Annotated in this window: 45 protein-coding genes and 2 tRNA genes (1 of these 47 running past the window's edge); 16 read left to right on the top strand and 31 right to left on the bottom strand. The window is 71.8% G+C overall.

The features are described 5' to 3' along the window. The 10 genes from AB0O40_RS20610 to AB0O40_RS20565 all read right to left on the bottom strand — a co-directional run. Positions 1-872 carry the 5' end (the start) of a TIGR03960 family B12-binding radical SAM protein gene (locus AB0O40_RS20610; RefSeq protein ID WP_365043401.1) on the bottom strand. 1,051 nt of this gene lie to the left of the window's left edge, so only the first 872 of its 1,923 coding nucleotides appear in the window; it begins with the start codon at positions 870-872; the stop codon falls past the left edge of the window. Positions 873-956: 84 nt separating this feature from the next. After that, complete coding sequence (locus AB0O40_RS20605; protein ID WP_365043398.1) at positions 957-2,504, bottom strand: CYTH and CHAD domain-containing protein; 1,548 nt, start codon at positions 2,502-2,504, stop codon at positions 957-959. 104 nt (positions 2,505-2,608) lie between these two features. Then, the gene (gene rodA / locus AB0O40_RS20600; RefSeq protein WP_365043395.1) at positions 2,609-3,808 is read right to left on the bottom strand and encodes a rod shape-determining protein RodA; all 1,200 of its coding nucleotides are present in this window, start codon (positions 3,806-3,808) and stop codon (positions 2,609-2,611) included. Then, complete coding sequence (mrdA, locus tag AB0O40_RS20595; RefSeq protein ID WP_365043392.1) at positions 3,808-6,006, bottom strand: penicillin-binding protein 2; 2,199 nt, start codon at positions 6,004-6,006, stop codon at positions 3,808-3,810. The genes rodA and mrdA overlap by 1 nt, the downstream gene beginning before the upstream one ends. Positions 6,007-6,016: 10 nt before the next feature. Beyond that, entirely contained in the window at positions 6,017-6,757 is a 741-nt protein-coding gene (gene mreD / locus AB0O40_RS20590; protein ID WP_365043389.1) for a rod shape-determining protein MreD, read from the bottom strand. A 9-nt stretch (positions 6,758-6,766) separates the two neighbouring features. Further along, positions 6,767-7,711, bottom strand: coding sequence for a rod shape-determining protein MreC (gene mreC / locus AB0O40_RS20585; RefSeq protein ID WP_365043387.1), 945 nt, complete (start codon positions 7,709-7,711; stop codon positions 6,767-6,769). A 126-nt stretch (positions 7,712-7,837) separates the two neighbouring features. Further along, entirely contained in the window at positions 7,838-8,857 is a 1,020-nt protein-coding gene (locus AB0O40_RS20580; protein WP_125647420.1) for a rod shape-determining protein, read from the bottom strand. A 280-nt stretch (positions 8,858-9,137) separates the two neighbouring features. Then, positions 9,138-9,551, bottom strand: coding sequence for a nucleoside-diphosphate kinase (gene ndk, locus AB0O40_RS20575; RefSeq protein WP_365043383.1), 414 nt, complete (start codon positions 9,549-9,551; stop codon positions 9,138-9,140). A gap of 64 nt (positions 9,552-9,615) precedes the next feature. Further along, on the bottom strand, positions 9,616-9,969 hold the full coding sequence (locus AB0O40_RS20570; protein ID WP_365043380.1) for a DUF4233 domain-containing protein: 354 nt from the start codon (positions 9,967-9,969) through the stop codon (positions 9,616-9,618). A gap of 4 nt (positions 9,970-9,973) precedes the next feature. Next, complete coding sequence (locus AB0O40_RS20565; protein WP_365043377.1) at positions 9,974-11,500, bottom strand: folylpolyglutamate synthase/dihydrofolate synthase family protein; 1,527 nt, start codon at positions 11,498-11,500, stop codon at positions 9,974-9,976. 116 nt (positions 11,501-11,616) lie between these two features. Here AB0O40_RS20565 and AB0O40_RS20560 point away from each other — a divergent pair, with 116 nt between their 5' ends. Then, entirely contained in the window at positions 11,617-12,666 is a 1,050-nt protein-coding gene (locus AB0O40_RS20560) for a rod shape-determining protein (RefSeq protein ID WP_365043374.1), read from the top strand. Positions 12,667-12,670: 4 nt separating this feature from the next. On the opposite strand, the gene AB0O40_RS20555 is transcribed toward AB0O40_RS20560, so the two are convergent. Further along, positions 12,671-13,843 carry a histidine kinase gene (locus tag AB0O40_RS20555; RefSeq protein ID WP_365043371.1) on the bottom strand — a complete coding sequence of 391 codons (1,173 nt, stop codon included), beginning with the start codon at positions 13,841-13,843 and terminating at the stop codon, positions 12,671-12,673. Between the two features lie 175 nt (positions 13,844-14,018). Here AB0O40_RS20555 and AB0O40_RS20550 point away from each other — a divergent pair, with 175 nt between their 5' ends. Then, a complete protein-coding gene (locus AB0O40_RS20550; RefSeq protein ID WP_365043368.1) occupies positions 14,019-14,594 on the top strand; it encodes a vitamin K epoxide reductase family protein in 576 nt (191 codons plus the stop codon). A gap of 80 nt (positions 14,595-14,674) precedes the next feature. Then, complete coding sequence (locus AB0O40_RS20545; protein WP_365043365.1) at positions 14,675-17,269, top strand: YfhO family protein; 2,595 nt, start codon at positions 14,675-14,677, stop codon at positions 17,267-17,269. A gap of 78 nt (positions 17,270-17,347) precedes the next feature. Here AB0O40_RS20545 and AB0O40_RS20540 read toward each other — a convergent pair whose 3' ends face one another. Then, positions 17,348-19,972, bottom strand: a complete 2,625-nt coding sequence (locus tag AB0O40_RS20540) for a valine--tRNA ligase (protein WP_365043362.1) — start codon at positions 19,970-19,972, stop codon at positions 17,348-17,350. 129 nt (positions 19,973-20,101) lie between these two features. Here AB0O40_RS20540 and AB0O40_RS20535 point away from each other — a divergent pair, with 129 nt between their 5' ends. After that, positions 20,102-21,064 carry a hypothetical protein gene (locus AB0O40_RS20535; RefSeq protein WP_365043359.1) on the top strand — a complete coding sequence of 321 codons (963 nt, stop codon included), beginning with the start codon at positions 20,102-20,104 and terminating at the stop codon, positions 21,062-21,064. Between the two features lie 62 nt (positions 21,065-21,126). Here the strand turns inward: AB0O40_RS20535 and clpX are convergent, their stop codons facing one another. The 5 genes from clpX to AB0O40_RS20510 form a co-directional block, all read right to left on the bottom strand. Then, complete coding sequence (gene clpX, locus AB0O40_RS20530) at positions 21,127-22,413, bottom strand: ATP-dependent Clp protease ATP-binding subunit ClpX (RefSeq protein WP_365043356.1); 1,287 nt, start codon at positions 22,411-22,413, stop codon at positions 21,127-21,129. 153 nt (positions 22,414-22,566) lie between these two features. Next, complete coding sequence (locus AB0O40_RS20525) at positions 22,567-23,235, bottom strand: ATP-dependent Clp protease proteolytic subunit (protein ID WP_365043353.1); 669 nt, start codon at positions 23,233-23,235, stop codon at positions 22,567-22,569. Between the two features lie 44 nt (positions 23,236-23,279). Next, the gene (locus tag AB0O40_RS20520) at positions 23,280-23,897 is read right to left on the bottom strand and encodes an ATP-dependent Clp protease proteolytic subunit (protein ID WP_365043350.1); all 618 of its coding nucleotides are present in this window, start codon (positions 23,895-23,897) and stop codon (positions 23,280-23,282) included. Positions 23,898-24,180: 283 nt separating this feature from the next. Further along, the gene (gene tig, locus AB0O40_RS20515; protein ID WP_365043347.1) at positions 24,181-25,566 is read right to left on the bottom strand and encodes a trigger factor; all 1,386 of its coding nucleotides are present in this window, start codon (positions 25,564-25,566) and stop codon (positions 24,181-24,183) included. A 192-nt stretch (positions 25,567-25,758) separates the two neighbouring features. Next, positions 25,759-25,835 (bottom strand) — tRNA-Pro (locus AB0O40_RS20510). Between the two features lie 137 nt (positions 25,836-25,972). Here AB0O40_RS20510 and AB0O40_RS20505 point away from each other — a divergent pair. Beyond that, positions 25,973-26,046: transfer RNA gene (locus AB0O40_RS20505), tRNA-Gly, on the top strand. Positions 26,047-26,089: 43 nt separating this feature from the next. Here AB0O40_RS20505 and AB0O40_RS20500 read toward each other — a convergent pair. The 6 genes from AB0O40_RS20500 to AB0O40_RS20475 all read right to left on the bottom strand — a co-directional run bounded on the left by AB0O40_RS20500 (position 26,090) and on the right by AB0O40_RS20475 (position 31,490). Then, complete coding sequence (locus AB0O40_RS20500) at positions 26,090-26,284, bottom strand: hypothetical protein (protein WP_365043344.1); 195 nt, start codon at positions 26,282-26,284, stop codon at positions 26,090-26,092. A gap of 184 nt (positions 26,285-26,468) precedes the next feature. After that, positions 26,469-26,921 carry an HD domain-containing protein gene (locus tag AB0O40_RS20495; protein WP_365043341.1) on the bottom strand — a complete coding sequence of 151 codons (453 nt, stop codon included), beginning with the start codon at positions 26,919-26,921 and terminating at the stop codon, positions 26,469-26,471. A 4-nt stretch (positions 26,922-26,925) separates the two neighbouring features. After that, positions 26,926-28,314: a pyridoxal-dependent decarboxylase gene (locus tag AB0O40_RS20490; protein ID WP_365043338.1), complete on the bottom strand. Its 1,389-nt coding sequence runs from the start codon at positions 28,312-28,314 to the stop codon at positions 26,926-26,928. A 612-nt stretch (positions 28,315-28,926) separates the two neighbouring features. Then, positions 28,927-30,069 (bottom strand): PP2C family protein-serine/threonine phosphatase, encoded by a 1,143-nt coding sequence (locus AB0O40_RS20485; RefSeq protein WP_365043335.1) that lies wholly within the window; start codon positions 30,067-30,069, stop codon positions 28,927-28,929. Between the two features lie 62 nt (positions 30,070-30,131). Further along, positions 30,132-30,938 carry a DNA-formamidopyrimidine glycosylase family protein gene (locus AB0O40_RS20480; RefSeq protein WP_365043332.1) on the bottom strand — a complete coding sequence of 269 codons (807 nt, stop codon included), beginning with the start codon at positions 30,936-30,938 and terminating at the stop codon, positions 30,132-30,134. 63 nt (positions 30,939-31,001) lie between these two features. Next, positions 31,002-31,490, bottom strand: coding sequence for a ribose-5-phosphate isomerase (locus tag AB0O40_RS20475; protein ID WP_365043329.1), 489 nt, complete (start codon positions 31,488-31,490; stop codon positions 31,002-31,004). 218 nt (positions 31,491-31,708) lie between these two features. Here AB0O40_RS20475 and AB0O40_RS20470 point away from each other — a divergent pair, with 218 nt between their 5' ends. Next, entirely contained in the window at positions 31,709-33,145 is a 1,437-nt protein-coding gene (locus AB0O40_RS20470) for an amino acid permease (RefSeq protein ID WP_365043326.1), read from the top strand. A gap of 90 nt (positions 33,146-33,235) precedes the next feature. Here the strand turns inward: AB0O40_RS20470 and AB0O40_RS20465 are convergent, their stop codons facing one another. Further along, positions 33,236-33,820, bottom strand: coding sequence for a biotin transporter BioY (locus AB0O40_RS20465; RefSeq protein ID WP_365043323.1), 585 nt, complete (start codon positions 33,818-33,820; stop codon positions 33,236-33,238). Positions 33,821-34,054: 234 nt separating this feature from the next. Here AB0O40_RS20465 and AB0O40_RS20460 point away from each other — a divergent pair, with 234 nt between their 5' ends. The 3 genes from AB0O40_RS20460 to AB0O40_RS20450 all read left to right on the top strand — a co-directional run bounded on the left by AB0O40_RS20460 (position 34,055) and on the right by AB0O40_RS20450 (position 37,780). Further along, positions 34,055-35,470, top strand: coding sequence for an amino acid permease (locus tag AB0O40_RS20460; protein WP_365043320.1), 1,416 nt, complete (start codon positions 34,055-34,057; stop codon positions 35,468-35,470). A 46-nt stretch (positions 35,471-35,516) separates the two neighbouring features. After that, the gene (locus AB0O40_RS20455) at positions 35,517-36,941 is read left to right on the top strand and encodes an amino acid permease (protein WP_365043317.1); all 1,425 of its coding nucleotides are present in this window, start codon (positions 35,517-35,519) and stop codon (positions 36,939-36,941) included. A 182-nt stretch (positions 36,942-37,123) separates the two neighbouring features. Beyond that, positions 37,124-37,780 carry a superoxide dismutase gene (locus tag AB0O40_RS20450; RefSeq protein ID WP_365043315.1) on the top strand — a complete coding sequence of 219 codons (657 nt, stop codon included), beginning with the start codon at positions 37,124-37,126 and terminating at the stop codon, positions 37,778-37,780. A gap of 127 nt (positions 37,781-37,907) precedes the next feature. Here the strand turns inward: AB0O40_RS20450 and AB0O40_RS20445 are convergent, their stop codons facing one another. Beyond that, the gene (locus AB0O40_RS20445; protein ID WP_365043312.1) at positions 37,908-38,552 is read right to left on the bottom strand and encodes a DsbA family protein; all 645 of its coding nucleotides are present in this window, start codon (positions 38,550-38,552) and stop codon (positions 37,908-37,910) included. 129 nt (positions 38,553-38,681) lie between these two features. Here AB0O40_RS20445 and pepN (AB0O40_RS20440) point away from each other — a divergent pair, with 129 nt between their 5' ends. Together pepN (AB0O40_RS20440) and AB0O40_RS20435 are read left to right on the top strand one after the other, a co-directional pair. Continuing rightward, the gene (gene pepN / locus AB0O40_RS20440) at positions 38,682-41,240 is read left to right on the top strand and encodes an aminopeptidase N (RefSeq protein WP_365043309.1); all 2,559 of its coding nucleotides are present in this window, start codon (positions 38,682-38,684) and stop codon (positions 41,238-41,240) included. Positions 41,241-41,474: 234 nt separating this feature from the next. Further along, positions 41,475-42,545, top strand: a complete 1,071-nt coding sequence (locus AB0O40_RS20435; RefSeq protein ID WP_365043306.1) for a hypothetical protein — start codon at positions 41,475-41,477, stop codon at positions 42,543-42,545. Here AB0O40_RS20435 and AB0O40_RS20430 read toward each other — a convergent pair. Together AB0O40_RS20430 and AB0O40_RS20425 are read right to left on the bottom strand one after the other, a co-directional pair. Next, entirely contained in the window at positions 42,521-43,432 is a 912-nt protein-coding gene (locus AB0O40_RS20430; RefSeq protein ID WP_365043304.1) for a pyridoxamine 5'-phosphate oxidase family protein, read from the bottom strand. The genes AB0O40_RS20435 and AB0O40_RS20430 overlap by 25 nt on opposite strands. A gap of 32 nt (positions 43,433-43,464) precedes the next feature. Continuing rightward, positions 43,465-43,920, bottom strand: coding sequence for a VOC family protein (locus tag AB0O40_RS20425; protein WP_365043301.1), 456 nt, complete (start codon positions 43,918-43,920; stop codon positions 43,465-43,467). Positions 43,921-44,046: 126 nt separating this feature from the next. Between AB0O40_RS20425 and AB0O40_RS20420 the strand changes: the two genes are divergently transcribed. Both AB0O40_RS20420 and AB0O40_RS20415 read left to right on the top strand, forming a co-directional pair. Continuing rightward, positions 44,047-44,610 carry a CGNR zinc finger domain-containing protein gene (locus AB0O40_RS20420; RefSeq protein ID WP_365043298.1) on the top strand — a complete coding sequence of 188 codons (564 nt, stop codon included), beginning with the start codon at positions 44,047-44,049 and terminating at the stop codon, positions 44,608-44,610. Positions 44,611-44,828: 218 nt separating this feature from the next. Next, on the top strand, positions 44,829-48,140 hold the full coding sequence (locus AB0O40_RS20415; protein WP_365043296.1) for a S8 family serine peptidase: 3,312 nt from the start codon (positions 44,829-44,831) through the stop codon (positions 48,138-48,140). An 85-nt stretch (positions 48,141-48,225) separates the two neighbouring features. Here AB0O40_RS20415 and AB0O40_RS20410 read toward each other — a convergent pair whose 3' ends face one another. Then, complete coding sequence (locus tag AB0O40_RS20410) at positions 48,226-49,695, bottom strand: M28 family metallopeptidase (protein WP_365043293.1); 1,470 nt, start codon at positions 49,693-49,695, stop codon at positions 48,226-48,228. A 277-nt stretch (positions 49,696-49,972) separates the two neighbouring features. Between AB0O40_RS20410 and AB0O40_RS20405 the strand changes: the two genes are divergently transcribed. Beyond that, entirely contained in the window at positions 49,973-51,004 is a 1,032-nt protein-coding gene (locus AB0O40_RS20405; protein WP_365043290.1) for an aspartate-semialdehyde dehydrogenase, read from the top strand. 147 nt (positions 51,005-51,151) lie between these two features. Continuing rightward, positions 51,152-53,731, top strand: coding sequence for an aminopeptidase N (gene pepN / locus AB0O40_RS20400; RefSeq protein WP_365043287.1), 2,580 nt, complete (start codon positions 51,152-51,154; stop codon positions 53,729-53,731). A 120-nt stretch (positions 53,732-53,851) separates the two neighbouring features. Here pepN (AB0O40_RS20400) and AB0O40_RS20395 read toward each other — a convergent pair whose 3' ends face one another. From AB0O40_RS20395 to AB0O40_RS20385, 3 genes are all read right to left on the bottom strand, one after another. Next, the gene (locus AB0O40_RS20395; protein ID WP_365043284.1) at positions 53,852-54,769 is read right to left on the bottom strand and encodes a LysR family transcriptional regulator; all 918 of its coding nucleotides are present in this window, start codon (positions 54,767-54,769) and stop codon (positions 53,852-53,854) included. 49 nt (positions 54,770-54,818) lie between these two features. Then, positions 54,819-55,775, bottom strand: a complete 957-nt coding sequence (locus AB0O40_RS20390) for a DMT family transporter (protein ID WP_365043281.1) — start codon at positions 55,773-55,775, stop codon at positions 54,819-54,821. Positions 55,776-55,924: 149 nt separating this feature from the next. Then, positions 55,925-56,884, bottom strand: a complete 960-nt coding sequence (locus AB0O40_RS20385; RefSeq protein WP_365043279.1) for an EamA family transporter — start codon at positions 56,882-56,884, stop codon at positions 55,925-55,927. 152 nt (positions 56,885-57,036) lie between these two features. Here AB0O40_RS20385 and AB0O40_RS20380 point away from each other — a divergent pair, with 152 nt between their 5' ends. Further along, on the top strand, positions 57,037-57,564 hold the full coding sequence (locus AB0O40_RS20380; protein WP_365043276.1) for a MarR family transcriptional regulator: 528 nt from the start codon (positions 57,037-57,039) through the stop codon (positions 57,562-57,564). The last annotated feature ends 107 nt before the right edge of the window (positions 57,565-57,671 follow it).

The following is a 57,671-nucleotide window of genomic DNA, read 5'->3' as shown; positions in this document are numbered from 1 at the left end:
TCCCGCACGGGGCGCGTGATCATGCCGGCCTGGCAGAAACGGCAGCCGCGGGTGCAGCCGCGGAAGATCTCCACCGACATGCGCTCGTGGACCGTCTCCGCCAGCGGCACCAGGGGCTGCTTGGGGTAGGGCCACTCGTCGAGGTCCATGACGGTGTGCTTGGAGACCCGCCACGGCACGCCCGACTTGTTGGGCACGACGCGGCCGATCCGGCCGTCGGGCAGGTACTCGACGTCGTAGAAGGCCGGGACGTAGACGTTCCCGGTCTTCGCGAGGCGGAAGAGGACCTCCTCGCGCCCGCCGGGCCGGCCCTCGGCCTTCCACGCGCGGATGATCTCGGTCATGTCCAGCACGGCCTGCTCGCCGTCGCCGATGACCGCGCAGTCGATGAACTCCGCGATCGGCTCGGGGTTGAAGGCGGCGTGGCCGCCGGCCAGCACGATCGGGTCGTCGAGGCCGCGGTCCTTGGACTCCAGCGGGATGCCCGCCAGGTCCAGGGCCGTGAGCATGTTGGTGTAGCCCAGCTCGGTGGAGAAGCTGAGGCCGAAGACGTCGAAGGCCTTGACCGGGCGGTGGCTGTCGACGGTGAACTGCGGGACCTTGTGCTCCCGCATCAGGGCCTCGAGGTCGGGCCACACGCTGTACGTGCGCTCGGCCAGGACGCCCTCGCGCTCGTTCAGTACCTCGTACAGGATCATGACGCCCTGGTTGGGCAGCCCGACCTCGTAGGCGTCCGGGTACATCAGCGCCCAGCGGACGTCGCACTCTTCCCATGGCTTGACGGTGGAGTTGAGCTCTCCGCCGACGTACTGGATGGGCTTCTGCACATGCGGGAGCAGCGCCTCGAGCTGTGGGAAGACCGATTCAGTCATCTGGGGCGAACCTTCGGTGAGCTGGCAGGGGTGACCATCAAGCGTAACCCGGCGCGCGGGTGCCGACGGCCGCCCCCGATGCGCTCACGGCGAGAGCGCGGCCCGCAGTCCGGGCCGGGAGGCCCGCTCCCACAGGTCCGGGAGCTCGCGCTCGCGGGCCTCGGCCAGGGCTTCCTCGCGGCCGTAGAGGAGGCCCCAGGTGAAGCCGGGCTCGTGGGCTGCGGTGGCCTGGACGGCCAGGTCCCGCAGGGCGCCCCGGGCGACGACCGCGTCCTGGTGGTCGCCGAGCAGGGTCTGGACGGCCTTCATCTCCTTGGCCACGCGCTTCGCGGGCCGGCCGAGGGCGGGGACCGCGGACTCGGCGGCGTACCGGGCCCGCTTGGCGGCCTTGCGGGCGTCGTGCAGGGCGAGGTCGCGCTCGTGCCCGGCGGGCATCTCCAGGGCGGCCGAGACCTTGCCGGCGAGGCGGTCGTAGTCCCGCAGGACGGCCCGGGGCAGTTCCTTGCCGGGGTCCTTGGCCGCGCCCGCCCGCAGCGGCGGCTCGGCGAGCAGGGCGTCCAGGTCCCCGAGCAGCGTCAGGTAGCGGCGGCTGTCGAGGGCGGCGAGGGCCCGGCGCCGGGAGCCCGAGCGGCGGGCGGCGTTCCAGGTCCGCAGCCGGCCGCGGACCGGGCCCAGCAGCAGGGTGTGCGGCAGTTCCCCGATGCGGGTGCCGAGCCGGTCCATCAGGACCTCCTGGTCGCGGTCCACGCCCAGCTCGGCGGCGAGCCAGCGCAGCTCCTCGCCGATCGGGTCGGTGACCGTGCGGTCCAGGACCTTGCCGTACGTCTTGAAGGCGCTGCGCAGCCGGCGGGTGGCCACCCGCATCTGGTGGACGGAGTCGGGCAGGTTGCGGCGGACCGCGGGGTCCTGGGCGACCAGCGCGTCGACCTGGGCGCGCAGGTACGCGAGGACGTGCGCGCCCGCGGTACCGGGCGGGGCGGGCTCCAGGGCGGGTTCGGCCGGCGGGGAGGTCTCGGCGAGGGCGCGGGCCAGTTTGGAGGGGGCGTCGCTGGGGTGCAGGCCGGCCTTGCGGAACTCCTCCTCGACCGCGTCGAGGAGGCCGGGGGCGACGTCGTCCGCCAGCTCGACCTCGACCTCGGTCCAGCGGGCGGTGGCGGGCGGGTCGACGGTGCGCTCGGCGAGCACGGCGTCGGTGCTCAGCTCGGCGAGCAGCCGGCCCCCGGCGTCCAGGAGGTGGACCACGTCGCGGGAGGAGCGCAGCCGGACCAGCGGTTCGAGGGCGCCGTCGCGGACCCGGGAGCGGACCAGGGCGGCCAGGGCGCGGGGCACGGTGTCGGCGAGCGGGGCGGTGATCTCGTCGCGCACGCCCGGGGAGACGGGGAGTTTGAGGTGCCAGCCGGCGTCGGACCCGCCGGTCCGGCGGCGCAGCGTGAGGCCGTCGGCGGCGAGCCGGCGGTCGGGGGTGTCGTAGTAGACGGCGTCGAGGTCGACCGTGCCCTGCGGTTCGGCGGCGGCGATCTCCGCCGTGCCGACCAGGTCCGGCAGGCGCCGTGCTTTCTTCGACGCCTTGCGACCGTTCTTGCCCGCTTCGAACTCGAATTTCCGCTCGATCTCGCGCTTCGTGTCCGCCATAGACCGAACCTAGTCTTCATCCGCCCGTCATGTGAGCGTTCCCGCCAGATCGGTCCGGACCAGCGCGCCGGGCCCGGTCGCGGACCGGACCCGGCGCGCCGCCGTCATGCCGATATCGGCCGCTGCACCCGGATCGACTGGAGCAGCCCGACCGCCACCCACACGGCGAACATCGAGGACCCTCCGTAGGAGACGAACGGCAGCGGCAGTCCCGCCACCGGCATGATCCCCAGGGTCATCCCGATGTTCTCGAAGGCCTGGAAGGCGAACCAGGCGATGATCCCGGCCGCCACGATGGTGCCGTACAGCTCGGTGGTCTCCCGGGCGATCCGGCAGGCCCGCCAGAGCACCACGCCCAGCAGCACCAGGATCAGCCCGGCCCCGACGAAGCCCAGCTCCTCCCCCGCGACCGTGAAGACGAAGTCGGTCTGCTGTTCGGGCACGAACTGGCCGGTGGTCTGGGAGCCCTTGAAGAGCCCGGTGCCCAGCAGCCCGCCGGAGCCGATGGCGATGCGCGCCTGGTTGGTGTTGTAGCCGACGCCCGCCGGGTCGAGGTCCGGGTTGGCGAAGGCCGCGAAGCGGTTGATCTGGTACTCGTCCAGCACCCCGAGCTGCCAGATCAGCACCGCGCCGGCCACCCCCGCGCCGAGCAGCCCGAGCACCCAGCGGTTGGAGGCGCCGGAGGCGAGCAGCACGCCCAGCACGATGATGACCATGACCATCACCGAACCGAGGTCGGGCATCAGCATGACGATGCCCATCGGGGCCGCGGCCAGGCACAGCGCCTTGACCACGGTCCGGTGGTCCGGGTGGGCCAGGTCGCCCGCGTCCACCCGCGCGGCCAGCAGCATCGCCATCACCAGAATGATGGTGATCTTGCAGAACTCGGAGGGCTGGAGCGAGAAGCCGCCGCCCACCACGATCCAGGCGTGCGCGCCGTTGATGGTGGCGCCGAGCGGGGTGAGCACGGCCAGCACCAGCACGATCGAGATGCCGTAGAGCACCGGCACCGCCCCGCGCAGGGTGCGGTGGCCGAGCCAGACCGTGCCGACCATCAGCGTGAAGCCGATGCCGGTGTTCATCAGGTGCCGGAAGAGGAAGTAGTACGGGTCGCCGTTGTTGAGCGTGGTGCGGTTGCGGGTGGCCGACCACACCAGCAGCGAGCCGATGAAGGACAGCGCGAGGGCCGAGAAGAGCAGCGGCCAGTCGAGCCGGCGCACTATCGAGTCGCGGGCCGTGAGCTTGGCGATCGGCCCGCGCTCGGGTGCGTAGCGGGAGACCGAGAAGTTGTTGGCGCCGGCCATCAGTCCCTCCACTTCCCCGCGGCGGGCTTGCGCGCCGCGGGCTGGCCGGGCGGACCGGCCAGCACGGCCGGCTCCTCCTTGGGCTCCTCCGCCGGCACGTACGGCCGGATCTCGGGGGCGTCGATCGAGCCGTCCTTCTGGATCCGCGGCAGCCCCGCCTGCGGGTGCGGCAGCAGCGCCTTCTTGAGGTCCTGCTTGCCGTCCTTGGAGAGGCCGTACAGCGCGTCGTAGATGTTGCGGACGAAGGGCCCGGAGGCGCCGGAGCCGGTACCACCCTGGGAGATGGTCATGATGATCGTGTAGTCCGAGGTGTAGGTGGCGAACCACGAGGTGGTCTGCTTGCCGTAGACCTCGGCGGTACCGGTCTTGGCGTGCATCGGGATCTTGTCCTGCGGCCAGCCGCCGAACCGCCAGGCGGCGGTACCGCGGGTGGCGACGCCTTCCAGGGCACCGTTTATCTGCGACAGGGTCCGGCGGTCCATCGGGAGCCGGCCGTGGGCCTTGGGCTTGATCTCCCGGACCTCCTTGCCGTCCGGGCTGATGACGGCCTTGCCGATGGTGGGGTTCCACATCGTGCCGCCGTTGGAGATGGCGGCGTAGATGGTGGCCATCTGGATCGGGGTGACGAGGGTGTCGCCCTGGCCGATCGAGTAGTTGACCGAGTCACCGGCGCGCAGCAGGTTGCCTTCGAGGCAGTTCTCGTAGGACAGCTGCTGGATGTAGCTGCCGCCCTTCTTGCCGATCTTGCACCAGTAGTCCTTGTTGGCCGCCCAGAAGTTCTGCTTCCACTGGCGGTCCGGGACGCGGCCGCTGACCTCGTTGGGGAGGTCGATGCCGGTCTCCTTGCCGAGGCCGAACTTGTGCGCGGTCTTGAAGAAGATGTCCGCCGGGTTCTTCTTGGGCTTGAGGGCCCCGTCCTTCTGCCACTGCTGGTGGGCCAGCGCGTAGAAGACGGTGTCGCAGGAGACCTCGAGGGCCTGGCCGAGGGTGATGTTGCCGTGGCCCTGGGACTCGAAGTTCTTGAAGACCTGGCCGCCGATGGAGTACGAGCTGGGGCAGGGGTAGCTGCCGGCGAACTCGTAGCCCGCGTTGACCGCCGCGGTCACCGGGACCACCTTGAAGATGGAGCCGGGGGCGGCCTGGCCCTGGATGGCCCGGTTGAGCAGCGGGAAGTTGGAGTCCTTGCCGGTGAGCCGGGCGTAGTCCTTGGCGGAGATGCCGCCGACCCAGGCGTTGGGGTCGTAGGTCGGGTTGGAGGCCATGGCGATGACCCGGCCGGTCTTGGACTCCATGACCACCACGGCGCCCGCGTCGGCCTTGTAGTTCTCGCCGGTGTTGGTGTCCATCACCTTGCGGGCCTCGACCATGGCCTCGTTGAGCTGGTACTCGGCCAGTGCCTGGACCCGGGCGTCGATGCTGGTGACGACGTTCTCGCCGGGCACCGCCGGGTCGTTGTCGGCCTGGCCGATGACCCGGCCGAGGTTGTCGACCTCGTAGCGGGTGACGCCGGCCTTGCCGCGCAGCTGCCGGTCGTAGGTGCGCTCCAGGCCGGAGCGGCCGACCTGGTCGGAGCGGAGCAGCGGCGAGCGGGAGTCCTTGGCCTGGGTGATCTCCTCGTCGGTGACGGGCGAGAGGTAGCCGAGGACCTGGCCCGTGTTGGAGCCGCCGGGGGCCGGGTAGCGGCGCACCGCGGTGGGCTCGGCGGTGATGCCGGGGAAGTCCTCGGCGCGTTCGCGGATCTGCAGGGCCTGCTGGGTGGTGGCCTCGTCGGTGACCGGGATCGGCTGGTACGGGGAACCGTTCCAGCAGGGCTGGGGGGTCTTGGAGTCGCAGAGCCGGACCTTGTCCATGACCTCCTTGGGGGTCATGTCGAGGACGTCGGCCAGCCGGGTCATGACCGCCTTGCCGCGGTCCTTTATCTTCATCAGCTCGGTGCGGCTGGCGGAGACGACCAGGCGGGTCTCGTTGTCGGCCAGCGGGATGCCCCGGGCGTCCAGGATCGAGCCGCGCACGGCGGGCTGGACGACCTGCTGGACGTGGTTGTTCTTGGCCTCGTCGGTGTACTCCTGGCCGTTGCGGATCTGGAGGTACCAGAGCCGGCCGCCCAGGGTGAGCAGCAGCGAGAAGACGAGCACCTGGATGATGACGAGCCGGATCTGCACCCGGGGGGTGCGGCCGGTCTCGGGAATGTTGGTCACGCCTCCCCCTTCACAGCTTCTTGGCTCCCTTGGGCGCCTTCATGCTCTTGACGCCCTTCACTCCCTTGACCCCGCCCGCGACGCCGATGCCCTTTATGCGGCCGGCCTTCGCGGCGCGGTTGCGGGCGGCCTTCACGCGCAGCCCGCCGCGCTGGCCGCCGATCCGCAGGCCGGTGCCGCCGGAGAGCCAGCCGGCGGCCACGTCGGCGCCCTGCGCGGGGCCGCCGTTCGCGTCCACCGCCATCGGGTCGTTCTCGGCCCGCCGGGCCAGCGCCATGATGAGCGGCACGGTGAACGGCGCGAGCACGAGGTCGTACACGGCCGCGCTGAAGAGCAGTCCGGCCAGGCCGACGTGCCGGGCGGCGGTGTCGCCGACCAGGGCGCCCACCACGCCGTACAGCAGGGTGGAGCCGAGGGCGGCGGCCACCACGACGACCATCGGTCCCCAGGCGGAGCGGAACCGGCCGTCGGCGGGCCGGGCCAGTCCGCACAGGTATCCCACCACGCACAGGACCAGCGCGTAGCGGCCGGCGGCGTGGTCGGCGGGCGGGGCGAAGTCGGAGACCAGGCCGGCGGCGAAGCCGATGAGCGCGCCGCTGACGTGCCCGTACACCAGGGACAGGGCCACGACGGTGAGCAGCACCAGGTCCGGTACGGCGCCGGGCAGTTGCAGCCGGCCCAGGATGCTGACCTGGACGACGAGGGCGACCACCACGAGGGTGGTGGAGAGCAGGATCCGGTTGAAGCGCATGACGGTCTCCTACTCGTCGGCCGGCTTGGCTGCGGCCCCGGAGGGGCTGGGGGTGACCGTCACGGTGACCGTCGGTACCGGCTTCGGCTTGGCGGGCCGGGGCGGCAGGACGGCGTCGCGCGGGTCGGTGCGCGGGGGCATCACGACCACGCCGACGATGTCGAGCCGGGAGAAGCCGACGTACGGCGTGACGTAGACGGTGCGGGTCAGGCCGCCGCCGGCCGGGTCCACCCGGACCACCTCGCCGAGGGGCACGCCCGGCACGAAGGGCTTGTTGCCGCGGGAGCCGAAGGTGACCAGCCGGTCGCCGGGCTTGATCTTGGCCTTGCCGTTGAGCATCTGGACCGCCAGCGGGCGGTCGCCCTGGCCGGTGGCGAAGCCCAGTTCGCCGGTCTTCTCGAGCCGGGTGCCGACGGTGAAGTCGGGGTCGTTGGCGAGCAGGACGGTGGCGGTGTCGGGGCCGACGGTGGTGACCCGGCCGACGAGTCCGTCGCCGTTGAGGACGGTCATGTCGCGCTGGATGCCGTCCTTGGAGCCGGAGTCGATGGTGACGGTCCAGGAGAAGCCCTGGGCCGCTCCTATGGCGATGACCTCGGCGCCCTTGATGCCGTACTGGCCGGCACCGGCCTTCTTGAGCATGTCGTCGAGTTCGCGGGTGCGGCTGCGGTTGCGGTCGTCGCTGCCCAGCTTGGCCTTCAGCGCGGCGTTCTCGCGTTCGAGTTCGGTGATGCGGTTGTGGCGTTCGCCGGAGTCGCGGACCGCTCCTATGGCGTTGGCGACGGGGTCGACCGCGGAGGCGACCCCCTTCTCCACCGGTCCGAATACCGTGGCGGCGGCCTGGCGGGCACCGTCGACCGGTGACTCCTCGCCCGCCCGGATGTCCACCGTGATCAGTGCGAACGCGATGGCGACCAGCAGTACCAGGAGCAGCCGGCTCTCTCGTGTGTCCCTCACGTGCGGCGGCCGTGCCTTCCTCGTCGGAATTTCAATTGCCTGTATATCAACGATCCGCCGCACGGGCTCGGTAGCACCCGTACGGCGGATCTGTGTGTTTCCGCTATCCCCTGTTCGGGGGGTGTGTCAACGCCGCGGCTGGGCGTCCAGGACCTGCTGGAGGGCCTCGAACTCCTCGACGCACTTGCCCGAGCCGAGCGCCACCGAGTCGAGGGGGTCCTCGGCGATGTGGATGGGCATGCCGGTCTCCCGGCGCAGCCGCTCGTCGAGGCCGCGGAGCAGGGCGCCGCCGCCGGTGAGCACGATGCCGCGGTCCATGATGTCGCCGGAGAGCTCGGGCGGGCACTTGTCGAGGGTGGTCTTCACCGCGTCGACGATGGCGTTGACCGGCTCCTCGATGGCCTTGCGCACCTCGGCCGCGGAGATGACCACGGTCTTGGGCAGGCCCGAGACCAGGTCGCGGCCGCGGATCTCGGTGTGCTCGTCCTTGTCGAGGTCGTACGCCGAACCGATGGTGATCTTGATCTGCTCGGCGGTGCGCTCGCCGAGGAGGAGGGAGTACTCCTTCTTGATGTGCTGGATGATCGCGTTGTCCAGCTCGTCGCCGGCGACCCGGATGGACTGTGCCGTGACGATTCCGCCGAGGGAGATGACGGCGACCTCGGTGGTGCCGCCGCCGATGTCCACGACCATGTTGCCGGTGGCCTCGTGGACCGGCAGGCCCGAGCCGATGGCCGCGGCCATGGGCTCTTCGATGATGTGCACCTGGCGGGCGCCGGCCTGGGTGGAGGCCTCGATCACGGCGCGGCGCTCGACTCCGGTGATGCCGGAGGGGACGCAGACCACGACGCGCGGGCGGGCGAGGTAGCGGCGCTTGTGGATCTTGAGGATGAAGTACCGGAGCATGCGCTCGGTGATCTCGAAGTCCGCGATCACGCCGTCCTTGAGGGGGCGCACCGCGACGATGTTGCCGGGCGTCCGGCCGATCATCTTCTTGGCCTCGGAGCCGACCGCCAGGATGCCGCCGGTGTTCGTGTTGATGGCGACCACGGACGGCTCGTTCAGGACGATCCCCCGGCCCCTCACGTACACCAGCGTGTTGGCGGTCCCGAGGTCGACAGCCATGTCACGGCCGATGAACGACATTGAGTTCCCCTTGTTCCCCATGAGGAGCGTCTGGCCTTCCCAGTTGAGAGCGGCTGCTGTCAGGTCGGCGAGGTGGGTGTGTGGGTGGAGGCTCCATCGTAGTGCCGCATCTGCGGACACCGCGCGACGGGACTCCGACCTTCCGGCCGGACCGGAAACCCGCCCCCTAATGGTGACGACGTGTCTGGCCCATGCGTTCCCGGCCGGGTCCGCGTATACCGAAGGGCGACCGAAATTACTTCGGTCGCCCCAGGTGGTGGGCTATATGGCTGATGCGCGATCAGACCAGGCCGGGGAAGAAGAGCTTCAGCTCGCGCGCGGCCGACTCCTCGGAGTCCGAGGCGTGGATGAGGTTCTCGCGCACGATGGTGCCGAAGTCGCCCCGGATGGAGCCGGGGGTGGCGACGATCGGGTCGGTCGGGCCGGCCAGGGTCCGCAGGCCCTCGATGGCGCGCTCGCCCTCGACGACGAGGACGACGACCGGGCCGGAGGCCATGAAGCCCATCAGGGGCTCGTAGAAAGGCTTGCCCTTGTGCTCGCCGTAGTGCGCCTCGAGCGTGTCCTGGTCCAGCGTGCGCAGCTCCATCGCGGGGATGCTCCAGCCGGCCTTGCGCTCGATGCGGCCGAGGACCTCGCCGATCAGGCCGCGACGGACGGCGTCGGGCTTGAGGATGACGAGCGTGCGCTGGGTCATGGTGAGGCTCCTTGCGGCATACGGGTGCGGTACGAAGAGGCTACAGGGGCGTTACCCCCGGTCGTCACGCAGCGTCAGGCTCCTGCGCGGCCACCATCGCCGCCCAGCGGGCCTTGGCTTCGTCGATCTTGCGGCCGTAGTGGATGGAGGCCCACCACAGGCCCGCGAAGACCGCGCCCAGGACGAACATCACCGGGACGACGAAGCCCATGGCGATCAGACCGATCTGGAGCACCCAGCCGATCTGGAGCGCGCCGGGGCGGGAGAGCATCCCGCACAGCAGCAGGCTCAGCAGCATCGCGATGCCGCAGGTGCTCCAGACCACGCCCTGGGACAGGTCGCCCTTCATGGCGACCAGCCCCGCGAAGCCGATCACGAAGAACTCGCTGATCAGCGTCGTCGCGCACAGCGTCCGCATCGACTCAACCCTTCTTCAGCAGCAGTCGGGCCTCGCCGACCGTGAACACCGAACCGGTGACCAGGACCCCGGCCCCGCCGTACTCCGCCTCTTCCTCGGCCAGGGTGATCGCCGCCTCCAGGGCGTCGTCCAGCCGCGGCTCGACCTGGACCCGGTCCGGGCCGAAGACCTCGACCGCGACGGCGGCGAGTTCGTCGGCGCCGATCGCCCGGTCGGTGGAGTTCTGGGTGATCACGACCTCCGCGAAGATCGGCTCGAAGGCCTCCAGCACTCCCCTTATGTCCTTGCCGTCGCTGGCGGCGACCACGCCGACCAGCCGGCTGAAGCCGAAGGCCTCGGTGACGGCCTCGGCGGTGACCTGCGCGCCGGCCGGGTTGTGGGCGGCGTCCAGCACCACGGTGGGGCTGCGGCGCACGACCTCCATGCGGCCGGGCGAGGTGACCGAGGCGAAGGCGTGCCGGACGGTGTCCGCGTCCAGCGGGCGGGCGTGCTCGGCGCCGATGCCGAAGAACGCCTCGACCGCGGCCAGCGCGACCGCCGCGTTGGCGGCCATGTGGGCGCCGTACATCGGCAGGAAGACGTCGGTGTACTCGCCGCCGAGGCCGCGCAGGGTCAGGTGCTGCCCGCCGACGGCGACCTCGCGGGAGACCACCCCGAACTCCATGCCCTCGCGGGCGACCGTGGCGTCCACCTCCACGGCCTTCTTGAGCAGCACCTGGGCGGCGTCCACCGGCTGCTGGGCGAGGATCACGGTGGCGCCCTGCTTGATGATCCCGCCCTTCTCCTGGGCGATCTCGGCGGGGGTGTTCCCGAGCCGGTCGGTGTGGTCCAGGCTGATCGGGGTGATCACGGCCACCGAGGCGTCGATGACGTTGGTGGCGTCCCAGGTGCCGCCCATGCCGACCTCGACCACGGCCACGTCCACCGGGGCGTCCGCGAAGGCCGCGTACGCCATGCCGGTCATGACCTCGAAGAAGGAGAGCCGGATGTCCTCGCGGGAGTCGACCAGCTCGATGTACGGCTTGATGTCCTGGTAGGTGTCGACGAACCGCTGGGCGTCGACGGGGGCGCCGTCCAGGCTGATGCGCTCGGTGATGAGCTGGACGTGCGGGCTGGTGTAGCGGCCGGTGCGCAGGTCGAAGGCCGCGAGCAGCGCCTCGATCATCCGGGAGGTGCTGGTCTTGCCGTTGGTGCCGGTGACGTGGATCGAGGGGTAGGCGCGCTGCGGCTCGCCGAGCACGTCCATCAGGCCGGCGATGCGCTTGACCGAGGGCTCGAGCTTGGTCTCGCCCCAGCGGGAGGCCAGCTCCTGCTCGACCTCCCGGAGGGCCTTGGCCAGCTCCGGGTCCTCGGGACGACTCGGTACCGGGTCGCCCTGGGGCGGTCCGGCCATCGCGCGCAGGGTGCGGCTGCCGGCCTCGATCACCGCCAGGTCGGGGTCGCGCTCGGTCTCCGCGTCGACGATGTCGTGGAACTCGTCGGGGATCTCGGGCTCGTCGAAACGGTCGTAGGCCTCGGGCTGCTCACTCACAGGGCCAGTCTACGGACGAGGGGCGGCGGGACCTTCGGCCCGGCCGTTTCGGGACCTTCGGCGGAAATGATGCCCGGATCGTTATGCAAGCCTTGCGGCAGAGGATTGGGGAACAAATGCCGCAGGCCAGCAGTAACAAGACGGCGTCCAGCCGGGACATCGGGATAGACCTGGGGACCGCGAACACCCTGGTCTACGCGCGCGGGCACGGGATCGTGCTGAATGAGCCGTCCGTGGTGGCCGTCAAGGCGGGCACGACCACGGCGCTGGCGGTGGGGACCGAGGCCAAGGAGACGATCGGCCGCACGCCGGGGTCGATCACCGCGATCCGCCCGCTGAAGGACGGCGTGATCTGCGACTACGAGGCCGCCGAGGAGATGATCCGGCACTTCGTGCGCAAGGCGGTGCCGGGGCGGCGGCCGCGGACCCGGATGGTGGTGTGCGTGCCGAGCGGGGTGACGCCGGTGGAGCGGCGGGCCATCGTGCACGCCTCGACCCGGGCGGGGGCCCGGGCGGTGCACCTGATCGAGGAGCCGATGGCGGCGGCGATCGGGGCGGGGCTGCCGGTCTCGGAGCCGCGCGGTTCGATGGTGGTGGACATCGGCGGCGGGACCACCGAGGTGGCGGTGATCTCGCTGGGCGGGATCGTCACCTCCCGCTCGCTGCGGGTGGGCGGGGACCGGCTGGACACCGCGATCATGGACTTCGTGCGCAAGGAGTACGGCCTGCTGATCGGCGAGCGGACCGCCGAGGACGTCAAGGTGGGCGTCGGTTCGGCCTGGCCGGTGCCGGACCGGCCGGAGCTGGAGGAGCGTACGTTCACGGTCCGCGGGCGGGAGAAGGTCGGCGGGATGCCCAGGACCCTGGAGCTGACCGCGCCGGACGTGCGGCGGGCGCTGGAGGAGCCGGTCGAGGCGGTGATCGCGGCGGTCCGGGCGACGCTGGAGGAGTGCCCGCCGGAGCTGTCGGGCGACGTGATGGAGCACGGCATCGTGCTGACCGGCGGCGGGGCGCTGCTGCCGGGGCTGGATCTGCGGATGGCCTCGGCCACCGGGATCCCGGTGTTCGTGGCGGACGACCCGCTGGACTGCGTGGCGCTGGGCTCGGGCAGGTGCGTGGAGGACCTGGACACGCTCAACACCCTGCTGGCGCCGGCCCGCGCGTAGCCGGTCAGCCCAGCGGCAGGGTGGCGACCACCTCGTAGGCCCCGTCGGTGCGGCGGGCGGTGAGCGTGCCGCCCAGGCTGCCGACGCGTTCGGACATGCTGGCGGTGCCGGAGCCGGCGGAGACGGGGGGCCGGCCGAGCGGTCCGCGCGGCGGCAGCGGGTTGCTGACCCCGATGCGCAGCCGGGTCCCGTCGGCGGCGACGGTGACCTCGACGGTCTGGCCGTGGGCGTGCTTGGCCGCGTTGGTGAGGCATTCCTGGACCACGCGGTAGACCGCGGCCTGGCGCAGCGGGGACAGGGACCGGGCCCGGTCGTCGACGGTGAGGCGGACCGGGGAGCCGGCCCGGGCGCTCTCCTCGGCCAGGGCCGGCAGGCCGTCCACGCCGGGGGTGGTGGCCCGCTCGCCGCGGGCCACGATGATGTCGTTGAGGACGAGGTGGGCGCGGCGGGCGGTCTCGGCGAGCTCGTCGAAGTCCTTCTCGTACGCCTTGCCGCGGGCCCGCAGCGCCAGGACCTCGGAGCGGACGGTCAGCAGGGTCAGTTCGCGGCCGACGAAGTCGTGCACGTCCCGGGCGACCGCGGTGCGTTCCTGCTGGACGGCCTGGAGGGCGGCGGCCTCGGCGCGCCGGGAGTCGAGCTCGCGGACCAGGTCGTGGCGGTAGGCGGCCATGCCGACGGCCGCGGCGAGCACGCCGATGGGCACGACCAGGCCGAGGAAGGCGCTGACCGTGTCGGCCTTGTGGACGGGCCAGCCGGGCAGGTTGAAGAGCAGGTAGGCGTACCCGATGTAGCCGAGGGTGCCGAGGACGGCGGCCCGGCGGCCCCGGTAGCGGCCCATGGAGTAGAGGGCGAACTGGATGAGGGTCAGCTCGTGCAGCCAGCCGATGAAGAGCAGGGCCGTCAGGTACGAGGCCCAGGGCGCGCGGCGGCGCAGCAGCAGGGTGCCCGCGCCGAGGGCGAGGACCAGCGCGGCGAGCGGGCCGTTGAGGGAGTTGTCCGCGGCGGCCAGGCCCGGCAGGTCGAGGCCCATGAGGGCGAAGCAGCTGAGCGCGGTCAGGGCGTCGAGGGCGCGGGGCGAGTCGCCCCAGCGGGCCGCGAGCCGGCGCGCGGCGGCGGCCGGTCGGCGCGCGGCGGCCGTCATCCGCTGGACGGCGGACTCGGCGGGCTTCGCGTGCATGTCCTCCATCATCCAAGGCGGGATGGCCGGATCCGGGTCGATATGCGGCCGAAATGAGTGAGATACGGCACTTTGGACCCTGCTGGGGCGGGACCTTCGGCAGGGCCTTCCGGCCCCGTCCGGGTGGACGCCCGGCCCTGCCGCCGCCGGGGGCCCGGTCCGTAGCGTCGGGAGAATGACCAGCGATCCCCTCCTGCGGCCCGCCGGGCGCCGGCTGTCCCTGCTGCTGCTCCTGGCCGGCCTGGCCGGCACGCTGGCCTCGGGCGTGCTCATGTACGACCGGGTGCGCGCGCTGGAGGACCCGCTCTTCAGCCCGGGCTGCAACATCAACGCGACCTTCAGCTGCGGGGACGTCATGTCCACCTGGCAGGGGAACCTGCTGGGCTTCCCGAACATGCTGCTGGGGGTGGGCGCCTTCGCGGCGCTGGCGGCGCTCGGGCTGGCGCTGCTGGCCGGGGCGGTCTTCCCGCGCTGGCTGTGGCGGGCCGTGTGGGCGGGGTGCGCGGCCGGGTTCGCCTTCACGGTGTGGCTGATCGGCCAGTGCCTGTACGTGATCGGGGCGCTCTGCCCGTGGTGCCTGCTGGTGTGGGCGGTGGTCCTGCCGCTCTTCTGGTACGTCACCCGCCACCTCGCCGCCCCGTCCTCGCGGCTGCGCCGACTGCCGCACTGGCTGGTCCCGGTCTGGATGTACGTGGTGGTCGTCACCCTGGTTTTCGTGCAATTCGGGAGTCGAGCACTCACGCCCTTTTAATAGGATGTTCGTTTGACTAATGAGTTCTGACTTCTGACTTCTGAAACGGCGGACGCCGGTCAGCCACGGGGACGTTCACGATGACCACTTCAACCACCGCAGCCCCGACGCGCCTTGCGCCGGACCGCCGCGGCGGCACCGGCGGCCGGTCCGGCCCGCTGGACCGGATACGGAGCAGCGGGGGCGCCGCCGCCTGGTCCTCCGCACTGCTGTCGATGGCCGCCTACTGCCTGGGCATGGCCGCCCACGGCACCTACCCCTTCGGGCAGGGCACGCGGGCCATGAACGACCTGCGCAACCAGTACGTGCCCTTCCACGCGTACCTGTGGGACATCCAGCACGGCACCGCCCAGGGCGACCTGCTCTTCAACTGGCAGAACGGCTACGGCAACGGCTTCCTCGGTGAGTTCTTCACCTACCTGGCCAACCCGTTCTCCTGGCTCACCGGCCTGTTCCCGCGCGAGTACGTCGACTTCCCCGTCTTCCTGGTCAGCCTCTTCAGCGTCGGCCTGGCCGCCGCCGTGATGACCGTCTTCCTCGGCCGGCTGCGGCCCGGCTCCCCCTGGCTGCGCGCCCTGCTCGGCACCGGCTACGCCACCTGCGGCTGGAGCATGATCGAGGGCGGCATCGTCCCCATGTGGATGTGGGGGCTGGTGGCCCTGCCGCTGCTGTGCCTGGCCGCCGACTACTGCCTCACCGAGCGCCGGTGGGTACTGGGCACGCTCTTCTTCGCGCTGTGCTGGTTCGCCAACTTCTACAGCGCCGCGATGGCCACCATCGGCGCCGTGCTCGTCCTGTTCCTGCGGCTGGCGACGGCCGAGGGCGACTGGCGCTACCGGGGCCGCGTCCTGGGGCGGGCCACCGCGATGGCGGTCACCGGCCTGCTGCTGGCCGCCCCCGCGGTCCTCGTCTCCGGCCAGGCCAGCGCCCAGTCCCAGCCCTCCGACAGCTATGTGGTGGGAGTCGGCACGGCGCCCCTGACCTACCTCGGCCTGCTGCTGCCCGGCAGCGTGCCGGAGCCCTCGGCGCCCAACGTCTTCACCGGCGTGCTCGTGCTGCTGCTGGTCCTGACGCTGCCCTTCCAGAGCAGGGTGCGGATCGGGGAGCGGGCCGGCTGGCTCGGCCTGATCGTGCTGACCGCCCTCTCCTTCGTCTGGACGCCCACCGCGAAGGTCTGGCAGGGCTTCACCCTCCCGCACGGCGCCCCCTTCCGGGAGAGCTTCGTGCTCAGCGGGCTGCTCGCGATGGCCGCCTGGATCTGCCTGGCCCACATGCCGCGCGCACGGGCCCTGCTCGGCGGCACGGCGCTGCTCGGCACCCTGGTCCTCCTGACCCGCAACACCCAGCCGGTCAACGAGTACGCGATCAAGGGCACGCTCGTCGGCGGCGCGGTCATCGCCGCCCTCCTGCTCGTGTACGTGCGGGGCCTGCGCCGGGCCGGCCGGACCCTGGTGGTCGGCGCCCTCGCCACCGCCGTCCTCGGCAGCACCGTCTACTCCGTCTACGCCGCCCACACGCTCTTCGACCCGGCCGCCCGCGGCTACACCACGGTCACCCAGACCATGAACGGGCTGGCCCACCGCGCCCGCGCGGCGGCCGTGGCCGAGCGGGACTGGCCCCGCTCCCGCACCGCCGTGGCCCCGGGCCTCTTCGTCACCAGCAACGACCCGATGCTCCTGGGCGTCGGGGGCGGCGGCTACTACAGCAGCTACGTCACCAAGGAAGCCGCGACCGGCCTGCGCGCGCTGGGCCTCGGCTACGCCCTGGGCGGCCGCAGCCTGCACCGGACCGACGACCCCTTCTTCAACGCGCTGATGGGCGTCGGCACGCTCCTCCAGCAGCAGCCGCACGGCGAGGTCACCGCCCGCAAGGCGCCCGCCGCACCGCTGCTCAGCCTCCGCAGCCCCGGCAGCGACCAGGCGTACGGCGCTCCGGCGGGCTCGGTCTGGGCACACCGCCAGGCCGCGCTCGGCGCGCAGGTGTACACCGTGCCGAAGCTCGCGTACACCCACGGCCCGCTCACCGGGCGCGGCCCCGACGGCTGGCACCTGGGACCGCGGGTCAAGGACCGGGCGTGGAGCTCCTTCACCGCCCAGTGCGCCCCCGGCGACCGGGCCTACCTCTACGCGCCCGGCTACTTCGGCATGGCCGTGGCCGACGGCGGGCAGCCCTTCGGCACCAGCGCCTACCCGCCGAGCGTGCTCAACCCCGTGAAGTTCCTGGGCACCGTCCCCGCGGACGGCACGCTCCGCTTCGCCCTCGGCGCCACCCGGCCCGGCCAGGTGCTCCCGTACGACGCGGTGGGCTGCATGAACCCGGGGGCCCTCGACCGGGCCGTGGCCGGGCTCCAGGAGAAGGCCCCGGAGAAGATCTCCGTCACCGGCCACGGCATCGCGGCCGAGCTGCCCCGCGGCAGCCGCGGCACGGCCGTGGTGGCCGTCCCCGCCATCCAGGGCTGGAGCTGCTCGGTGAACGGCGGGGCCAACCGCCCGCCGGTCTCGTACCAGGGCCTGCTGGGCGTCCCGCTGGGCGCCGGCGCGGACCGGCTGTCCTGCTCGTACACGCCGCCGGGGCTGAACGCCGGGCTCGCCGGCACCGGCCTCGGCGTCCTGGCCCTGGGCGGCGTCCTCCTGGCCCCCATGGTCCGCCGCCGCCGCAACGTCCGGCGCGGCTAGGCCGGCCCACCACCAGGAACGGGGAAGGCCCCCGCACCCTTCGCAGGGGGCGGGGGCCTTCTCGTCGTGCGGCCGGGATCAGGCCTCCGGCAGGGCCGCCAGCTGGGCCTCGATGCGGGTGATGTCCGCCTCGGCCTTCGACAGGCGCGCCTTGATCTTGTCCACGACGTTGTCGGGGGCCTTGGCCAGGAAGGCTTCGTTCCCCAGCTTGGCCTCGGCCTGCTGCTTCTCCTTCTGCGCCGCGGCCAGGTCCTTGGCCAGGCGCTTGCGCTCTGCCGCCACGTCGATCGTGCCCGAGAGGTCCAGCGCGACCGTGGCGCCGGCCACCGGCAGGGTGGCGGTGGCGCTGAAGCCCTCGCCCTCCGGCTGGAGGCGCAGCAGCTGACGGATCGCGCCCTCGTGGGCGGCCAGCGGGGTACCGGCCAGGTCCAGGCGGGCCGGGACCTTCTGGCCCGGCTGCAGGCCCTGGTCGGCACGGAACCGGCGGACCTCGGTGACGACCGCCTGGAGGTTCTCGATCTCGGCCTCGGCGGCCTCGTCGCGGAAGCCGCTGTCCGAGGGCCACTCGGCGATCACGATGGACTCGCGGCCGGTGAGCGTGGTCCACAGCGTCTCGGTGACGAAGGGGACGACCGGGTGCAGCAGGCGCATCAGGACGTCCAGGACCTCGCCCAGGACCCGGCCGGAGGCCTTGGCCGCCTCGCCGCCCGCGAAGAAGGTGGTCTTGGACAGCTCGACGTACCAGTCGAAGACCTCGTCCCACGCGAAGTGGTAGAGGGAGTCCGACAGCTTCGAGAACTGGTAGTCCTCGTAGAAGGCGTCGACCTCGGCCACCGTCTTGTTCAGACGGGACAGGATCCAGCGGTCGGTGGCCGACAGCTGCTCGACCGGCGGCAGTTCGCCCTCGATCGTCGCGCCGTTCATCAGCGCGAAGCGGGTGGCGTTCCAGATCTTGTTGGCGAAGTTGCGGGAGGCCTGGACCCAGTCCTCGCCGATCGGCACGTCGATGCCCGGGTTGGCGCCCTTGGCCAGCGTGAAGCGGACCGCGTCGGAGCCGTACTTGTCCATCCAGTCCAGCGGGTTGACCGCGTTGCCGAAGGACTTCGACATCTTCTTGCCGAACTGGTCGCGGACCATGCCGTGCAGGGCGATGGTGTGGAACGGCGGGGTGCCGTCCATCGCGTACAGGCCGAACATCATCATCCGGGCGACCCAGAAGAAGAGGATGTCGTAGCCGGTGACCAGGACGGAGTTCGGGTAGAACTTCGCCAGGCTCTCGGTCTGCTGCGGCCAGCCGAGGGTGGAGAAGGGCCACAGGCCCGAGGAGAACCACGTGTCGAGCACGTCGGTGTCCTGGTGCCAGCCCTCGCCGGCCGGCGGCTGCTCGTCCGGTCCGACGCAGACGACCTCGCCGTTCGGGCCGTACCAGACCGGGATGCGGTGGCCCCACCACAGCTGGCGCGAGATGCACCAGTCGTGGAGGTTGTCGACCCAGTCGAAGTACCGCTTCTCCATCTCCTGCGGGTGGATCTTGACCTTGCCGTCGCGGACCGCGTCACCGGCGGCCTTGGCGAGCGGGCCGACCTTGACCCACCACTGCATCGACAGGCGCGGCTCGATGGTGGTCTTGCAGCGCGAGCAGTGGCCCACGGAGTGGACGTACGGACGCTTCTCGGCGACGATCCGGCCCTCGGCGCGCAGCGCGGCGACGATGGCGGAGCGGGCCTCGAGCCGGTCCAGGCCCTGGAAGGGGCCGGGGGCGGTGATGATGGCGCGCTCGTCCATGACGGCGAGGTTGGCCAGGCCGTGGCGCTGGCCGATCTCGAAGTCGTTCGGGTCGTGGGCCGGGGTCACCTTGACGGCGCCGGTGCCGAACTCCGGGTCGACGTGCGTGTCGGCGACGACCGGGATGGAGCGGTCGGTCAACGGGAGCTTGATCTGGCGGCCGACCAGGTGCCGGTACCGCTCGTCGTCCGGGTGGACGGCCACGGCGGTGTCGCCGAGCATCGTCTCGGCGCGGGTGGTCGCGACGACCAGGCTGTCCTCGCCCTCGCCGTAGCGGATGGAGACCAGCTCGCCGTCGTCGTCCTGGTACTCGACCTCGATGTCCGAGATCGCGGTCAGGCAGCGCGGGCACCAGTTGATGATGCGCTCGGCGCGGTAGATCAGCTCGTCGTCGTACAGCTTCTTGAAGATGGTCTGGACGGCCTCGGACAGGCCCTCGTCCATGGTGAAGCGCTCGCGGCTCCAGTCGACGCCGTCGCCGAGGCGGCGCATCTGGCCGGAGATCTGACCGCCGGACTCGGCCTTCCACTGCCAGACGCGCTCGACGAAGGCCTCCCGGCCCAGGTCGTGGCGGGACTTGCCCTCCTTGGCGAGCTCGCGCTCGACGACGTTCTGCGTGGCGATGCCGGCGTGGTCCATGCCGGGCTGCCACAGCGTCTCGAAGCCCTGCATGCGCTTGCGGCGGGTGAGGGCGTCGATGAGCGTGTGCTCGAAGGCGTGGCCCAGGTGGAGGGAGCCGGTGACGTTCGGCGGCGGGATGACGATGGTGTACGCGGGCTTGTCACTGGCCGGGTCGGCCGTGAAGTAACCGCGCTCTACCCAGCGCTCGTACAGCTTCCCCTCTACCTCGGCCGGCGCGTACTGGGTCGGCAGTTCGGAGTTCGGGGCGCTTGGCTGCTGCTGAGTGTTCTCGGTCACGGGGCACAGTTTAGAGGCGTCACGGTCTCGTCATGAAACCGGAATAGGCCTCCCCCGGGGACCGGGCGGGACGCGGCTTCCGCCAGGATGTCAGGAGCACCTAAAGACTTCCTGGAGGGGACGCAGGACATGAGCTACAACCAGCCGGGCCCGTACGGGGCGCCGCAGCCGCAGCAGCCGGGGCCGTACGGTGGTCAGCCCAACCCGTACGGGCAGCAGCCGGGCCAGCCGGCCCCCGGGTACGGCTACCCCCAGCAGCCGGGCCAGCCGGCCCCGGGCTACGGCTACCCGCAGCAGCCCCCGCAGGGCGTCCCGCCGCAGCCCCAGCCCGGCTACGCCTACCCGCCCCAGCAGCCGCAGTACCCGGGCCAGCCGCAGCCGCCGTACGGCATGCAGCCCCCCGCGCCGCGCAAGAAGAGCAAGGCCGGCCCCATCCTGATCACCCTGGTCGTCCTGGCGGCGGTCGGCGGCGGCGCGTACTGGTTCCTGAACAAGGGCGGCGCCGACATCGACGAGGCCACCAAGGGCTACAAGCTGGCGTTCCCGGCGTCGGTCGACACGTACAAGGGCAAGGGCAAGCCCGAGTCGGACGCGGACATGAAGCCCGAGGCCAAGACCAAGGCCGAGGCGATCGGCGTGAAGGACCCGCACAGCGCTGGTGCCGCGTACGCCAACGGCACCGACGCCAAGAGCAAGCAGCTGCTCGCCAACGGACTCTGGGGCCAGATCGCCGACCCCGAGAAGGCCGTCGACGGGTACTTCGACAGCGTTGGCAAGGGCCAGGACGCCGACAAGGTCTCGTACAAGTACGAAGTCGTGGGCAGCCCGCGGGAGTTCCACCCGGACGGCTTCAAGGGCGCCGTACTGAAGTGCGCCAACATCAAGGCCACGCGCGTCAAGGACGTCCCGGGAATGGAGAAGGCCCCCAAGGAACTGCAGGCCCCCACCTGCGTCTGGGGCGACTACTCCACCCTGGTCGGTGTGCAGGTCGTCGACCCGACCGTCGCCCTCCTCGGCGGCGCCAGCGCCTCCCTGGAGGACGTCTCGGCCCTGGCGGCAAAGCTCTACAACACGGGCCGCACCAAGGCCTGATCGCACGCGAAAAGGGGCGCTCCTCCCGGTCGGGAAGGGCGCCCCTTTCGTTGGGCTGGTGGTTACGCCGACTTCTCGTGGGGGCCCTGTTCGTTGGGGACGATGCGGGGGACGAGGGTCGGGTTGACGTTGGAGCGGACCACGTCGGCGGTGATGACCACGCGGGCGACGTCCTTGCGGGAGGGGACCTCGTACATCACGGACATCAGCACCTCCTCCATGATGGCGCGCAGACCGCGCGCGCCGGTCTGGCGGAGGATGGCCTGGTCGGCGATGGCCTCCAGGGCCCCCCGCTCGAAGTCCAGCTCGACGCCGTCGAGTTCGAAGAGCCGCTGGTACTGCTTCACCAGCGCGTTGCGCGGCTCGATCAGGATCTGCAGCAGCGCCTCGCGGTCCAGGTTGTGGACCGAGGTGATGACGGGGAGACGGCCGATGAACTCGGGGATCATCCCGAACTTCACCAGGTCCTCCGGCATGACCTCCTGGAACTGGTCGCTCGCCTCGATCTCGCGCTTGGAGCGGATCGTGGCCCCGAAGCCGATGCCCTTGGCCCCCGCACGCGACTCGATGATCTTCTCGAGGCCGGCGAAGGCGCCGCCCACGATGAAGAGCACGTTGGTCGTGTCGATCTGGATGAACTCCTGGTGGGGGTGCTTGCGGCCGCCCTGCGGCGGGACCGAGGCGGTCGTCCCCTCCAGGATCTTCAACAGGGCCTGCTGGACGCCCTCACCGCTCACATCGCGGGTGATCGACGGGTTCTCGCTCTTGCGGGCGACCTTGTCGATCTCGTCGATGTAGATGATCCCGGTCTCGGCCTTCTTGACGTCGTAGTCGGCCGCCTGGATCAGCTTGAGCAGGATGTTCTCGACGTCCTCGCCGACGTACCCCGCCTCCGTCAGCGCCGTCGCGTCGGCAATGGCGAAGGGGACGTTGAGCATCCGGGCGAGCGTCTGGGCCAGCAGCGTCTTGCCCGACCCGGTGGGGCCGAGCAGCAGGATGTTGGACTTGGCGAGCTCGATCGCGTCGTCCCGGCCCTGCGCGCCGCCGTTCTCGCCGGCCTGGACGCGCTTGTAGTGGTTGTACACAGCGACGGAGAGCGCCTTCTTCGCCGGCTCCTGGCCGACGACGTAGCTCTCCAGGAACTCGTAGATCTCGCGCGGCTTGGGAAGTTCCTCCCACCGCACTTCCGAGGTCTCCGCGAGTTCCTCTTCGATGATCTCGTTGCAGAGGTCGATGCACTCGTCGCAGATGTACACACCGGGACCTGCGATGAGCTTCTTCACCTGCTTCTGGCTCTTCCCGCAGAACGAGCACTTGAGCAGGTCGCCGCCGTCACCGATGCGTGCCACGAGGTGCTTCCCCTTCGCCTGGGAGACGCCTGGTTCAGCGCTCCTGGTGCCTCATATCCGACGGTACCTTGCCGGGGCCCCCGTACGGGGGCCCCTTGACGTGGTTCACATCGCCGTCCCGGCGGTGTGAACCACGTCAAGGTCCCGGAAGGATCAGATGTTGTTCATCTTCCGGGTGGTGACGATCTGGTCGACCAGACCGTAGGCCAGCGCGTCCTCGGCCGTGAGGATCTTGTCGCGCTCGATGTCCTCACGGATCTTCTCGATCGGGGTCGAGGAGTGCTTGGCCAGCATGGACTCCAGCTGGTCGCGCATGCGCAGGATCTCGTTGGCCGCGATCTCCAGGTCGGAGAGCTGCTCACGGCCGGTGCCGCCGGAGGGCTGGTGGATCAGCACACGGGCGTTGGGCAGGGCCATGCGCTTGCCGGGGGTGCCGGCGGCGAGCAGGACCGCGGCGGCCGAGGCGGCCTGGCCCATGCAGACCGTCTGGATGTCCGGCTTCACGAACTGCATCGTGTCGTAGATGGCCGTGAGCGCGGTGAAGGAGCCGCCCGGGCTGTTGATGTAGATCGAGATGTCGCGGTCCGGGTCCATCGACTCCAGGCACAGGAGCTGCGCCATGACGTCGTTGGCCGAGGCGTCGTCGATCTGCACGCCGAGGAAGATCACGCGCTCTTCGAAGAGCTTGGCGTACGGGTCGTACTCGCGCACGCCCTGCGAGGTGCGCTCGACGAAGCGCGGCACGATGTACCGGTTGTCCACCTGGGCGCCGGTGTAGAGGCCGCTCGCGGAGAGGTTGTTCTGCATGTGGGTGTTCACCATCCTGTGGCGTTCTGCGGGCTGTCGGCCGGGTTTCTGGGCGAGGCTCAGGCCCCGGTGCCGCCGCCGCCCGGCACGTTGGACGCGGCAGAGATGATCTCGTCGATGAGGCCGTACTCCTTGGCCTCCTCCGCGGTGAACCAGCGGTCGCGGTCGCCGTCGCGGATGATCGCCTCGACGGTCTGGCCGGAGTGGTGCGCGGTGATCTCGGCCATCCGCTGCTTGGTGCGCAGCAGGTACTGGGCCTGGATCTTGATGTCGGAGGCGGTGCCGCCGATGCCGGCCGAGCCCTGGTGCATCAGGATGTCGGTGTTCGGCAGGGAGAAGCGCTTGCCCGCGGTGCCGCCGGTCAGCAGGAACTGGCCCATGGAGGCGGCCATGCCCATGCCGATGGTGACCACGTCGTTCGGGATGTACTGCATGGTGTCGTAGATCGCCATGCCCGCGGTGACCGAGCCGCCGGGGCTGTTGATGTACAGGTAGATGTCCTTCTCGGGGTCCGCGGCGAGGAGGAGCAGCTGCGCAGTGATCTTGTTGGCGATGTCGTCGTCGACCTGCTGGCCGAGGAAGATGATGCGCTCGCCGAGCAGCCGGTTGTACACATGGTCGCCGAGGCCACCACCGATGGACGGCTCACCCGCGGCGTAAGGCATCAGATTCGTCACGTATCCACCTGCTCGTCTCCGACGGCCGGCAACGGCCGTCTCAGCGTCTCGTTCAGAGGGCAGTGCCCTGCTATTCATGGACCCTAACGCGCAGGTCGGACAACGCCATCCCGCTTCCCTAACTGTTCGCTGGGAGCGCAAGGTCCCCCGGGCTCCCGGAGGGCGGCCGCCGGGGCCCCCGCGAGGTACGCCGGAGGGCCCGGACGCGGCTGCGTCCGGGCCCTCCGTACGTGACGGTGCGGGCCGTGGGCGGGCCTGGTCGGCCGCCCGCGTCCGGCAGGTCCTACTTGGCCTCGTCGGCCTCGTCGGCCTGGCCCTCGGCGGCCTCGACGACGGCCTCGGCGATCTCTTCCTCGTCCTCGTCGGACAGGTCGACGACCTCGCCGTTGGTGTCGGTCACCTTGGCGACCTCGACGACGGCCGCGAGGGCCTTGCCGCGGGCGACCTCGCCGACCAGCATCGGGACCTGGCCACCCTCGACGACGGCCTGGGCGAACTGGTCGGGGGACATGCCGGAGGAGGCGGCGCGACGCATGAGGTGCTCGGTGAGCTCCTCCTGGTTCACGTTCAGCTTCTCCTTGTTGACGAGCTCGTCGAGGACGAACTGCGTCTTGATGCCCTTGACGGCCTGCTCGGAGGTCTCGGCGTCGAACTCCTCGACCGTCTTGCCCTGGATCTCGAGGTACTTCTCGAGGGTCAGGCCCATCTGGCCGAGCTGGTGGTGCTCCAGGTTGTGCTTGCGGGTGTTGACCTCGTCCTCGAGCAGCTTCTCGGGGATCGGCACCTCGACGAGCTCCAGCAGCTTCTCCAGGACGCGCTCCTGGGCCTGCGTGGCCTGGTCGTACTGCTTCATGTTCTCGAGGCGCTTGCGGCTGTCCGCCTTCAGCTCCTCGAGGGTGTCGAACTCGCTGGCCAGCTGGGCGAAGTCGTCGTCCAGGGCCGGCAGCTCCTTGGCGGCGACCTGGGTGACCTTGACGGTGACCTCGGCGTCCTTGCCCTCGGCGGAGCCGCCCTTCAGCTGGGAGGTGAAGGTGGTCTCGCCACCGGCCTCCAGGCCCTTCACGGCCTCGTCGATGCCGTCGAGGAGCTCGCCCGAGCCGATGGTGTACGAGACACCGGAGGCGACGCCGTCGGGCAGCACCTCGCCGTCGACCTTGGCCTCGAGGTCGATCGTGACGACGTCGCCGTCGGCGGCGGCGCGCTCGACCGGGTTGGTGGACGCGAAGCGGTTGCGCAGCTGCTCGACCGACTTCTCGACGTCCTCGTCGCTGACCTCGACCGCGTCGACCTCGACCTCGATGCCGGAGTAGTCCGGGATCTCGATGGCCGGGCGGACGTCGACCTCGGCGGTGAAGTTCAGCGTCTCGCCGTCCTTCAGCTCGGTGATGTCGACCTCGGGCTGGCCCAGGACGTTCAGCTCGGCCTCGTTGACCGCGGCGGTGTAGAACTTCGGGAGGGCGTCGTTGACGGCCTCCTCCAGGACGGCACCGCGGCCGAAGCGCTGGTCGATGACCCGGGCCGGGATCTTGCCCTTGCGGAAGCCCTTGACCGTGACCTGCTGGTTGATCTTCTTGTACGCCGCGTCGAGGCTGTCCTTGAGCTCCTCGAAGGGCACCTCGACAGTGAGCCGAACCCGGGTCGGGTTCAGGGTCTCCACGGCGCTCTTCACGGTTAGGTCTCCTTGTGGCTGACTTCTGGGGTTCTGCCGACGCCGCGCGGTTGCGGCGGATCAGCGGATCGGGCCCGGTACATCAGACACACGGGCACGCAGCTTGCATAGTAACCGCAAGCACGAGTCGGCCCACAACGCGATCTTGCAGGGACGCCGGACGCGCGGAGGGAAAGAAGTGCGAGGTGCTGCTGGTCGGGGTGGCCGGATTCGAACCGACGACCTTCCGCTCCCAAAGCGGACGCGCTACCAAGCTGCGCCACACCCCGTCGGTGCGACACGTAGGGTACATGCCCGCGGACGGTCCGACGCGACGCTTCCGACACCGCGAACGGGGTGTGCACGCTCCGGCACGGACCCGCTAGGATGCTCTTCGTGCCGTGACCCCTGGTCCCGGTGCCCTTGTGCGGGCGTAGCTCAATGGTAGAGCCCTAGTCTTCCAAACTAGCTACGCGGGTTCGATTCCCGTCGCCCGCTCCACGACCGTGAGCCGGTCCCCTCCGGGGGGCCGGCTCTCGGCGTTTCAGAACTTGATGTCCGCGATGGTGTCGGCCAGGGACGTCAGGAAGCGGTTGACGTCGGGTGCGACGGAACTCGACGCGAGGAAGAAGCCGAACAGCACGGCGACCAGGGCGGGACCGCCCTTGATGTTCTTGCTGCGGATCATCATCACCAGAATGATCGCCAACAGAACCACCACTGACAGCGAAATGGCCACGTCTCATCACACCCTCGGTCGGTCCCTGGTCGGCCCGGGGCATACGGCCGCGCACACCCCCTGCCCTCATCGTGCCACCAACGGAGCCCCGCTATACGCCCCGTGACGAATCGTCGGCAAAGGATTCCGGCCAACTGCGTGTGCCCGAGGCATGTTTCGAGCAGCCGCCAGGCCCCCGGGGCGGTCAGTGGCCGGGGCCGAGCCCCAGCAGCGAGCGGACCCGGGCGTACTTGGCGGCCAGCCGCTCGCGGGTGGCGTCGTCGAGGACGGAGAGCCGGGCGGGGTCGGCGTTGTGGGCGAGGTCGGCCTCCTTGACGAGGAGGGCGCCGGGGGTCGCCAGGATCCGGGCGGTGTACGCCTCGACGGGCTCGCCCGGGCGCTTGGTGACGGCCAGCACCATGGCCTTGACCTCGCCCGGGAGCTCGGCGGATTCCAGCCACGCCGCGCTGAGGGCGTCGTCCTCGACGGCGTCGTGCAGCCAGGCGGCGGCCTGCTGCCGCTCGCTGCCGCCGCGGGCCCGGACCCCGGCCGCGACGGCCGCCAGGTGTTCGGCGTACGGCCGGCCGGCCTTGTCGGTCTGGCCCTCGTGGGCCGCCCGGGCGATCCGCTCGACCTCGGCGAGGCTCAGGTGCGGCACGGCTTCATCCCCCTGTCCGGCGGGCCGCGGCGCGCAGGGCGCGCGCGACGGTGCGTACGTCGTCCTGCGTGGTCCGCCAGTTGGAGAACGCGGCGCGCAGGGCCGCGGTTCCCCCGTACACCGTCGGGGTGACGAAGACCTCGGGGGCGACGGCCTCGCGCAGGGCGGCGAGCCGGGCCGGGGTGGGGTCCTCGGCGAGGGTGAAACAGACGACGTTGAGCCGTACGGGGGCCAGCAGCCGGAAGGCGTCGTCGGCGGCGAGCGCGTCCCCCAGGGCGCGGGCCCCGGCGATGTTCCGCTCGACGATCTCGGCGTGCCCGGCCCGGCCGTAGGCGGCGAGGGTGAACCAGGCGGCCAGGGCGCGCAGCCGGTGGGAGTTCTCGGGGGTGAGGTGCACCAGGTCGGGGTGGTCGCCGAGCGGGCCGAGGTAGGCGGCGGAGTTCTGGAAGACCCGGGCCTGGAGGTCGGGGCGGCGGGTGAACTGGACGGCGCTGTCGTAGGGGACGTTCAGCCACTTGTGGAGGTCGACGCAGACCGAGTCGGCGAGGCCGAGGCCGTCGGTGAGCCGGGCGTGGGCGGGCACCAGGCCCGCGAAGGCGCCGAAGGCGGCGTCGGTGTGCAGCCAGACGTCGTGGCGCTCGCGCAGCGCGGCCAGGGCGCGCAGGTCGTCGAAGTCGACGGTGTTGACCGTACCGGCGTTGGCGACGACCACGGCGGGGCCGGCGTGGGCGGTCAGCGCGCGGTCCAGGGCCGCCGGGTCGACGGCCTCCCGGCCGGGCAGGGTGGCCACCCGGACGAGTGAGGCGCGGCCCAGCCCGAGCAAGGACAGGGCCTTGGCGATGGAGGAGTGCGGGGCCCCGGAGAAGACCCTGACCCGCCCGAGGGCGGCCACGCCGTCCTCGGCCACGTCCACGCCCAGGCGCTCGCCGAGCCATTCCCGGGCGATGGCGAGGCCGACGGTGTTCGAAAGGGTGGCACCGCTGACGAGGGTGCCGTGCTGGTCCTCCGGGAGGCCGAAGAGGTCCCGGAGCCAGCCGACGGTCTCCCGCTCCAGCTGCTGGCCGCCGGGGTCGAGGGAGGAGTTGGAGTTCTGGTCGTAGGCGGCGGTGAGCCAGTCGCCGGCCAGGGCGGCGGGGGTGGCTCCGCCGGTGACGAAGCCGAGGTATCTGGGGCCCGCGCCGGCCGACAGCCTTGCTGCCCAGCGGGTCTCGAAGGCCTCCAGGGCCGCGGCCGTGCCCTTGCCGGCTGCCGGGAGGGGGGTGGGGGGCGGGGCGTCGTACGCCGGTACGACGGGGCGGGCCGCCAGGCCGTCGAGGGTTGCCACGGCGTGCCGCCGGGTCGCTTCCAGCAGGTCGGGGAGGTCGGCCAGGTCGGCGGCGAGTACGGGGTCCATGGGCGGACCGTACGTCGGGCCCCTTGCCCGGGCCCGGGCCAATCGCCGCGAAGTGGCCGGTGGCGGTGTCGGTGCCTGTTCCTTGGCCCATGCCTTGGCCTTGGCCCATGCCGTGGCCGTGGCCGTGGCCAAGGCCGTGGCCGTGGCCAAGGCCGTGGCCGTGGCCGGTGCCTTGGCCTTGGCCGGTGCCTTGGCCTTGGCCGGTGCCGTGGCCCTGGCGGGTGGGTGGGGTGGCCGCTGCGCGGAGCTGGTCCCCTCCCCGCCCCTTCCCGAAACCGTGGGCTCCGCCCCCGGACCCCCGGAGCCCGGGCGCTGCCGCGCCGGGCCTTTCGGGGCTCCGCCCCGGACCCCGCGCCTCAAACGCCGGCGAGGCTGGATGTACCGGACCCATTGGCCATGCCGAGGGCGGTCGTGGTGTGTGGGGAGTGCTGCTTGACGGGGGTGGCAGGCTGGACCGGAGGCAGGCCCGGGCCGTGGGTGGCCGAAGGCCACGGCGAAGCCGCGAAGCCCACGGGGTGGGCCTGCCGCAGGGCCTGCAGGCCACCCCCGTCAAGCAGCGCGGGGACCCGCACACCACGACCGCCCGCCCGGGCAGCCCGCAGGACCAGCCCCCTACACCGACCGCCTGATCAACAACAGCGCCCGGTCGTCGTTCACGTCCTTCGCGACCTTTTCGATCAGGTGCCAGGCGGCGCCTTCGAAGCCGGAGGAGACGTAGCGGTCGGCTTCGCCGGTGAGGCGGTCGATGCCTTCGCTGATGTCGCGGTCGGCGGTCTCGACGAGGCCGTCGGTGAAGAGCATCAGGACGTCCCCGCGGCGCAGGCTGCCGCGGACGGGGGTGAACTCGGCGCCGTCGTAGACCCCGAGCAGCGGGCCCTCGCCGGACTTCTCCTCCCAGCGGCCGGTGCCCGCGCTGAGCTGGAGCGCGGGCAGGTGGCCGGCGGAGAGCAGTTCGTAGTCGCCGGTCTCCAGGTCCAGGACGAGGTGGACGGAGGTGGCGAAGCCCTCGTCCCAGTCCTGGCGGAGCAGGTAGCCGTTGGCGGCGGGCAGGAAGTCGGCCGGCGGCAGCGAGCCGAGCAGCCCCCCGAAGGCGCCGGACAGGAGCAGGGCCCGGGAGCCGGCGTCCATGCCCTTGCCGGAGACGTCGGTGAGGACGACCTCCAGGGTGCGGCCGCCGCCGGTGCGGGCGGCGACCACGAAGTCTCCGGAGAAGGACTGGCCGCCGGCCGGCCGCAGGGCCATCTCCCGGTGCCAGCCGCGCGGCAGGGCCGGCAGCTTGCTCTGCACCCGGATCCGCTCGCGCAGGTCGAAGAGCATGGTGCCGCCGCGCCGCCAGGGCACCCCGACGCGGCTGCGGAACTGCGCGATGATCAGCCCGAAGAACCCGCAGGCGGCGACCACCAGCACGGTGCCGGGGGTGACCCGCCCGGGGCCCTGCGTATAGGGGCCGAGCACCAGCGACTCGACGATCAGCGCGGTCGCCGCCGCGGCGTACAGGCCCAGCAGGGAGGCGGGGCGCAGCACCAGCCCGCCCGCGACGATCGGCAGGACCAGCGCGGAGGGCGCGAACCAGACCGGCATCGTGGTGGTGCCGAGGGCGATCGCGGGAATGGTCAGGAAGAGTCCGGTGAAGGCGATCCAGTCGGAGCCGTCACCGCGGAAGTAGTCGACGGCGGACCGGCGCAGGCCGGTCCTGGCCCGGTGCGCGGCCTTGCGCGCCCGTGCCACCAGCGATTCCACGCGTGCTCCGGCCATTGCTTCGGGACCCTATCCATCCTGCCTGTGTGCGTGCAGGGGTACCCCCGCACATCGTCACCTCAGCGCTGCTGGCAGGCGGGACACCAGAAGAGGTTGCGGGCGGCCAGGCCGGCGGTGCGGATCTCGCCGCCGCAGACCAGGCAGGGCTGTCCGACCCGGCGGTAGACGTAGACCTCGCCGCCGTGGTCGTCGACCCGCGGCGGGCGGCCCATGGCCTCGGGGGTGTGCTCGGGCCGGACGGTGTCGATGCGGTTGTTCCGGACGCCCTCGCGCATCAGGCCGGCCAGGTCCGCCCACATCGCGTCCCACTCGCTGCGGGCCAGGTCCTTGCCGGCCCGGTAGGGGTCGATGCCGTGCCGGAAGAGCACTTCCGCGCGGTAGACGTTGCCGATGCCGGCGACGACCTTCTGGTCCATGAGGAGGGCGGCGACGGTGGTGCGGCTGCGGGAGATCCGGTGCCAGGCGCGGTCCGCGTCGTCGGCGGGGCGCAGCGGGTCGGGGCCCAGCCGCTGGTGTATCGCCTGCTTCTCGGCCTCGGTGATCAGTGCGCAGGCGGTGGGGCCGCGCAGGTCGGCGTAGTGGGCGTCGCCGGCCAGCCGCATCCGGACGGTGTCGGTGGCGGGCGGTGCGGGGGCCGGGCCGAGGGCGTACTTGCCGAAGAGCCCGAGGTGGACGTGGATCCAGTCGCCGCCGAAGTCGAGGAAGAGGTGCTTGCCGTGGGCCTCGGCGCCCTCGAGGGTGCGGCCGTCGACGAGGGCCGCGCTCTCGGCGAAGCGGCCCTGCGGGCTGCTGACCGCGACCGGCCGGGCCGCGAAGCGCTCGGCGTGGTCCTGGGCGAGGCGGTGGATCGTATGCCCCTCGGGCACGGCTGCTCTCCTCGGGTGGACACGGCCGTGCCGCCGGACCCCGGGTCCGGCGGCACGCGGGTGTTACTTGTCCTGCGGGTGGTGGGCCGGGATGGGGGGCAGCTCGCCGGTCTCCTCGTAGCGGGAGAGCATGTCGATGCGGCGCGTGTGGCGCTCCTCGTCCGAGTACGGCGTGTTGAGGAAGGCCTCGATGAAGCTGACGGCCTCGGCCTCGGTGTGCATGCGGCCGCCGACGGAGATGACGTTGGCGTTGTTGTGCTCACGGCCGAGCTGGGCGGTCTGGACGCTCCAGGCCAGTACGGCGCGGACGCCCTTGACCTTGTTGGCGGCGATCTGCTCGCCGTTGCCGGAGCCGCCGATCACGATGCCCAGGCTCGCCGGGTCGGCGGCGGTCTTCTCCGCGGCCCGCAGGCAGAAGGGGGGGTAGTCGTCGACGGCGTCGTAGATGTGGGGCCCGCAGTCGACGGGCTCGTGGCCGTTGTTCTTGAGCCAGTCCACGAGGACGTTCTTGAGCTCAAAACCGGCATGGTCGGATCCGAGGTACACGCGCATGACTCGAGTGTGGCACGAGGCCGACCTGGGACGACGCCGGGGTGTCGCGTAAGTCACGCCGAAAGCTCAAGTAATCCCTAAGTACCCAGTTGAGGGGCGTTGGGACTTTCGTCCAAGCCTTACGTCCCCGGCAACGATCCGGAATCAGGGTCTTCCGTCCCGGTGAACAGCGGGTTTGAATGCCCGGGCTCGCACCCCGAGAACCTAAGGATTCGTCCATGAGCTCTTCGACGACCCTTCAGAAGGCAGGCGGCTCCTCCGGTGACCCCGGCGCCCCGCAGTCTTCCGACGGTCTGAAGGCCGGTCTCAAGAACCGCCACCTGTCCATGATCGCCATCGGCGGCGTGATCGGCGCGGGGCTGTTCGTCGGCTCCTCCGGCGGCATCGCCAAGACCGGTCCGGCCATCCTGATCTCCTACGCGCTGGTCGGCGCGATGGTGGTCTTCGTGATGCGCATGCTCGGTGAGATGGCCGCGGCCAGCCCGAACTCGGGCTCGTTCTCGGCGTACGCCGACCGCGCGCTGGGCCGCTGGGCCGGCTTCTCCATCGGCTGGCTGTACTGGTTCTTCTGGGTGGTCGTGCTCGCGGTGGAGGCCACCGCCGGCGCCAAGATCCTCGAGGGCTGGATCCCGGCCGTCCCGCAGTGGGGCTGGGCGCTGATCGTGATGGTGGTGCTGACCGCCACGAACCTCGCCTCGGTCTCCTCGTACGGCGAGTTCGAGTTCTGGTTCGCGGGCATCAAGGTCGTGGCCATCGGCGCCTTCGTGATCGTCGGCGGGCTGGCCGTGTTCGGCGTGCTGCCGGGCTCGGACAACCCGGGCGCGGGCTTCGCGCACCTGACGGACACCGGCGGCTTCATGCCGCACGGCGCCGGCTCGATCCTGACCGGCGTGCTGATGGTCGTCTTCTCCTTCATGGGCTCCGAGATCGTCACGCTGGCCGCCGGCGAGTCCGAGGACCCGCGCCGCGCGGTCACCAAGGCCACCAACTCGGTGATCTGGCGGATCGGCGTCTTCTACCTGGGCTCGATCCTGATCGTGCTCTGCCTGCTGCCGTGGAACGACAAGTCGATCACCGACAAGGGCTCGTACGTCGCGGCGCTGGACTCGATCGGCATCGCGCACGCCGGCCAGATCATGAACGTGATCGTGCTGACCGCGGTGCTGTCCTGCCTGAACTCCGGCCTGTACACGGCCTCCCGGATGGCGTTCTCGCTGGGTGAGCGCGGGGACGCGCCGAAGGCCTTCGCCAAGGTGAGTGCGAACGGCGTGCCGAAGGCGGCGATCCTGGGCTCGGTGGTCTTCGGCTTCGTGGCCGTCTACTTCAACTACGCCTTCCCGGACACGATCTTCAACTTCCTGCTGAACTCGTCCGGCGCCATCGCGCTCTTCGTGTGGCTGGTCATCTGCTTCACGCAGCTGAAGATGCGCGGGATCCTCCTCAAGGAGGCCCCGGAGAAGCTGACCGTGAAGATGTGGCTGTTCCCGTGGCTGACCTGGGCCACCGCCGCGATGATCACCTTCGTGATCGGCTACATGTTCTACGACGACGGCAACCGCGAGGTGGTCATCTGGTCGACCGTGGTCGCCGGGGCCGTGGTCCTGACGGGTGTCGTGCTGAACGCCGTGCGCGCCCGCGACGCCGTCGACGCCTGAGCCGTCGACGCCTGACCAGCCGTACGCACCGGAGCCCCGGCCCGCATCCACTGCGGGCCGGGGCTCCGGCGTCTGCGGTCGTACCGGGCCTCAGCCGCGGCGGCCCAGCAGCCGCCAGGCGGCCGGCAGCAGGCCCATGGCGAGGGCGGCCTTGAGCGCGTCCCCGATCAGGAAGGGCGTCATGCCCGCGGCCACGGCGGCGGTCAGGGACATCCCGGTGGCCAGCGCCAGGTAGGGCACGCCCACCGCGTATACGATCGCGGAGCCCAGGACCATGGCGCCGGCGGTGCGCGGCACCGAGCGGTCCGCGCCGCGCCGGGCCAGCGCGCCGACCACGGTGGACGCCAGCAGCATGCCGAGCACGTAGCCGAAGGTGGCCCCGCCGGCGCCGGCCGTGCCACCGGCGAACCAGGGCACCCCGGCCATGCCGACGAGCGTGTACAGGGCCAGCGAGAGGAAGCCGCGGCGGGCGCCGAGGGCGGTGCCGACGAGCAGGGCGGCGAAGGTCTGGCCGGTGATCGGCACGACCAGGCCCGGGACCTTCACGGAGAGCTGGGCGGCCAGGCCCATGAGGGCGGCGCCGCCGAGGACGAGGGCCGCGTCGCGGACCCGGCTGGCGGGCAGCAGGTCGGCGAGGACGGCGCCGGGCCGGACGGGGACGGAAGCAGTGCTCATCGGGGGCTCCGCGGAGGGTGAGGGACGGGCTGACACGGTGACGCTAGTGCCGGCCCCCGGGGTTGATCACCGTTGTCCGGAGACAAAGCCCGCCACGGGGAGTTGGTGGGGAGTGCACAAAGTCCCGGACCGAACTCCCGGTGCGATACGCCCGAAGTGACGGGGATCACTCGGCGCAATTGCTCGGTCCCGCCCGTTTTGCACGGGGTGCCCGCGCTCAGGGAGACTGTGGGGATGCCACAAGCACCACAGCCTGCCACCTCCGCGCCCGCGGCACCCGGCGACTCCGGGGAACCCCTGGGCCACGGGCTCAAGCAGCGCCATCTGACCATGCTCGGCCTGGGCGGCGTGATCGGCGCCGGCCTCTTCGTCGGCTCCGGCGGCGGGATCGCCGTCGCGGGCCCCGGCATCATCGTGTCCTATCTGGCCGCCGGCACCCTGGCGATGCTGGTGATGCGGATGCTGGGCGAGATGTCCGCCGCCCTGCCGGCCTCCGGGTCCTTCTCGGTGCACGCCGAGCGGGCGCTGGGCCGCTGGGCCGGTTTCTCGGTGGGCTGGCTCTACTGGTTCCTGCTGGTGGTCGTGCTCGCGGTGGAGGCCACCGGCGCGGCGAAGATCGCGAACGGCTGGCTGCCCGGGGTCCCGCAGTGGGCCTGGGTGCTGATCTTCATGGTGTTCTTCACGGCCAGCAACCTGGCGGCGGTGAAGAACTTCGGCGAGTTCGAGTTCTGGTTCGCGGCCCTCAAGGTGCTGGCGATCGTGGGCTTCCTTGTCCTGGGCGGCCTCGCGGTCTTCGGCCTGCTGCCGGACACCGACCCGGTCGGGCTGGCCAACCTCACCGGCCAGGGCGGCTTCCTGCCCAACGGCTGGGAGGGCGTGGTCTCCGGGGTGCTCGCGGTGATCTTCGCCTTCGGCGGCCTGGAGGTGGTCACCATCGCGGCGGCCGAGTCCGAGGACCCGGCCCGCTCGGTGGCCCGGGCGGTGCGCAGCGCGGTGTGGCGGATCCTCTTCTTCTACATCGGCTCGATGCTGGTGATCGTCTCGCTGCTGCCGTGGGACTCGCTGGAGCCGGGGCAGTCGCCGTACGTGGCGGTGCTGGACTCGATCGGCATCGGTGCGGCCGGTCAGATCATGAACGTGGTCGTCTTCGTGGCGCTGCTGTCGGCGCTCAACGCCAACCTGTACGGCTCCTCGCGGATGATCTTCTCGCTGGCGGAGCGGGGCGAGGCGCCCCGCGGGCTGCTGCGGCTCTCGCCCGGCGCGGTGCCGCGGCGCGCGGTGCTGGCCTCGGTGGCCTTCGGTTTCGTCTCGGTGCTGCTGAACCTGTTGTGGCCGGAGACGATCTTCCTCTACATGCTCAACGCGGTGGGCTCGGTCCTGCTGTTCGTGTGGGCCCTGATCGCGGTCTCGCAGCTGCGGCTGCGCCGCCGGCTGGAGCGCGAGTCCCCCGAGCTGCTGCACGTGCGCATGTGGGGGTTCCCGTACCTGACCTGGGCGGCACTGGCGGCGATGGCGGCGGTGCTGGTGCTGATGCTGCGCGACGACGCGGCGCGCCCGCAGGTGCTGTGGTCGGTGGGGCTGACGGCCGTGGTGCTCGTGGTGGCCTTCGTACGGGAGCGGTCACACCCGGTGAGCCGGGTGTCCGAATAATGGGCGTTCACGTCCGATAAATGGACGATCGGCTCAGACTTCCCCCATGAGCCAGACGATCACCCCCGAAGAGACCGGCACCGCGCCGGCCGGGAGCCCCGCGGACGCCGGGAGCACCCAGCCCCTGTCCAACGGCCTCAAGCAGCGCCACCTCTCGATGATCGCCCTCGGCGGCGTCATCGGCGCCGGCCTCTTCGTCGGGTCCGGCGCCGGGATCGCCGCCGCGGGGCCCTCGATCGTGCTGGCGTACGCGGCCTCGGGGCTGCTGGTGATGTTCGTGATGCGGATGCTCGGGGAGATGTCCGCGGCCAACCCGGCCTCGGGCTCCTTCTCGGTGCACGCCGAGCGGGCCATCGGCCCCTGGGCCGGCTTCACCGCCGGGTGGATGTTCTGGACGCTGCTGTGCGTGGGCGTGGCCATCGAGGCCATCGGCGCCGCGCACATCCTCCAGGGGTGGTTCCCGGGCACCCCGTCCTGGCTGTGGGTGCTGGTCTTCATGGCCGTCTTCTGCGGCAGCAACCTGGCCTCGGTCGCCCGCTTCGGCGAGTTCGAGTTCTGGTTCGCCGCCCTGAAGATCGGGGCGATCGGCCTCTTCCTGACCCTGGGCGTGCTGGCGGTACTGGGGGTGCTGCCGGGCACGACCGCCCCGGGCACCACCCACCTGCTGGGCGACGGCGGCTTCCTGCCCACGGGCATGAGCGGGCTGCTGGTCGGAGTGCTGGCCTCGGTGGTGGCGTACGGCGGGCTGGAGACGGTCACCATCGCGGCGGCCGAGTCGGACGACCCGGTGCGCGGGGTGGCCCGGGCGGTGCGCACCACCATGTGGCGGATCGCCGTGGTGTACGTCGGCTCGATGCTGATGGTCGTCACGCTGGTGCCGTGGCACGACCCGGCCGTCACGGCCGAGGGTCCGTACGCCGCCGCGCTGGAGCGGCTGGGCGTGCCGGGCGCGCCCCAGATCATGAACGTGGTCATCCTGGTCGCCCTGCTGTCCGCGATGAACGCGAACATCTACGGCTCCTCGCGGATGGCCTACTCGCTGGTGGCCCGGGGCCAGGGGCCCCGGGCGCTGGGCAAGGTCAGCTCGGGGATCCCGCGGCGGGCGGTGCTGGCCTCCTGCGGCTTCGGCTTCGTGACCGTGCTGCTGTCCTACTGGTACCCGGACACCCTCTTCGCCTGGCTGCTGAACATGGTCGGCGGGGTGATCCTGGTCGTCTGGGGGCTGATCGCGGTCTCGCAGTTCGTGCTGCGCCGCCGGCTGGAGCGCGAGGCGCCGCAGCAGCTGGTGGTGCGGATGTGGGGCTTCCCGTACCTGACCTGGGTGGCGCTGGCCGGGGTGGTCGGGGTGCTGGGCCTGATGGCCTGGGACCCGGACACCCGCAGCCAGGTGATCTTCACGGGTGGCCTGACGGTCGCCCTCGCCGCCACCGGGTACGCCCTCCAGCGCCGGGCGGCGCGCGCGGCCGACTGAGCGTCAGTTCCCGTCGTACCGAAGGCCTCCGGAGCGCCTGGCGCCCGGGGGCCTTCGGCGTGTCCGGGGCCGTTCGGCGGGCGTTCGGGTGAGGTGACCCTTACGTGATCAGGGGAATAGGTGCTGCTAGCGTGCAGTTGCGAGGATGTTGCAATAAGAACGCTGAGGGGACCGGACTGAGCATGGCGATCTACACACTTCCCGAGCTGCCGTACGAGTACTCGGCGCTTGAGCCCGTGATCAACCCGCAGATCATCGAGCTGCACCACGACAAGCACCACGCCGCGTACGTGAAGGGTGCGAACGACACCCTCGAGCAGCTCGAGGAGGCGCGTGACAAGGAGAACTGGGGCGCGCTGAACGGCCTGGAGAAGAACCTGGCCTTCCACCTCTCCGGCCACATCCTGCACAGCATCTACTGGCACAACATGGCCAGCCCGAAGACCGGCGAGGGCGGCGGCGAGCCCACCGCCGCGGACGGCCTGGGCGACCTGGCGGACGCGATCACCGAGTCCTTCGGCTCCTTCGCGAAGTTCAAGAAGCAGCTGACCTTCGCCTCCTCCGCCACCCAGGGCTCCGGCTGGGGCGTGCTCGCCTACGAGCCGGTCAGCGGCCGGCTGATCGTCGAGCAGATCTACGACCACCAGGGCAACGTCGGCCAGGCCTCCGTGCCGGTGCTGGTCTTCGACGCCTGGGAGCACGCCTTCTACCTGCAGTACAAGAACCAGAAGGTGGACTTCATCGAGGCGATGTGGAACGTCGTCAACTGGCAGGACGTGGCCAAGCGCTACGCCGACGCCAAGGCGAAGACCCCGCTGCTGATCCCGGCGAAGGGCTGACCGCCCCTCCCCCCAGGCCGTCCGCCTCGTGATCGTCTTCTCAACCTTCACCGGCGGACGTGTTCAGCAGGAAGCCCCCGCGGAGACGTGATCCGCGGGGGCTTCCTGTGTGCGTGCCGGGTCGGTCCTACTCGAAGCTCGGGCCCGCCGTACGGGTGCGCTTGATCTCGTAGAAGCCGGGGGTGCCGGCGACCAGGAGGGTGCCGTCCCACAGCCGGGCCGCGTCCTCGCCGCGCGGGGTCGGGGTGACCACCGGGCCGAAGAAGGCGACCTGCTTGCCGTCGGCGCCGGGCACCGAGATCACCGGGGTGCCGACGTCCTCGCCGACCCGGGAGATGCCCTCCTTGTGGGAGGCGCGCAGCTCGACGTCGAAGTCCGTGGACTCGGCGTAGTCCAGCAGCTCGGCCGGCAGGCCGACCTCGGCCAGCGCGTCGGCGATGACCTCGGGGGTGATGCCGCGGCCGTCGTTGTGGATGCGGGTGCCGAGCGCGGTGTAGAGCTTGCCGGTCACCTCGTCACCGTGCTTCTGCTGGGCGGCGATGACCACCCGGACCGGGCCCCAGGCCGTGGCCATCAGCTCGCGGTAGTTCTCCGGCAGCTCGTCCAGCCGGGGTTCGTTCAGGACGGCGAGGCTCATCACGTGCCAGCGCACCTCGACGTCGCGGACCTTCTCGACCTCCAGCATCCAGCGGGAGGTCATCCAGGCCCAGGGGCAGAGCGGGTCGAACCAGAAGTCGACCGGCGTCTTCTCGCGCACCTGGGTGTCGGGCATGTCTCTCCTCGGGTCCGTCGCTCGCACGCCCGTCCGGGCGCTTCCTACCGGCCAACCGCCCTGCGGGTCCGTGCATTCCCCGTGGGAGGATTCGGGCGTCCATGGTGATCACGCACGAAGGAGTGCCCGGTGCCCGGTGAGAATCTGTCCCGCGAGGAGGCCCGCGAGCGGGCCGAACTGCTGTCCGTCGACGCCTACGAGGTCGTGCTCGACCTCCGCTCGGCGGTGGACGAGACCGAACCGGCGGACGGGCCGCGCACCTTCCGCTCGGTGACGACCGTCACGTTCCGCGCGGCCGCCCCGGGCGGGTCCAGCTTCGCGGACCTGATCGCGCCCTCCGTGAACTCCGTCACCCTCAACGGCCGCGCGCTGGACGTGGCCGAGGTCTTCGACGGCGCGCGGATCGCGCTGCCCGGCCTGGCCGCGGAGAACGTCCTGGTCGTCGACGCGAACTGCGCCTACAGCCGGACCGGCGAGGGCATGCACCGCTTCGTCGACCCGGAGGACGGCGAGGTCTACCTCTACACGCAGTACGAGCCGGCCGACGCGCGCCGGGTGTACGCGAACTTCGAGCAGCCCGACCTCAAGGCGCCCTACCGCTTCGAGGTGACGGTGCCCGGCGACTGGCAGGTCTGGAGCAACGGCGCCGAGGAGTCCCGCACCGAGGTGGCCGGCGGCACGGCCGTGCGCTTCGCCGAGACCAAGCCCATCTCCACGTACATCACCTGCGTGGTGGCCGGTCCGTACCACTACGTGACGGACACCTACACCCGCGGGGACCTGGAGATCCCGCTGGGTGCGATGTGCCGCAAGGGGCTGGCCAAGCACTTCGACGCGGACGACGTGTTCCTCGTCACCAAGCAGGGCTTCGACTTCTTCCACGAGAACTTCGACTTCCCCTACCCCTTCGGGAAGTACGACCAGGCCTTCGTGCCCGAGTACAACCTCGGCGCGATGGAGAACCCGGGCATGGTCACCTTCCGCGAGGAGTACATCTTCCGCGGCAAGGTCACCCGGGCGTCCTACGAGCGCCGCTGCAACACGATCCTGCACGAGATGGCGCACATGTGGTTCGGCGACCTGGTCACCATGAAGTGGTGGGACGACCTGTGGCTCAAGGAGTCCTTCGCTGACTTCATGGGCTCCTTCTCGCAGGTCGAGGCCACCCGCTTCGACCAGGCCTGGGTCACCTTCGCCAACAACCGCAAGGCCTGGGCCTACCGGGCCGACCAGCTGCCCTCCACCCACCCGGTCACGGCCGACATCCGCGACCTGGAGGACGCCAAGCTCAACTTCGACGGGATCACCTACTCCAAGGGCGCCTCCGTCCTCAAGCAGCTGGTCGCGTACGTGGGCCGGGACGCCTTCCTCGAGGGCGCGCGGCGCTACTTCAAGGCCAACGCCTACGGGAACACCACGCTGGACGACCTGCTGTCGGTGCTCGGCGAGGTCTCCGGCCGGGACATGGCCGGCTGGTCGCGGGCCTGGCTGCAGACCGCCGGGGTGAACTCCCTGACGCCCGAGCTCACCCTGGACGCGCAGGGCCGGATCACCGAGCTGGCGATCGCCCAGGACGGCGACGAACTGCGCCCGCACCGGGTCGCGGTCGGCCTGTACCGGTCCGAGGCGGGGGCGCTGGTGCGCTACGCCCGGGCCGAGACGGACGTCGCCGGGGCCCGCTCGGTGGTGGCGGAGCTGGCCGGGCAGGAGAAGCCGGACCTGGTCCTGGTCAACGACGACGACCTGACCTACTGCAAGATCCGCTTCGACGCGGGCTCGCTGGCGACGCTGCGGGCGCACCTGGGCGACCTGACCGACCCGCTGGCCCGGGCGCTGTGCTGGTCGGCACTGTGGAACCTGACCCGGGACGGCCTGCTGCCGGCCCGCGACTTCCTCTCGCTCGTACTGGCCTTCGCCGGGCGCGAGTCGGACGTCGGCGTGCTCCAGATGCTGCACGCGCAGGCGCGCACCGCGGTCACGCACTACGGGGCGCCGGACTGGCGCGAGCAGGGCGGCCGGGAGCTGGCCGCCGGGGCCCTGCACGAGCTGCGGCAGGCCGGGCCCGGCTCGGAGCACCAGCTGCTGTGGGCCCGCTGCTTCGCCGCCGCGGCGGCCACCGAGGCGGACCACCAGCTGCTGCTGGGGCTGCTGGAGGGCACCGCCCGCATCGACGGGCTGGAGGTGGACCAGGAGCTGCGCTGGGACCTGCTGGAGCCGCTGGCCGCCGAGGGGCTGGCCGACGAGGCGCGGATCGCGGCCGAACTGGCCCGGGACGACACGGCCTCGGGCAAGCGGCACTCGGTGCGCTGCCTGGCCGCGCGGCCCTCGGAGGCGGTGAAGGCCCAGGCGTGGGCCGCGGTGGTGGAGTCGGACGCGCTGTCGAACGCGCTGGTCGAGGCGACCATCGCGGGCTTCGGGCAGGCGGGGCAGCGCGCGCTGCTGGCGCCGTACACGAAGCCGTACTTCGCGATGCTGGAGCGGCTGTGGGCCGACCGGTCCATCCAGATCGGGATGGACGTCGTCCGGGGGCTGTACCCGGCGCTCCAGGACTCGCCCGAGACCTTGGCCGCCACGGATGCGTGGCTGTCGTCCCACGAGGACGCGGCTCCGGCCCTGCGGCGCCTGGTCCTCGAGTCCCGGGACGACCTCGCCCGGGCCCTGCGGGCCCAGGCCTGCGACGCGGGCTGAGCCCTGCGTAGCAGGGGCTCCGCCCCTGCACCCCGCGCCTCAATCGCCGGCGGGGCCGGATGTGCCCTCCGGGCACACCAGCCCCGCCGGCGGCGGGGGTGACGCGGGGGATCCGGCGCGCGGCGCAGCCCATCGGCACTCGAACGTCCGTACTTTAGGACGGGGTTGTCCGGGTTTGTCGACGGACGTGTAACAACGGTTAGCGGGCCGGGCCGGTGCGGGAACCTCACCGGCATGAACCACGACTCCCCCACCTACGGCGGCCAGACCCCCTCCCGCGGCTCCGCCGTCGCACCCCGCCCCCTGCACCAGCTCACCGGCACCCGCCAGGTGCTCAGCGTCGCCCAGCTGCGCGAGCACGGGGTGACCCCCGCGGTGACCGCCGAGCGGTGCCGGGCCGGCGGGCCCTGGCAGCAGATCCTGCCCGGGGTGTTCCTGCTGCACCCGGGCGCGGCCACCAGCGAGGAGCGGCTGCACGCGGCGCTGCTGTACGCCGGCCGGCCGGCGAGCGGTGCGGTCCCGCAGCAGCCGCCGCTGCCGCACCCGGTGCAGCGGGTGTTCGGGGACGCCATGATCACCGGGCTGGCCGCGCTGGCCCTGTACGGCTTCGCCGCCGCTCCCCCGCTGCCCGCCCTGGAGCAGTTCGACGTCCTGGTGCCGAGCACCCGCCGGCTGCGGTCCACCGGCTGCGTCCGGCTGGTACGCGCGCACACCCCGCCCGCGCCGCAGGAGGTGACCGGGGTGCCGGTGGCGCCGGTGGCCCGGGCGCTGGCGGACGCGGTCGCGGACCTGGCGGACGCGGGGACGGTGCGCCGGCTGCTGAGCGAGGCGGTCCGCGGCGGGTACTGCGAACCGGCCGCCGTGGTGCGGGAGCTGACCCTGGCCCGGCTGCTGAACCGGCCGCACGTGGTCGACGCGGTGGACTCGCTGCTGGCCGAGGGCCGGGCCATCGCGGAGGACCGGCTCTACCGGCTGGTCCGGGAGTACGGGCTGCCGGACCCGGTGTGGAACGTGGACCTGCGGCTGCCCGGCGGCCCGCACCTCGGCGGGGTGGACGCCTACTGGCCCGACCACGCGGTCGCGGTCGAGCTGGACACCCGCGCCCCGCGCCAGGGCGAGGACGAGCAGTGGTCGGAGTACGCCCGCAAGCGGGAGCACCTGGAGCGGCTGGGCCTGACGGTCGTGTACATCACCCCGCGCAAGCTGCGCGACCACGCCGAGCAGCAGGCCACCGTCGTCCGGACCGCGCTGACCGCCTCCGGGGACCGGGAGCCGGCCTCCTACGTGGTGGTGCTGCCCCGGTGAGGGACCGGCGGGTTGGCCGGGGAGTACTCCGGGGCACTCCAGCGCAGCCGGCCCGGGTGCTCGCTCTCGACCGCCTCCTCGAGGGTGAAGCGGACGGTGCGGGAGCCGTCCGGGGCGAACTCGGTCCGGGCCCGGCCGGTGAGCTGGAGGGTGCGGCCGCTCTCCCAGTCGGGCAGGAGCAGCCCGGCCCGGGAGTCCTCGGCGAGGTTGCCGAGGGTGAGGAACATGGCGTTGCCGGGGTAGTCGGGCCAGGCCAGTTCGGTCGGGGAGAGCACCTCGACGAAGCCGGGGTTGCCGCCGCGGTGGCTGGCGTCGGTGCCGCCGCCGGCGGTGGTGGCCACGAAGAAGGTGTCGGCGGCCCGGACGGCCCGGACCTGGTCGGCGTCCAGGGCCCCGGAGCGCCGCAGGACCCCGGGGCCCTCGCGCAGCAGCTCCACCGGGTGCCGCCGCTGGAGGTACTTGGGGCAGTTGGCGAAGACCCGCTCGGCCTCGACGGCGAAGCCCCGGGCGGTGGGCCCGGCGGTGCCGTTGAGCCGCATCCGGCGGCGGGTGGCGGGGTCGAGGGCGAGGGTGCCGACGGAGGTGCCGTCCTCGGCCAGGACCCCGGCCAGCGGGTCGCCCGCCGGGAGCCCGCCCGCGACGGTGATCCGGCCGGGCCCGGTGGCCCGTACGAAGCCGGGCGGGCCGGTGAGCAGCGAGGCCCACAGCCGTCCGGCGCCGTCGGCGGCGCCGACCACCAGCGTCGGCTGCCGCTCCAGGAAGGCGGCGGCCACCTCGCGGATGCCGGGGCCGATGCTGCGGCCGACGTGCTCGGCCGGGCCGCGCACGCCGACGCGGTCCTGCAGGGCGAGTGAGCCCCGGTGATAGGGGCCCGCGGTATTGGTCATGGTGGCCGCCTTCCTGTGCGGTCGGTGTCTGCCTAGAAGAAACCGCAGGTGGGGCCGTCGGCGGTGGGGGCCGGGGTGCCTTCGAGGCCGTGCGGTACGGAGATCTCCAGCCGGGTGCCGTCCGGGTCGTGGAAGAAGATGCCGCCGGAGGCCGCGCCCTCGCGGTGGGCGACCACGCCGTCGTAGGCGAAGGTCACGCCCCGTTCGCGCAGCCGGGTCTCGAACCGCCGCACCTCGTCGGCGGAGCCGGCCGAGAAGGCCAGGTGGTGCAGGCCCGCGGCGGTGGCCGCGTAGCCGTCCGCCGCCTGCTCCCACAGCGTCAGGACGAGGGTGCCGTCCTGGCCGAGGAAGGCGTAGCGGCGGTCGGCCTCCTTGCCCTCGCCCAGCAGCTGGAAGCCGAGTGCGTCCCGGTAGAAGTCCAGCGACCGCTCCAGCTCCGTGACGTTCAGCCCGATGTGGCCGGTGTTCAGCGTGCCGACAGCCGACATGGCTGCCCCCTCTCGATCCTGTTCCCCGAGGCCGGTTCTAACCTCTTAATTCGACTTTAGGGGTTAGGGGCGGGGGCGTCAACCGGTCACGTACCCTTGAGTGGTTAGCTCGGAGGAGGAGGCAGGGTGGCCACGACGACGGATCCGCGCCCGCTGACCGGGGAGCCGGTCGCGCTGGACCTGCTGAACACGCGGTGGATGAAGGAGGGCGAGCTCCAGGACCTCTTCGCCGGGGCGGCCGGGCTGACCCGGACCGAGGGCCTGGCGGTCTGGCTCGCCTCGAACGGCCTCGACCGCCGCTTCCGCGCCGACGCGCCCACCCTGGTCCACCTGCTGACCGCCCGCGAGGCACTGGCCCGGGCCGTCGCGGACCCCGCGGACCCGGCCGCCCTGACCCTGGTCGACGCGGTGCTGGACCACGGCCGGATCCGGCTGCGGGTGGGCCCGGGCGGCACCACCGAGGAACCGGACTTCACCGACCGCACCTGGGGCCCGGCCTGGACCACCGCCCGGAACCTCGTGGACCTCCTGGACAAGGGCGCGGACCGGATCCACAAGTGCGCCTCGGACACCTGTGTCCTGCACTTCTTCGACACCTCGCGCAACGGCACCCGGCGCTGGTGCTCCATGGCCGCCTGCGGGAACCGCGCCAAGGCGGCCCGCCACTACGCGCGTTCGCGCGACCACTAGCCGGTAGACAAGTCGACAATCCAGGCCCGCGACGGGCATGCGGATCGACCCGGTATCAACCGGTCCGTCCCTGCTGACGCATCAGGGCCCGTGGCGGGTCTCCGCCATGACGGGCACGCGTCAATAACAACCCTCCCCAAACAGCTGTCCCTTGCGCAAAGCTCCGGTCATCCGGCACCGAAATCCGGACCGTACCTTTCACTTATGCAGGGATGCTGATGACCCTCGAATCCCCCAGCTCCATATCCGCGGCCAGACGCGCTGCCCGCGTCGCCGCCGCCGCGGGTCTGGTCGCCGCTCTGGTGACCGGCGCCCCGGCCGTGGCCTTCGCCGCGCAGGCCGACGGCCCGTCCACCACCGCCCCGGTCAAGTCCGCCGACGACAAGCTCGGTTCGATCGACGCGGAGCTGCTCGCCCAGGCCGAGTCCAAGGGCGACAAGACCGTCACCGCGATGATCGCCACCGCCCCGGGCGCCACCGAGCAGGTCGCCGCCCAGCTCGACGCGGTACCCGGCGCCTCCGTGGGCCAGACCTACGACAAGCTCGGCTACGTGCGCGCCACGCTGCCGACCGCCACGGCGGACGCGGCCCTCAAGGCCGCCGCGAAGCTGTCCTCGGTGCAGGGCATCGACCTGAAGCAGGACATCAGGCTCGACGACCCGACGCCGGCCGGCGACCGCGGGAAGGGAGCCGCTGGTGCGATCAGCGGCAGCTACCCGGCGCCCGGCAAGGACACCCCCGCGAAGAACCCGTACAACCCGAACTTCGAGACGGGCGCGGTCAAGTTCGTCCAGCAGCACCCCCAGGCCGACGGCCGGGGCGTGACCATCGGCATCCTGGACTCCGGCGTGGACCTGGGCCACCCGGCCCTGCAGAAGACCACCACCGGCGAGCGCAAGATCGTCGACTGGGTCACCGCGACCGACCCGCTGACCGACGCGGACGGCACCTGGCGCGCCCAGATCACCCCGGTCTCGGGCACCGAGTTCACCGCGGGCGGCCAGACCTGGAAGGCCCCCGCGGGCTCGTACCAGTGGAGCCGCTTCTCGGAGTCGGTCACCGCCACCGGTGACGAGGCGGGCGACGTCAACCGCGACGGCGACACCACCGACCGGTTCGGCATGCTGTACGACCCGGCCGCCGGGACCGTGCGCGTGGACACCGACCAGGACGGCGACTTCACGAACAACGAGCCGATGAAGCCGTACAAGGACGGCTTCCAGGTCGGCTACTTCGGGACCGACAACCCGGCCACCGACGTGGTCGAGCGCATCCCGTTCGTGGTGGAGATCCGCAAGGACGTCCCGATGGACCCGCTGGGCGGTCCCTGGGTCGGCCAGAAGGCGGACTTCGTCAACATCGGCATCATCGAGTCCGAGCACGGCACCCACGTCGCGGGCATCACCGCGGCCAACAGCCTGTTCGGCGGCAAGATGAACGGCGCCGCCCCCGGCGCCAAGATCGTCTCCTCGCGCGCCTGCTCCTGGAGCGGCGGCTGCACCAACGTCGCGCTGACCGAGGGCATGATCGACCTGGTCGCCAACCGCGGCGTGGACATCGTCAACATGTCCATCGGCGGCCTGCCGGCGCTCAACGACGGCAACAACGCGCGCGCCGCGCTCTACAAGCGCCTGATCGACACCTACGGCGTCCAGCTGGTGATCTCCGCGGGCAACTCCGGCCCCGGCATCAACACCATCGGCGACCCCGGCCTGGCGGACAAGGTCATCTCCGTCGGCGCCGCGGTCTCCAAGGAGACCTGGGCCGCCAACTACGGCTCGGTCGTGGACAAGAAGTACGCGATGTTCCCCTTCTCCTCGCGCGGTCCGCGTGAGGACGGCGGCTTCACGCCCACGATCTCGGCCCCCGGTGCCGCGATCAACTCGGTCCAGACCTGGCTGCCGGGCTCCCCGGTCGCCGAGGCGGGCTACCCCCTGCCGGCCGGCTACGCGATGCTCCAGGGCACCTCGATGGCCTCGCCGCAGGCCGCCGGCGCCTCGGCGCTGCTGATCTCGGCCGCGAAGAAGGAGGGCATCGCCCTCACCCCGGCCACCCTGCGCACCGCGCTGACCAGCACCGCGAAGAAGATCGACGGTGTCCAGGCGCACGAGCAGGGCGCGGGCCTGATGGACATCGTCGGCGCCTGGGACTCCATCCAGCGCGGCGCGAACGCCTACGACTACACCGTCAAGGCGCCGGTCGACACCGCTCTCGACCAGTTCCTCGCGGAGCCGGGCTTCGGCACCGGCCTGTACGACCGCGAGGGCGGTCTGAAGGCCGGCAAGAAGAAGACGTACAACGTCACCGTCACCCGCACCACGGGCCCGAAGTACGGCCTGCGCACCAACCTGAACTGGAAGTACAACGACGGCACCTTCAAGGCGCTGACGGACTACGACTACATCACCCTGCCGCTGAACAAGCCGGTCACCGTCAAGGTGCAGGCGGCCCCCAAGGCCGCGGGCGTGCACAGCGCGATCCTCGAGCTGGACGACGAGTCCACCGAGGGCGTCGACAAGCAGATCCTCACCACCGTCGTGGCCGCCACCGACCTGGTGAAGCCGGACTTCGGCCTCACCTCCACCTCGTCGGTCCAGCGCAACAGCCACAAGACGTACTTCGTGACGGTCCCGCAGGGCGCCAAGAGCCTCGAGGTGTCCCTGGGCGGCCTCGCCGAGGGCAGCCAGACCCGCTTCATCTCGATCCACCCGTACGGCACGCCGGTCGAGAACACCGCGACCACCATGTGCTACCCGAACTACACCAACCCGGCGAACACCTGCCGCCCCGACCTGCGGTCGTACCCGAACCCGCAGCCGGGCGTCTGGGAGGTCGAGGTCGAGGCGCGCCGCACCTCGCCGCTGCTGGACAACCCCTTCACCCTGAAGGCCACCGTCCTCGGTGCCGCCTTCGACCCCGCGGTCAAGGTGCTCCCCGAGGTCAAGGCCGGCGTCCCCACGGACGTCACCTGGAACCTGAAGAACGACTTCGCCGGCATCAAGGGCGGCAAGCTCCAGGGCGGTTCGCTCGGCTCCGCCAAGGTCGCCAAGCCCACCATCAACGAGGGTGACACCCAGACCACCGAGGTCGTCCTCGGCGCCGGTGTGGAGCGCCTGGACGTGGCCATCGGCAACGTCTCGGACGCCGCGGCCGACCTGGACCTCGAGGTCTACAAGGACGGCGTGAAGGTCGGCTCCTCCGCGGACGGCGACTCCGAGGAGGCCGTGACCCTGGTCAACCCGGCCGCGGGCACCTACCAGATCAAGGTCATCGGGTACGCGGTCGGCGCCGCCGGCACCACGTACGACTACCGGGACGTGTACTACTCCAACGGCCTCGGCGCGGTCACCGTCGACGCCGCGTCCTCGGTCGACCTGGCCAACGGCGCCACGGCGGCCGTCGGCGCCAAGGTCCTGGTCAACGGCCCGGCCCCGGAGGGACGTCAGTTCTTCGGCCAGGTCCAGCTGCTGAACGCGGGCGGCACCGCCGCGGGCACCGGCAGCGTCCAGATCGAGACCGTCACCCCGTAGTGACGGCGCCGGTCCCCTGACGGGGGCCGGGTACGCGTGAGGGGCGGGTGCCGTGGGCACCCGCCCCTTCCGCTTGCCCGCGGGGTCAGTCCGCGAGCGGTCCCAGGTCCCGGGCGTAGGTGCCGACCGCGTGGGCCACCACGTCCAGGTTGGTGTCGAAGGCCTTCAGGTCCAGGTTCTTCAGGGTGTCGCCGGCCCCGTGGTAGTTCGGGTCGTACGGCTGCCCGGCCGTGCCGCCGTAACGGGCGGCCTGCTCGGGCGTCTTGACGCCCTCGGCGCCGGTGAAGGTGCCGCCCGCCGGGATGCCCTGCGCGATGAACGGGCCGTAGTCGGAGCGGCCGTCGAAGTCGCTGCCCTCGTGGGCCTTGCCCCGGCGGTCCAGGAAGCCGTTGATCAGCGCCTCGATCCGGGCCGAGCCGGCCGGGCCGGCGCCCGCGCCGACGTGGTCCGAGTCGTCGCCGTCGTAGACGAACTGCGCCGGGTTGGGCGAGGCGATCATGTCGAAGTTCAGGTAGAGCGCGATGTCCCGGCGCTGCCGGTCGGTGAGCGAGGCGACGTAGTGCTCGGAACCGAGCAGCCCCAGCTCCTCGGCCGACCACCAGGCGAAGCGGACCTTGTTCTTCACCTTCTCCTTCGAGGCGGCGAGCTTGAGGGCGACCTCCAGCAGCGCGGCCGAGCCGGAGCCGTTGTCGTTGATCCCGGGGCCCTCGGGGACCGAGTCGAGGTGGCTGCCGACCGCGACCACCCGGTCGGCGCGGCCGCCGCGGGTCTCGGCGATGACGTTGCGGGTCTTCTTCTTGATGTGCTGCTGGTCCAGGTCGAGGCGGACCTTCACCCCGCCCGCGGCGGCCGCCGCGGCCAGCGCCTCGCCGTCGGCGAGGGTGATGCCCGCGCTGGGGATGCGGCCGGCGGCCGGCGCCCCGAAGGAGCCGCGGACCGGGGTGGTGCCGCTGTGGTTGTAGACGACCAGGCCGGCGGCGCCGGCCGCGGCGGCGGCCCGCTCCTTCTCCTCGAAGGTGCAGCTGCCCCGCTTGACCAGGGCGATCTTGCCCGTGAAGGCGCCGGCCGGGTAGTCGGCGGCGTCGCAGCCGGGGGTCTCGTCCGCCCGGACCGGGGCCAGCTCGGCGGTCAGGCCGCCCGCCGGGGTCGAGGGGGTGAAGGTGAAGGCGGCCGTGGTCAGCTCCCGGGCGCCGGACCCCAGCACGGCCAGCTTCTCGGTCCGGGTGCGCGCCTCGTGGATGTCGAAGTCCTGGTAGGCGACCCGGTAGCCGGCCTTCTTCAGCGTCTCGTAGACGTAGGCGCTGGAGGCCCGGTGGCCGGGGGTGCCGGCGGCCCGGTTGCCGCCGTGGGCGTCGGCTATCCGCTGGAACGTCCGCAGGTGCCGGTAGGCGCCCTGGGCCGAGACCTCCTTCACCAGCCGGCGGGCCAGATCGGTGGAGCCGGCCGGGCGCTCGTGGGCCACGGCGGGTGCGGCGGCGAGCAGGACGGGTGCGGCGACGGCGGCGGCCGTGGCGGCGGCGAGGGCCGCTATGGAGCGGTGGCGGTGGGCGGGCACGGTGGTTCTCCCCCTGGATGGCGGTGCGGTCGGTTCGGCCGCGTTCGAGGACCGGAACGACTGTCCGGATATCGGTCACGGCTGACAGGACCGTAATCGGCACATCCGCCCCGGACCGGCCGAAACGGGCTCCCGCAACAGACCCGCCACGAGTTCGTCACACCGGGCCGCGCGACGCGGTCCGCACTACGGACAATGGATTGGACAAAGTGCCCGGGGTCGCACGCATGATGGGGACCGGACGCCAGCCGCGTCCCACGCACCAGAAGGAGTCACCGTGAGGGTCGGAATCGTCGGAGCCACCGGTCAGGTCGGCGGAGTCATGCGCCGGATTCTCGCCGAGCGGAAGTTCCCGGTGGACACGCTCCGCCTCTTCGCCTCCGCCCGGTCCGCCGGCTCCACGATCGAGTGGGAGGGCCGCGAGATCACCATCGAGGACGCCTCCACCGCCGACTACACCGGCCTGGACATCGTGCTCTTCTCCGCCGGCGGCGCCACCTCCAAGGCCCTCGCCGAGAAGGTCGCCGGCCAGGGCGCCGTGGTGATCGACAACTCCTCCGCCTGGCGCCGGGACCCCGAGGTCCCCCTGGTCGTCTCCGAGGTCAACCCGGACGCGATCAAGGACCGCCCCAAGGGCATCATCGCCAACCCGAACTGCACCACCATGGCGGCCATGCCGGTGCTGCGCCCGCTCCACCAGGAGGCCGGCCTCACCGCGCTGATCGCCACCACCTACCAGGCCGTCTCCGGCTCCGGCCTGGCCGGCGTGGCCGAGCTGAAGGACCAGGCCTGCGCGGTGGCCGAGAAGGCCGACCAGCTGGCCTTCGACGGCGAGGCCGTGGAGTTCCCCGAGCCCGCCGTGTACAAGCGCCCCATCGCGTACAACGTGGTGCCGCTGGCCGGCAACCTGGTCGACGACGGCTCCTTCGAGACCGACGAGGAGCAGAAGCTCCGCCACGAGTCCCGCAAGATCCTCGGCATCCCGGAGCTCAAGGTCTCCGGCACCTGCGTGCGCGTCCCGGTCTTCTCCGGCCACTCCCTCCAGGTCAACGCCCGCTTCGACCGCCCGATCAGCGTCGAGCGCGCCACCGAGCTGCTGGCCGGGGCCCCCGGCGTCGAGCTCTCCGAGATCCCGACCCCGCTCCAGGCGGCCGGCAAGGACGCCTCGTACGTCGGCCGCATCCGCGTGGACGAGACGGTCGAGAACGGCCTCGCGCTCTTCCTCTCCAACGACAACCTCCGCAAGGGCGCGGCGCTGAACGCCGTCCAGATCGCGGAGCTGGTGGCGGAAGAGCTGCGCCGGGCCTGACCGGCGGCGGATCTTCCAGGGTCGGCCCGCCGGGCCCGGAAGATCTGCGGAATCCAGACGAAAAGGGCGGACACCCTATTGGGTGTCCGCCCTTCGGTCTGGCGTGCAAGGATGACCGCGACCGTCACCATCGAAGGAGATGAACGCGTGCCTGGCACGAACCTGACCCGCGAAGAGGCTCAGCAGCGGGCGAAGCTGCTCACCGTCGACTCGTACGAGATCGACCTCGACCTGAGCGGCGCGCAGGAGGGCGGGACCTACCGGTCCGAGACCGTCGTCCGCTTCGACTCGGCCGAGGCCGGGGCCACGACCTTCATCGACCTGGTCGCGCCGGCCGTCCACGAGGTCGTCCTCAACGGCAAGTCGCTGGACGTCGCGGCCGTCTTCCGGGACTCCCGGATCGAGCTCCCGCACCTGGCCGCGGGGGCCAACGAGCTGAAGGTCGTCGCGGACTGCGCCTACACCAACACCGGTGAGGGCCTGCACCGCTTCGTCGACCCGGTCGACGAGCAGGCGTACCTCTACACCCAGTTCGAGGTCCCGGACGCGCGCCGGGTGTTCGCCTCCTTCGAGCAGCCCGACCTGAAGGCGACCTTCGCCTTCACCGTCAAGGCGCCCGAGGGCTGGACGGTCATCTCCAACTCGCCCACCCCCGAGGTGCCGGCGGACCAGGTCTGGCGCTTCGAGCCGACCCCGCGGATCTCCACCTACATCACCGCGCTGATCGTGGGCCCGTACCACGCCGTGCACAGCTCGTACGAGAAGGACGGCAGGACCGTCCCGCTGGGCATCTACTGCCGCCCCTCGCTGGCCGAGTTCCTGGACGCGGACGCGATCTTCGACGTCACCCGGCAGGGCTTCGACTGGTTCCAGGAGAAGTTCGCCTACGACTACCCCTTCGCGAAGTACGACCAGCTCTTCGTGCCGGAGTTCAACGCGGGCGCGATGGAGAACGCCGGTGCGGTCACCATCCGCGACCAGTACGTCTTCCGCTCGAAGGTGACGGACGCGGCCTACGAGGTGCGCGCCGAGACCATCCTGCACGAGCTGGCGCACATGTGGTTCGGCGACCTGGTCACCATGGAGTGGTGGAACGACCTGTGGCTCAACGAGTCCTTCGCCACCTACACCTCGATCGCCTGCCAGGCCTACGCGCCGGGCTCGAAGTGGCCGCACGCCTGGACCACCTTCGCGAACTCCATGAAGACCTGGGCGTACCGGCAGGACCAGCTGCCCTCCACGCACCCGATCATGGCGGACATCCGTGACCTGGACGACGTCCTGGTCAACTTCGACGGCATCACCTACGCCAAGGGCGCCTCGGTGCTCAAGCAGCTGGTGGCGTACGTCGGCCAGGACGAGTTCTTCAAGGGCGTGCAGGCCTACTTCAAGGCCCACGCCTTCGGCAACACCCGCCTGTCCGACCTGCTGGGCGCGCTGGAGGAGACCTCCGGCCGCGACCTGAAGACCTGGTCGAAGGCGTGGCTGGAGACGGCCGGCATCAACGTGCTGCGCCCGGTGATCGAGACCGACGAGCACGGGGTCATCACCTCCTTCACCGTCCGCCAGGAGGCCCCCGCGCTGCCGGCCGGCGCCCAGGGCGAGCCGGTGCTGCGCCCGCACCGCATCGCGATCGGCTTCTACTCGATGGACGACGCCAGCGGGAAGCTGCTGCGCGAGCGCCGGCTCGAGCTGGACATCGCGGCGGCCGAGCTGACCGAGGTCGCCGAGCTGGTGGGCCACCACCGCCCGGACGTCGTGCTGCTCAACGACGACGACCTGTCCTACGCGAAGGTCCGCCTCGACGAGGTCTCGCTGGCCAACGTCACCGCGCACCTGGGCGACTTCGAGGCCTCGCTGCCGCGCGCGCTGTGCTGGGCCTCCGCCTGGGACATGACCCGCGACGGCGAGCTGGCCACCCGCGACTACCTCGCTCTGGTGCTCTCGGGCATCGCCAAGGAGTCGGACATCGGCGTGGTGCAGTCGCTGCACCGCCAGGTGAAGCTGGCCGTGGACCTGTACGCGGACCCGGCCTGGCGTGAGAGCGGCCTGGCCACCTGGACGGAGGCCACGCTGGAGCACCTGCGCGCGGCCGAGCCGGCCAGCGACCACCAGCTGGCGTGGGCCCGGGCCTTCGCGGACACCGCCCGCACCCCGGAGCAGCTGGACCTGCTGTCGGCGCTGCTGGACGGCTCCGAGAGCATCGAGGGCCTGGCCGTGGACACCGAGCTGCGCTGGGCGTTCGTGGAGCGGCTGGCGGCCACCGGCCGCGCCGACGAGAAGGCCATCGCGGCCGAGCTGGAGCGGGACAAGACGGCGGCCGGCGAGCGGCACGCCGCCACCGCCCGCGCGGCCCGTCCCACCGCCGAGGCCAAGGCCGAGGCCTGGGCCTCGGTGGTGGAGTCCGCGGACCTGCCGAACGCCGTGCAGGAGGCCGTCATCGGCGGCTTCGTCCAGACCGACCAGCGCGAGCTGCTGGCCCCCTACGCCGAGAAGTACTTCGCGGCGGTCAAGGGCGTGTGGGACACCCGCAGCCACGAGATCGCGCAGCAGATCGCGGTGGGCCTGTACCCGTCGCTGTCGGTCTCCCGCGAGACGCTGGACGCGACGGACGCCTGGCTGACCGCGGCCGAGCCGAACGCCGCGCTGCGCCGCCTGGTCTCCGAGTCCCGCTCGGGCGTCGAGCGCGCCCTGAAGGCCCAGGCCGCCGACGCCGCGGCGGGCTGACCGCCCCCGCGCACGCACGCCGGTGCCCCGGCCCGCTCCGGCGGGCCGGGGCACCGGCGTTCCCGCCCCCGGACCCGGCGTACCCGGCCCGTCGGCCGCCGGGCCTTCCGCCGCCGCGCCTCACCCCGGCGGGGACTCCGTCCGGGAACCGGCCGCGGCGCGCAGCGCGGCCAGGGCGCGGGCCAGGGCCGGGGCGGTGTCGGCGCCTCGGCGGGTAGCGGCGACGACGTGCCGGGTGGGGCGGTCGTGCGGCAGGGCCCGGACGGTGACGCCGGGGGCGCGGCTGGCGGCCATCCGGGGCACCAGCGCCACCCCCATGTCCGCCTCGACCATGGCGAGGATCGAGGTCCAGCCGGCCGCCGAGTGGGCCTGCTCGGGCACGAAACCGGCCGCCTCGCACGCGGTCCTGGTGATCTCCGACCAGGGGCCGCTGCCGCCGAAGATCCAGCGTTCGGCGGCCAGGTCGGCGAGGCGCAGGTCCGCCGCCCCGGCCAGCGGGTGCCCCGGCGGCAGGGCCACGTCCAGCGGGTCGGCCAGCAGCGGGATCCGGGTGAAGCGCGGGTCGGCGGCGGTGGGGGCGTGGGCCGCCAGGGACAGCGCCAGGTCCACCTCGCCCGCGGACAGCAGCTCGTAGGACTCGGCCGCCTCCGACTCCCGTACCCGCACCTCCAGATCGGGGTGGGTGCGGCGCAGCTCGCGCACGGCCGGCACGACCAGGGCGGGCACGGCGGTGGAGAAGGCCGCGATCCGCACCTCGCCGGCCTCCCCCTGCACGTAGGAGGCCAGCTCGGCGTCGGCGCGTTCGAGCTGGGCGAAGACGGCGCCGGTGTGCCGCAGGACGAGGTGCGCGGCGTCGGTGAGCCGGACCCGGCGGCCCTGGGCCTCCAGCAGGGGTACGCCGAGCTGCTTGGCGAGGTTGGTCAGCTGCTGCGAGACGGCGCTGGGGGTCATGCGGAGCGCCGTCGCGGTCGCCGTCACCGTCCCGTGCTCGCTGAGCGTGCGCAGGATCATGAGTTTGCGGAGGTCCCACTCGGTCATGCCCTGCAACCTACGCGCCGCCCGCCCCTGCGGACCCGCCGCCCGCCGGCTACTTCCGGGCGCCCAGGATCACCCCGCCCAGGATCAGGCCCATGCACAGCAGTTGGCGGGCGTCGGTGGTCTCGCCCAGGAGGGCGAAGGAGAGGAGGACCACGCAGACCGGCTGGAGGTAGTAGACGGCTCCGGCGCGGGCGGCGCCGATCAGGGAGACGGCCTTGTTCCAGGCGAAGAAGGCGAGGGCGGAGGAGAGGACGCCGACGTAGCAGAGCGGTCCGACCGTGCCGGGGGCGGCGGCGAAGCCGCCCTGGAGGGCCAGCGAGGCCGCGTACGCCGGGGCCAGCAGCAGCGCGCCGATCAGGAAGGTGGCGAAGAGGAAGGCCGGGCCGCCCAGTTCGGCCGGCTTGCGCCGCAGCAGCGCGCTGTACGAGGCGAAGGCGAGGGCCGCGCCGAACATCCACAGGTCACCGGTGGCGAGGCCGGTGCCGGCCGCTCCTCCGCCGACCAGGAACAGCACCCCGCCGGCCGCGACCAGCAGCCCGGTGGTGCGGCGGGCGCCCAGCCGTTCGCCGCCGAGCCGGGAGAACAGCGCCATGACCACCGGCGAGGCGGCCATGATCATGCCCATGTTGGCGGCGGAGGTGGTCAGTCCGGCCTGGTTGACCAGGGTGTTGTAGACGGTGACGCCCAGCAGCGCGGCCAGCGTCACGTAGCCGAGGTGGGCCCGCAGCGCGGCCCGCTCGCGCCAGGCGTGCCGGGCCGCGAAGGGCGCGACCGCGGCCAGCGCGATCAGCCAGCGCCAGAAGGCGGCCTGCACCGGCGGCACGCTGTCGTGCAGCCCCCGGGCGGCGACGAAGCTGCCGGACCACACGACCGTGGCCACGAGGGCCAGCAGCACGCCGAGACCGGCGGCTCCCGTCCGGGCCCGGCGGGCCGGGGCGCCGGCCGGCCCGTCGGCCCGCCCCCCGTCCTGCTGCGGTGCGGTGCGGACCCGGTCCATGACGGTCACGGTGTGCCTGCCTCTCTGTCCTGAACGCCGCCGATCCCCGGGGCGGGGGCCCCGGGGATCCGATCGGTCACGGCTTCTTGTGGAGCTACCGTCGCACTCCGGCATTCGTCAGGTCCATCGAAAACTTTCGACTGGTCTTTTCAGGTTTACTAAACAGTCTTCGCCATGGCCGCCCGGGCTCCCGCCGTCGGCTCGGGCCGGACCTCGACCACCGGCTCCAGCGGAGCCACCGCGGCCGGAGCCGCCTTCGCGGCCTGGCCACCGGTCTGCCCGAAGAGGGTCGCTCCGAAGGCCACCGCCATGCCCGCCAGCTGGAGCGGCGAGAGCGCCTGCCCGAGGGCGGCCCAGCCGATCACGGCGGCGGTCAGCGGCGACAGCGGGCCGAGCAGGGTCACCGAGGTGGCGCTCAGCCGGCCGATGCCGCGGAACCAGAGCCAGTAGCCGACCGCGGTGTTGACCAGCGCGAGGTAGCCGTACCCGGCGAGCGCCCGGCCGTCCAGGGCCGGCGGCGCGCCCTCGAAGACCGCGGCGACCGGCAGGATCAGCAGGCCGCCCGCGGTCAGCTGCCAGCCGGTCACGGCCAGCGGGCCGACGCCCTCGGGGCGCCCCCAGCGCTTGGTCATCACGGTGCCGGCGGCCATCGAGGCCGAGGAGGCGAGTCCGGCCAGTACGCCGGCCAGGTCCAGCGCGGCGCCGGCCTTGAGGACCACCATGCTGACGCCGAAGGCGGCGCCGACCGCCGCCAGCAGCTGCCGGCGGGTGGCCCGCTCGCCCAGCAGCAGGGCGGCGAGACCGGCGACGAAGAGCGGGCCGACCGAGCCGATGACCGCCGCGACTCCGCCGGGCAGCCGGTAGGCCGCCAGGAAGAGGAGCGGGAAGAAGGCACCGATGTTGAGCGCCCCGAGCACCGCCGACTTCCACCACCAGGCGCCGCGCGGCAGCGTCCGGGTGATCGCGACCAGCAGCAGCCCGGCGGGGAGCGCCCGGACCAGGGCGGTGAAGAGCGGCCGGTCCGGCGGCAGGAACTCGGTGGCCACCGCGTAGGTCGACCCCCAGGAGGCGGGGGCGAGGGCGGTCAGGGCGATGACGGTGGCGCGGTTCGGCTTCATGGCGGGTCCTCCCCTTGGATCGCAACGGCTCCGGGCGGATCGCCGTTGCCTCGCTGAGAAGTATCTTACGCATGATTTGCTTAGTGGCAAGCTACTTGCTCGCAAGCAACCTGGGTTGCGGTGGAGCGGAGAACCCGCAGATACTGCGGGCCATGAACGACAGGGCCCAGCACGACTCACCCGCACCGGCCGCCGAGGACGACGCCGTCGATGCCATCCGCGCCCAGTGGAACGCGGTCCGCCCCGACCTCGACGTCAGCCCCATGGGGGTGTTCGGTCGGATCTACCGGATCAGCAAGGCCGTCGGCGACGCGGTGGAGAAGGCGTACAACAAGCACGGGATCTCGCGCGGCGAGTTCGACGTCATCGCCACGCTGCGGCGCTCCGGGGAGCCCTACACGCTCTCGCCCCGGCAGCTCTCCGCCACCCTCATGCTCACCACCGGGGGGATGACCGGGCGGCTGGACAAACTGGAGCGGGCCGGACTGCTGGAGCGCCGGCCCGACCCGCACGACCGGCGCGGCCTCCAGGTCACCCTGACCCAGGCGGGGTTCGACCTGGTCGAGACGACGGTGGTGGCCGGACTCGAGGTCCAGTACGAGGCCCTGGCCGGCTTCTCCCCCGAAGAGACGGCCCAGCTCACCGGACTCCTACGACGCCTCCTCGCCGACGCGGGCTAGCCGGGCGGGGCGGTCGGGATGGGCGGGGAGCGCCGCTTGACGCGGGGACCCGCCCATCCACCCGACACCGCCCTCGGGGTCCTGGAGTGACCGCGCGCGTAATCGCC

This window comes from Streptomyces sp. NPDC089919, assembly GCF_040684615.1.
In the GTDB taxonomy this organism is placed as follows: domain Bacteria; phylum Actinomycetota; class Actinomycetes; order Streptomycetales; family Streptomycetaceae; genus Streptomyces.
Note: the sequence above shows the minus strand (reverse complement) of the source record. Positions and strands in the feature narration are given on the sequence as shown.

Bases quoted from the DNA above. Each gene is read 5' to 3' on its own strand.
- AB0O40_RS20605 (WP_365043398.1), bottom strand. From the start codon at position 2,504: ATGGCGGACACGAAGCGCGAGATCGAGCGGAAATTCGAGTTCGAAGCG.
- rodA (WP_365043395.1), bottom strand. From the start codon at position 3,808: ATGGCCGGCGCCAACAACTTCTCGGTCTCCCGCTACGCACCCGAGCGC.
- mreD (WP_365043389.1), bottom strand. From the start codon at position 6,757: ATGCGCTTCAACCGGATCCTGCTCTCCACCACCCTCGTGGTGGTCGCC.
- AB0O40_RS20580 (WP_125647420.1), bottom strand. From the start codon at position 8,857: ATGTCGTTCATCGGCCGTGACATGGCTGTCGACCTCGGGACCGCCAAC.
- ndk (WP_365043383.1), bottom strand. From the start codon at position 9,551: ATGACCCAGCGCACGCTCGTCATCCTCAAGCCCGACGCCGTCCGTCGC.
- AB0O40_RS20570 (WP_365043380.1), bottom strand. From the start codon at position 9,969: ATGCGGACGCTGTGCGCGACGACGCTGATCAGCGAGTTCTTCGTGATC.
- AB0O40_RS20560 (WP_365043374.1), top strand. From the start codon at position 11,617: ATGCCGCAGGCCAGCAGTAACAAGACGGCGTCCAGCCGGGACATCGGG.
- AB0O40_RS20555 (WP_365043371.1), bottom strand. From the start codon at position 13,843: ATGCACGCGAAGCCCGCCGAGTCCGCCGTCCAGCGGATGACGGCCGCC.
- AB0O40_RS20550 (WP_365043368.1), top strand. From the start codon at position 14,019: ATGACCAGCGATCCCCTCCTGCGGCCCGCCGGGCGCCGGCTGTCCCTG.
- AB0O40_RS20545 (WP_365043365.1), top strand. From the start codon at position 14,675: ATGACCACTTCAACCACCGCAGCCCCGACGCGCCTTGCGCCGGACCGC.
- AB0O40_RS20535 (WP_365043359.1), top strand. From the start codon at position 20,102: ATGAGCTACAACCAGCCGGGCCCGTACGGGGCGCCGCAGCCGCAGCAG.
- AB0O40_RS20525 (WP_365043353.1), bottom strand. From the start codon at position 23,235: ATGGTGAACACCCACATGCAGAACAACCTCTCCGCGAGCGGCCTCTAC.
- AB0O40_RS20490 (WP_365043338.1), bottom strand. From the start codon at position 28,314: ATGGACCCCGTACTCGCCGCCGACCTGGCCGACCTCCCCGACCTGCTG.
- AB0O40_RS20485 (WP_365043335.1), bottom strand. From the start codon at position 30,069: ATGGCCGGAGCACGCGTGGAATCGCTGGTGGCACGGGCGCGCAAGGCC.
- AB0O40_RS20475 (WP_365043329.1), bottom strand. From the start codon at position 31,490: ATGCGCGTGTACCTCGGATCCGACCATGCCGGTTTTGAGCTCAAGAAC.
- AB0O40_RS20470 (WP_365043326.1), top strand. From the start codon at position 31,709: ATGAGCTCTTCGACGACCCTTCAGAAGGCAGGCGGCTCCTCCGGTGAC.
- AB0O40_RS20465 (WP_365043323.1), bottom strand. From the start codon at position 33,820: ATGAGCACTGCTTCCGTCCCCGTCCGGCCCGGCGCCGTCCTCGCCGAC.
- AB0O40_RS20460 (WP_365043320.1), top strand. From the start codon at position 34,055: ATGCCACAAGCACCACAGCCTGCCACCTCCGCGCCCGCGGCACCCGGC.
- AB0O40_RS20455 (WP_365043317.1), top strand. From the start codon at position 35,517: ATGAGCCAGACGATCACCCCCGAAGAGACCGGCACCGCGCCGGCCGGG.
- AB0O40_RS20450 (WP_365043315.1), top strand. From the start codon at position 37,124: ATGGCGATCTACACACTTCCCGAGCTGCCGTACGAGTACTCGGCGCTT.
- AB0O40_RS20445 (WP_365043312.1), bottom strand. From the start codon at position 38,552: ATGCCCGACACCCAGGTGCGCGAGAAGACGCCGGTCGACTTCTGGTTC.
- AB0O40_RS20435 (WP_365043306.1), top strand. From the start codon at position 41,475: ATGAACCACGACTCCCCCACCTACGGCGGCCAGACCCCCTCCCGCGGC.
- AB0O40_RS20430 (WP_365043304.1), bottom strand. From the start codon at position 43,432: ATGACCAATACCGCGGGCCCCTATCACCGGGGCTCACTCGCCCTGCAG.
- AB0O40_RS20425 (WP_365043301.1), bottom strand. From the start codon at position 43,920: ATGTCGGCTGTCGGCACGCTGAACACCGGCCACATCGGGCTGAACGTC.
- AB0O40_RS20415 (WP_365043296.1), top strand. From the start codon at position 44,829: ATGACCCTCGAATCCCCCAGCTCCATATCCGCGGCCAGACGCGCTGCC.
- AB0O40_RS20395 (WP_365043284.1), bottom strand. From the start codon at position 54,769: ATGACCGAGTGGGACCTCCGCAAACTCATGATCCTGCGCACGCTCAGC.
- AB0O40_RS20385 (WP_365043279.1), bottom strand. From the start codon at position 56,884: ATGAAGCCGAACCGCGCCACCGTCATCGCCCTGACCGCCCTCGCCCCC.
- AB0O40_RS20380 (WP_365043276.1), top strand. From the start codon at position 57,037: ATGAACGACAGGGCCCAGCACGACTCACCCGCACCGGCCGCCGAGGAC.